Source organism: Kineococcus terrestris (assembly GCF_041020755.1).
Lineage (GTDB): Bacteria > Actinomycetota > Actinomycetes > Actinomycetales > Kineococcaceae > Kineococcus > Kineococcus terrestris.
This window is the reverse complement of sequence record NZ_JBEUEI010000031.1, coordinates 1-45657: the sequence shown is the minus strand read 5'-3', so window position 1 is coordinate 45657 and position 45657 is coordinate 1. Positions and strand designations below refer to the sequence as shown.

Annotated in this window: 43 protein-coding genes; 23 read left to right on the top strand and 20 right to left on the bottom strand. The window is 76.8% G+C overall.

The window, feature by feature from the left end:
* Positions 1-106: 106 nt before the first annotated feature.
* Positions 107-1843 carry a phospho-sugar mutase gene (locus AB8M62_RS16410; protein ID WP_369070229.1) on the bottom strand — a complete coding sequence of 579 codons (1737 nt, stop codon included), beginning with the start codon at positions 1841-1843 and terminating at the stop codon, positions 107-109.
* A gap of 58 nt (positions 1844-1901) precedes the next feature.
* Here AB8M62_RS16410 and AB8M62_RS16405 point away from each other — a divergent pair, with 58 nt between their 5' ends.
* From AB8M62_RS16405 to AB8M62_RS16390, 4 genes are all read left to right on the top strand, one after another.
* Entirely contained in the window at positions 1902-2927 is a 1026-nt protein-coding gene (locus tag AB8M62_RS16405; protein WP_369051946.1) for a CobW family GTP-binding protein, read from the top strand.
* A gap of 169 nt (positions 2928-3096) precedes the next feature.
* The gene (locus tag AB8M62_RS16400; RefSeq protein ID WP_369051947.1) at positions 3097-4146 is read left to right on the top strand and encodes an ATP-binding cassette domain-containing protein; all 1050 of its coding nucleotides are present in this window, start codon (positions 3097-3099) and stop codon (positions 4144-4146) included.
* On the top strand, positions 4143-4955 hold the full coding sequence (locus AB8M62_RS16395) for an ABC transporter permease (RefSeq protein ID WP_369051948.1): 813 nt from the start codon (positions 4143-4145) through the stop codon (positions 4953-4955). The genes AB8M62_RS16400 and AB8M62_RS16395 overlap by 4 nt, the downstream gene beginning before the upstream one ends.
* Positions 4956-5097: 142 nt before the next feature.
* Positions 5098-5994 carry an alpha/beta fold hydrolase gene (locus tag AB8M62_RS16390; protein WP_369051949.1) on the top strand — a complete coding sequence of 299 codons (897 nt, stop codon included), beginning with the start codon at positions 5098-5100 and terminating at the stop codon, positions 5992-5994.
* Between the two features lie 45 nt (positions 5995-6039).
* Here AB8M62_RS16390 and AB8M62_RS16385 read toward each other — a convergent pair whose 3' ends face one another.
* From AB8M62_RS16385 to AB8M62_RS16370, 4 genes are all read right to left on the bottom strand, one after another.
* Positions 6040-7452, bottom strand: a complete 1413-nt coding sequence (locus tag AB8M62_RS16385; RefSeq protein ID WP_369070228.1) for an amidase — start codon at positions 7450-7452, stop codon at positions 6040-6042.
* A complete protein-coding gene (locus AB8M62_RS16380) occupies positions 7449-7619 on the bottom strand; it encodes a hypothetical protein (RefSeq protein ID WP_369051951.1) in 171 nt (56 codons plus the stop codon). Before AB8M62_RS16380 ends, AB8M62_RS16385 begins: the two co-directional genes overlap by 4 nt.
* A gap of 103 nt (positions 7620-7722) precedes the next feature.
* The gene (locus AB8M62_RS16375; protein ID WP_369070227.1) at positions 7723-9135 is read right to left on the bottom strand and encodes an amidase; all 1413 of its coding nucleotides are present in this window, start codon (positions 9133-9135) and stop codon (positions 7723-7725) included.
* Between the two features lie 2 nt (positions 9136-9137).
* The gene (locus AB8M62_RS16370) at positions 9138-9326 is read right to left on the bottom strand and encodes a hypothetical protein (protein ID WP_369051953.1); all 189 of its coding nucleotides are present in this window, start codon (positions 9324-9326) and stop codon (positions 9138-9140) included.
* A gap of 200 nt (positions 9327-9526) precedes the next feature.
* Here AB8M62_RS16370 and AB8M62_RS16365 point away from each other — a divergent pair, with 200 nt between their 5' ends.
* From AB8M62_RS16365 to AB8M62_RS16315, 11 genes are read left to right on the top strand one after another with little or no spacing between them, the layout of a single operon-like run.
* The gene (locus tag AB8M62_RS16365) at positions 9527-11173 is read left to right on the top strand and encodes an ABC transporter substrate-binding protein (protein WP_369051954.1); all 1647 of its coding nucleotides are present in this window, start codon (positions 9527-9529) and stop codon (positions 11171-11173) included.
* Positions 11170-12126, top strand: coding sequence for an ABC transporter permease (locus AB8M62_RS16360; protein ID WP_369051955.1), 957 nt, complete (start codon positions 11170-11172; stop codon positions 12124-12126). Before AB8M62_RS16365 ends, AB8M62_RS16360 begins: the two co-directional genes overlap by 4 nt.
* Positions 12123-13082 carry an ABC transporter permease gene (locus tag AB8M62_RS16355; protein ID WP_369051956.1) on the top strand — a complete coding sequence of 320 codons (960 nt, stop codon included), beginning with the start codon at positions 12123-12125 and terminating at the stop codon, positions 13080-13082. Before AB8M62_RS16360 ends, AB8M62_RS16355 begins: the two co-directional genes overlap by 4 nt.
* 11 nt (positions 13083-13093) lie before the next feature.
* The gene (locus AB8M62_RS16350) at positions 13094-14005 is read left to right on the top strand and encodes an ABC transporter ATP-binding protein (RefSeq protein WP_369051957.1); all 912 of its coding nucleotides are present in this window, start codon (positions 13094-13096) and stop codon (positions 14003-14005) included.
* Positions 14002-14805: an ATP-binding cassette domain-containing protein gene (locus AB8M62_RS16345; RefSeq protein ID WP_438822149.1), complete on the top strand. Its 804-nt coding sequence runs from the start codon at positions 14002-14004 to the stop codon at positions 14803-14805. The genes AB8M62_RS16350 and AB8M62_RS16345 overlap by 4 nt, the downstream gene beginning before the upstream one ends.
* Entirely contained in the window at positions 14802-15287 is a 486-nt protein-coding gene (locus AB8M62_RS16340) for an urease accessory protein UreE (RefSeq protein ID WP_369070226.1), read from the top strand. The genes AB8M62_RS16345 and AB8M62_RS16340 overlap by 4 nt, the downstream gene beginning before the upstream one ends.
* Positions 15284-15964 carry an urease accessory protein UreF gene (locus AB8M62_RS16335; RefSeq protein ID WP_369070225.1) on the top strand — a complete coding sequence of 227 codons (681 nt, stop codon included), beginning with the start codon at positions 15284-15286 and terminating at the stop codon, positions 15962-15964. Before AB8M62_RS16340 ends, AB8M62_RS16335 begins: the two co-directional genes overlap by 4 nt.
* A gap of 22 nt (positions 15965-15986) precedes the next feature.
* Complete coding sequence (gene ureB / locus AB8M62_RS16330) at positions 15987-16679, top strand: urease subunit beta (protein WP_369051960.1); 693 nt, start codon at positions 15987-15989, stop codon at positions 16677-16679.
* On the top strand, positions 16676-18382 hold the full coding sequence (gene ureC, locus AB8M62_RS16325) for an urease subunit alpha (protein ID WP_369051961.1): 1707 nt from the start codon (positions 16676-16678) through the stop codon (positions 18380-18382). The genes ureB and ureC overlap by 4 nt, the downstream gene beginning before the upstream one ends.
* The gene (gene ureG, locus AB8M62_RS16320) at positions 18379-19026 is read left to right on the top strand and encodes an urease accessory protein UreG (protein WP_369070224.1); all 648 of its coding nucleotides are present in this window, start codon (positions 18379-18381) and stop codon (positions 19024-19026) included. Before ureC ends, ureG begins: the two co-directional genes overlap by 4 nt.
* Complete coding sequence (locus tag AB8M62_RS16315; RefSeq protein WP_369051963.1) at positions 19023-19880, top strand: urease accessory protein UreD; 858 nt, start codon at positions 19023-19025, stop codon at positions 19878-19880. Before ureG ends, AB8M62_RS16315 begins: the two co-directional genes overlap by 4 nt.
* On the opposite strand, the gene AB8M62_RS16310 is transcribed toward AB8M62_RS16315, so the two are convergent.
* Positions 19804-20775 carry a response regulator transcription factor gene (locus AB8M62_RS16310; protein WP_369070223.1) on the bottom strand — a complete coding sequence of 324 codons (972 nt, stop codon included), beginning with the start codon at positions 20773-20775 and terminating at the stop codon, positions 19804-19806. The two genes, AB8M62_RS16315 and AB8M62_RS16310, sit on opposite strands and share 77 nt — an antisense overlap.
* A 167-nt stretch (positions 20776-20942) precedes the next feature.
* On the opposite strand from AB8M62_RS16310, the gene AB8M62_RS16305 reads away from it, so the two are divergent.
* Positions 20943-21848, top strand: a complete 906-nt coding sequence (locus AB8M62_RS16305; RefSeq protein ID WP_369070222.1) for an endo alpha-1,4 polygalactosaminidase — start codon at positions 20943-20945, stop codon at positions 21846-21848.
* Positions 21849-21876: 28 nt separating this feature from the next.
* Here the strand turns inward: AB8M62_RS16305 and AB8M62_RS16300 are convergent, their stop codons facing one another.
* Positions 21877-22701: a purine-nucleoside phosphorylase gene (locus tag AB8M62_RS16300; protein WP_369051966.1), complete on the bottom strand. Its 825-nt coding sequence runs from the start codon at positions 22699-22701 to the stop codon at positions 21877-21879.
* A 92-nt stretch (positions 22702-22793) separates the two neighbouring features.
* Positions 22794-23258, bottom strand: a complete 465-nt coding sequence (locus AB8M62_RS16295) for a gamma-glutamylcyclotransferase (protein WP_369051967.1) — start codon at positions 23256-23258, stop codon at positions 22794-22796.
* A gap of 86 nt (positions 23259-23344) precedes the next feature.
* On the opposite strand from AB8M62_RS16295, the gene AB8M62_RS16290 reads away from it, so the two are divergent.
* Positions 23345-24796, top strand: a complete 1452-nt coding sequence (locus AB8M62_RS16290; RefSeq protein ID WP_369070220.1) for an NAD(P)H-quinone dehydrogenase — start codon at positions 23345-23347, stop codon at positions 24794-24796.
* A gap of 26 nt (positions 24797-24822) precedes the next feature.
* Positions 24823-25281: a YbaK/EbsC family protein gene (locus tag AB8M62_RS16285; RefSeq protein WP_369051969.1), complete on the top strand. Its 459-nt coding sequence runs from the start codon at positions 24823-24825 to the stop codon at positions 25279-25281.
* Between the two features lie 13 nt (positions 25282-25294).
* Here AB8M62_RS16285 and AB8M62_RS16280 read toward each other — a convergent pair whose 3' ends face one another.
* From AB8M62_RS16280 to AB8M62_RS16270, 3 genes are all read right to left on the bottom strand, one after another.
* Positions 25295-26800: a tripartite tricarboxylate transporter permease gene (locus AB8M62_RS16280; RefSeq protein ID WP_369070219.1), complete on the bottom strand. Its 1506-nt coding sequence runs from the start codon at positions 26798-26800 to the stop codon at positions 25295-25297.
* A gap of 10 nt (positions 26801-26810) precedes the next feature.
* Positions 26811-27293, bottom strand: a complete 483-nt coding sequence (locus AB8M62_RS16275; RefSeq protein WP_369070218.1) for a tripartite tricarboxylate transporter TctB family protein — start codon at positions 27291-27293, stop codon at positions 26811-26813.
* Positions 27294-27400: 107 nt separating this feature from the next.
* Positions 27401-28381, bottom strand: coding sequence for a Bug family tripartite tricarboxylate transporter substrate binding protein (locus tag AB8M62_RS16270; protein WP_369070217.1), 981 nt, complete (start codon positions 28379-28381; stop codon positions 27401-27403).
* Positions 28382-28527: 146 nt separating this feature from the next.
* Between AB8M62_RS16270 and AB8M62_RS16265 the strand changes: the two genes are divergently transcribed.
* Positions 28528-28914: a universal stress protein gene (locus AB8M62_RS16265; protein WP_369051973.1), complete on the top strand. Its 387-nt coding sequence runs from the start codon at positions 28528-28530 to the stop codon at positions 28912-28914.
* A gap of 46 nt (positions 28915-28960) precedes the next feature.
* On the opposite strand, the gene AB8M62_RS16260 is transcribed toward AB8M62_RS16265, so the two are convergent.
* Genes AB8M62_RS16260 through AB8M62_RS16245 form a run of 4 tightly spaced genes read right to left on the bottom strand, consistent with a single transcriptional unit; the run spans position 28961 to position 33150 of the window.
* Entirely contained in the window at positions 28961-29851 is an 891-nt protein-coding gene (locus AB8M62_RS16260; RefSeq protein ID WP_369070216.1) for an endo alpha-1,4 polygalactosaminidase, read from the bottom strand.
* On the bottom strand, positions 29848-31185 hold the full coding sequence (locus tag AB8M62_RS16255; RefSeq protein WP_369070215.1) for a hypothetical protein: 1338 nt from the start codon (positions 31183-31185) through the stop codon (positions 29848-29850). The genes AB8M62_RS16260 and AB8M62_RS16255 overlap by 4 nt, the downstream gene beginning before the upstream one ends.
* Positions 31182-32699: a DUF3492 domain-containing protein gene (locus AB8M62_RS16250; RefSeq protein WP_369070214.1), complete on the bottom strand. Its 1518-nt coding sequence runs from the start codon at positions 32697-32699 to the stop codon at positions 31182-31184. Before AB8M62_RS16250 ends, AB8M62_RS16255 begins: the two co-directional genes overlap by 4 nt.
* A gap of 7 nt (positions 32700-32706) precedes the next feature.
* Complete coding sequence (locus AB8M62_RS16245) at positions 32707-33150, bottom strand: hypothetical protein (RefSeq protein ID WP_369051977.1); 444 nt, start codon at positions 33148-33150, stop codon at positions 32707-32709.
* A gap of 416 nt (positions 33151-33566) precedes the next feature.
* On the opposite strand from AB8M62_RS16245, the gene AB8M62_RS16240 reads away from it, so the two are divergent.
* The 3 genes from AB8M62_RS16240 to AB8M62_RS16230 all read left to right on the top strand — a co-directional run bounded on the left by AB8M62_RS16240 (position 33567) and on the right by AB8M62_RS16230 (position 37949).
* Complete coding sequence (locus tag AB8M62_RS16240) at positions 33567-36425, top strand: fibronectin type III domain-containing protein (RefSeq protein ID WP_369070213.1); 2859 nt, start codon at positions 33567-33569, stop codon at positions 36423-36425.
* Complete coding sequence (locus AB8M62_RS16235; RefSeq protein ID WP_369051979.1) at positions 36422-37030, top strand: hypothetical protein; 609 nt, start codon at positions 36422-36424, stop codon at positions 37028-37030. Before AB8M62_RS16240 ends, AB8M62_RS16235 begins: the two co-directional genes overlap by 4 nt.
* Positions 37031-37310: 280 nt before the next feature.
* Positions 37311-37949 carry a trimeric intracellular cation channel family protein gene (locus AB8M62_RS16230; RefSeq protein WP_369070211.1) on the top strand — a complete coding sequence of 213 codons (639 nt, stop codon included), beginning with the start codon at positions 37311-37313 and terminating at the stop codon, positions 37947-37949.
* Between the two features lie 36 nt (positions 37950-37985).
* Here the strand turns inward: AB8M62_RS16230 and AB8M62_RS16225 are convergent, their stop codons facing one another.
* The 4 genes from AB8M62_RS16225 to AB8M62_RS16210 form a co-directional block, all read right to left on the bottom strand.
* On the bottom strand, positions 37986-39848 hold the full coding sequence (locus AB8M62_RS16225) for an acetyl/propionyl/methylcrotonyl-CoA carboxylase subunit alpha (RefSeq protein WP_369070230.1): 1863 nt from the start codon (positions 39846-39848) through the stop codon (positions 37986-37988).
* Between the two features lie 140 nt (positions 39849-39988).
* Positions 39989-40666: a Maf family protein gene (locus tag AB8M62_RS16220; RefSeq protein ID WP_369051981.1), complete on the bottom strand. Its 678-nt coding sequence runs from the start codon at positions 40664-40666 to the stop codon at positions 39989-39991.
* A gap of 104 nt (positions 40667-40770) precedes the next feature.
* Positions 40771-42435, bottom strand: coding sequence for a DUF885 domain-containing protein (locus tag AB8M62_RS16215; protein WP_369070209.1), 1665 nt, complete (start codon positions 42433-42435; stop codon positions 40771-40773).
* Positions 42436-42468: 33 nt separating this feature from the next.
* Positions 42469-43527 (bottom strand): iron-siderophore ABC transporter substrate-binding protein, encoded by a 1059-nt coding sequence (locus AB8M62_RS16210; RefSeq protein ID WP_369070207.1) that lies wholly within the window; start codon positions 43525-43527, stop codon positions 42469-42471.
* Between the two features lie 152 nt (positions 43528-43679).
* Here AB8M62_RS16210 and AB8M62_RS16205 point away from each other — a divergent pair, with 152 nt between their 5' ends.
* Positions 43680-44579, top strand: coding sequence for a biotin--[acetyl-CoA-carboxylase] ligase (locus AB8M62_RS16205; protein ID WP_369051984.1), 900 nt, complete (start codon positions 43680-43682; stop codon positions 44577-44579).
* On the opposite strand, the gene AB8M62_RS16200 is transcribed toward AB8M62_RS16205, so the two are convergent.
* Positions 44493-45224, bottom strand: coding sequence for a GtrA family protein (locus AB8M62_RS16200; protein ID WP_369070206.1), 732 nt, complete (start codon positions 45222-45224; stop codon positions 44493-44495). The two genes, AB8M62_RS16205 and AB8M62_RS16200, sit on opposite strands and share 87 nt — an antisense overlap.
* Positions 45225-45657 lie beyond the last annotated feature (433 nt).

Here is a 45657-nt window from a genome sequence, read left to right as displayed (position 1 = left end):
CCCCCCCCCCCCCCCCCCCCCCCCCCCCCCCCCCCCCCACCCCCCCCCCCCCCCCCCCCCCCCCCCCCCCCCCCCCCCGGGGGAGGGGGACCGAGGGGCGGAGGGGTCAGGCGAGGCCGGTGGCGGCGCGCACGTCGGCGCGCACGGCCTCCAGGCGCCCGGCGGCCGCGGCGCGCGCCGCGGCCAGGTCCGCGGCCCCGCCGGGCACCGGCTCGACGACCTCGCAGTACGCCTTGAGCTTCGGCTCGGTCCCGCTGGGGCGCACCACGACGCGGGTGCCGTCGGCCGTGCGCCAGCGCACCCCGTCCGTCGGCGGCAGGCCGTCCACGCCCGCGGTGAGGTCCTCCACGCCCGTCACCGGCGAGCCGGCCAGCGACGCCGGCGGCTGCGCCCGCAGCCGCGCCATCGCCCGGCCGATGAGCGAGAGGTCGTCCACCCGCACCGTCACCGGCGCCGTGGCGTGCACGCCGTGCGCGAGCGCCAGCTCGTCCAGCACGTCGGCCAGCGCGCCGCCGGCTGCCCGGGCGCGCGCGGCCAGCCGGGCCACGACGAGCGCGGTGGAGATCCCGTCCTTGTCGCGCACCACGTCCGGGGCCACGCAGTAGCCGATGGCCTCCTCGTAGCCGAAGTCCAGCCCCGGCACGCGCGCGATCCACTTGAACCCCGTCAGGGCCGGGGAGAACGTCGCGCCGTGCGCGGCGGCGATGCGCGCCAGCATCCCGGAGCTGACCACCGAGCACGCCAGCACGCCGCCCGGGCGGGCCAGCCGCTCGCCCAGCACCCAGCCCAGCTCGTCGCCGCTGAGCGCGCGCCAGGCCCCTCCGCCGGTCCCCCCGCCGGGCACCGCCACGCAGCAGCGGTCCGCGTCGGGATCGACGGCCAGCACGAGGTCGGCGTCCACCTGCGCGGCCAGCGCCAGCGCGCGGTCCAGCGCCCCGGGCTCCTCGGGGTTGGGGAACGCGACCGTGGGGAAGTCCGGGTCGGGCTCGGACTGCTCGGCGACCTCGTGCACGTCGGTGGTCCCGCTGCGGCGCAGCGCCTCGCGCAGCACCGGCGACCCGACGCCGTGCAGGGCGGTGACGACGACGCGCGGCCCCCGGCCCCCGGCGGGCACGTCGGGCACGTCGGGCACCAGCCGCTCCCCGGCCGCGACGACGGCCGCCAGGTAGTCCTCGACGACGTCCTCGCCCAGCACCCGCCAGCCGCCCGCCGCGCGCGGCACGTCGCGCACGTGCCGGACGGCGGCGATGCGCGCGGCGATCTCCGCGTCGGCCGGCGGGACGATCTGCACGCCGCGGCCCTCCTCGGGCGCGACCCGCCCGCCCAGGTACACCTTGTAGCCGTTGTCCTGCGGCGGGTTGTGGCTGGCGGTGACCATGACACCGGCGTCCGCGCCCAGGTGCCGCACCGCGAACGCCAGGACGGGCGTGGGCAGCGGCCGGGGCAGCAGCAGCACCTCGCAGCCCGCGGCGGTCAGCACGGCCGCGGAGTCGTCGGCGAAGTCGCGCGAGCGGTGCCGGGCGTCCAGGCCCACGACCACCCGCGGCCGCTCGGCGCGCTGCACCAGCCAGGCGCCCAGCCCCGCGGCCGCGCGCTGCACGACCGCCCGGTTCATCCGGTGCTCGCCGGCGCCCAGCGCCCCGCGCAGCCCCGCGGTGCCGAACTCCAGCGGCGCGGAGAAGCGGTCCGCCAGGTCCGCGACGGCCGCCGCGTCGCCGCGCGCGGCCGCGTCCAGGACGCCCCGCAGCTCGGCGCGGTCGCGCTCGTCGGGGTCGTCGTCGATCCACGCCTCGGCGCGCCGCCGCAGGTCGTCGGGCAGGTCGCGGGCTGCTGCGGTGTCCACGCGCGCGACCCTACGGCCCCCGGGCGCGGGCGGGTCGCGGCTGCTGCACCCTGGGGGCGTGCCTGCTGCACCCGTCCCCGTCGTCGTGCTCGCGGGCTTCCTCGGCGCGGGGAAGACCACCGTGCTCAACCAGCTGCTGCGCTCGGCCGCCGACGTGCGGCTGGGGGTCCTCGTCAACGACTTCGGGGCCGTCGGGGTGGACGCGCTGCTGGTCGCCGGGCAGGCCGGCAGCACCGTCTCGCTGGAGAACGGCTGCCTGTGCTGCTCCACCGACGACGGCAGCGTGGAGGAGCTGCTGGGGCGGCTGCTGGAGCAGGGCCGGCGCGACGGCGACGGCCTGGACGCCGTCGTCGTGGAGGCCAGCGGCGTCGCCGAGCCGGGGCAGATGGTGCGCCGGGTCCTGACCTGCGGGGTGCCGGGGGTGGAGTACGGCGGCCTGGTCGTGGTGGTCGACGCGGTGGAGTTCGAGGCGGCGCTGCTGCGGCACCCGCGCCTGGCCGACCACGTCGCGGCCGCCGACGTCGTGCTGCTGAGCAAGACCGACCTCGTCGACGGGGCGGCCGCCCGCCGGGTCGCGGCCCGCTGCCGGGAGCTGAACCGGTGGGCGCCCGTGGTGCCCGCCGCCCGCGGCCGCGTCGACCCGCGGCTGCTGTTCGACGAGCGCCCGCCCGCGCAGCGCCAGCTCGCCCTCGGCGAGGCGCTGGACGAGGACGGCGGCCACGACGACCACCTGCACGCCCTGTACGAGAGCGTGTCCTTCCGCAGCGAGGAGCCGCTGGACCCGCGGGCGCTCGTCGCCTGGCTGGACGCGCGCCCGCCCGGGGTCTTCCGGGTCAAGGGGGTGCTGCGCTTCGCCGTCCGCGGGCACGAGCAGCGGTTCGTCCTGCACACCGTCGGCGCGGCCGTCCGCTTCGAGCGGACCGCGTGGCCGGACGGTGACCCGCGGCGCAGCGAGCTGGTGCTCATCGGCGCCGGCCTGGACGCCGGGGCGCTGCTGGCGGGCCTGCGGGCCTGCGTGCACGAGGGGCCGCCGCTGGAGGACGAGCTGGCGGTGATGGGCGTCCTGCGCAGCACCGAGGACTGAGCCCCAGTCTCCCGACCGGCACCCGCGCCGGCACCGATGAGTCCGGCCGCCCGCGGCGGTCCAGGAGGGCGTGGAGGACACGGCGCAGCAGCGCGAGCGGGAGCAGCGGTCGAGAACGGCGCGACAACGGGGGAGCGGAGTGTCGGCCCCCCTCCCTAGGGTCGGGGGCATGGCGGAGCGGACGGGGGACCACGCGGTCCTCGCGAGGGGACTGGTCAAGCGGTACGGAGAGGTCACGGCGGTCGCGGGCGTGGACCTGGAGGTGCCCACCGGCACCGTCCTGGCGCTGCTCGGGCCGAACGGGGCGGGCAAGACGACCACGGTGCGGATGCTGACGACGCTCCTGGTGCCCGACGAGGGCACCGTCGAGGTCGCGGGCGTCGACGTGGTCGCCGACCCGCGCGCGGCCCGGGAGCGGATCGGGCTGTCCGGGCAGTACGCGGCCGTCGACGAGAACCTCACCGGGTTCGAGAACCTCGACATGGTCGGGCGCCTCTACCACCTGGGGCGGCGGCGCTCGCGCGAGCGCGCGTGGGAGCTGCTGGAGCAGTTCCGGCTGACCGACGCGGCCAAGCGGGTCGCCAAGACGTACTCCGGCGGCATGCGCCGCCGGCTCGACCTGGCCGGGGCGCTCGTCGCGCAGCCGCCGGTGCTGTTCCTGGACGAGCCGACGACGGGCCTGGACCCGCGCAGCCGCAACGACATGTGGGACCTGCTGACGGGCATGGTCGCGGACGGCACGACGCTGCTGCTGACGACGCAGTACCTGGAGGAGGCCGAGCGCCTCGCCGACGACATCGTCGTCATCGACCACGGGCGGATCATCGCCCGCGGCACCGCCGACGAGCTCAAGACCGACGTGGGCGGGCAGCGGGTGGAGGTGGTCGTCGCCACCGACGCCGAGGTGGACGTCGCCGCCGGCGTGCTGCGCGAGGTCGCGGTGGGCGAGCTGCAGGTGGAGCGCCGGGCGCGGCGCCTGACCGCGCCGGTGACCGCGGGCACGCGCGTGCTCGTGGACGTCCTGCGCCGGCTGGAGGAGGTGGGCACGGTCCCGCTGGACGCCGGCCTGCGCCGCCCGACGCTGGACGACGTGTTCCTCACGCTGACCGGCAAGCCCGCCGAGGAGGTGGCCGGTGAGGACGACCAGCCGGCCTCGGAGGAGGCGTCGCAGAAGGCCTCGCGGAAGGCCTCGACGAGGGAGGAGGGGGTGCGCTCGTGAACGGCCTGGCCACGGTGGTCAACGACAGCTCGGTGATCGCCAAGCGGAACATCCTGAAGATCACGAGGATCCCCGACCTGCTGGTCGGCACCCTCATCTCGCCGATCATGTTCATCCTGCTGTTCGGCTACGTCTTCGGCGGCGCGATCGGCACCCCCGGTGGCGGCTCGGCGGCCGACTACCGCGAGTTCCTCGTGCCGGGCATCTTCGCCCAGACCGTCATCTTCGGCGCCACCGTCACCGGCGCCGGGATCGCCGACGACATGCAGAAGGGCATCATCGAGCGGTTCCGCTCGCTGCCCATGACGCAGTCGGCGGTCCTGGTGGGGCGCACCGCTTCCGACGTCATCCTCAACGTCATCGTCATCGTCATCATGTCGCTGACGGGCCTGGTCATCGGCTGGCGGATCCGCACCTCGTTCCTGGACGCGCTCGTCGGTTTCGCGCTGCTGCTGCTGTTCGCGTACGCGGTCTCGTGGGTGATGGGCCTGCTGGGCCTGCTCATCCGCACGCCCGAGGCGTTCAACAACCTGACGTTCCTCACCATCTTCCCGCTGACGTTCATCACCAACGCGTTCGTGCCGCTGGAGACGTTCCCCGGCCCGCTGAAGGTGGTCGCGCAGTGGAACCCGGTGTCCACGCTGGTGCAGGCCGCGCGCGAGCGGTTCGGCAACGTGCCACCGGGCACGGAACTGGGCAGCTGGTCGCTGCAGAACGCCGAGCTGTACACGCTGCTGTGGATCCTGCTGGTCCTCGCGGTGTTCGTGCCGCTCGCCACGCGGCAGTACAAGCGGGCCGCCGCCCGCTGACCGACCGCCCCGGACGTCCGCGACGGCCCCGCACCCGGTCTCCGGGTGCGGGGCCGTCGCACGCCGGCGGCCCGTGCCGGGCACACTGGCGCCCCCACGTCCCCGGGGCTCACCGACGAGCCCCCCGCGCACCGGAGGCACCGTGACCGCCGACGCCGTCGTCGACTCCTTCCCGTCCCCCGCGGACGGCCTCGCCATCGCCGTCCACCGCTGGGCCGACGTGCCCGGCCAGCCGCTGGGCGTCGTGCAGGTCGCGCACGGCCTGGCCGAGCACGCCCGCCGCTACGCCCGCGCGGCGGCAGCGCTCAACGCCGCCGGGTTCGTCGTGGTGGCCGCCGACCACCGCGGCCACGGCGCCTCCACCGGTCCCGGCGTCCCGCTCGGCTCCTTCGGCGCCGCCGGGTTCGAGGGGTTCACCGCCGACGTCGCGCGCCTCGCCGAGCTGCTGCGCGAGCAGCACCCCGGCCTGCCCGTGTTCCTGCTCGCGCACTCCCTGGGGTCGATGGGCGCGCAGAACGTGCTGCTGGAGCGGTCGGACCTGTGGGACGGCGTCGTCCTCAGCGGCTCCACCGCCCTGGACGGCCTCGTCGACGTCGTGCGCTCCCTGCCGCCGGACCAGCCGGGCCTGGCGGCGTTCAACGCCCCGTTCGAGCACCGCACCGGTTTCGAGTGGCTCAGCCGCGACCCGGCCGAGGTGGACGCCTACGTCGCCGACCCGCTGTGCGGGTTCGCCACCGACGAGGCGATCCTCGCCGGAGCGCTGGCCACCGCGGCCGCCACCGCCGACCCCGAGCGCCTGGCGCGGATCCGCCCCGACCTGCCGGTCCTCCTCGTCAGCGGCACCGAGGACCCCGTCGGCGGCGCCGGCGGGCAGCTGCTGGAGCGCCTGGCCGGGCGCTACCGCGCCGCCGGGCTGCGGGACGTGACGCTGGAGCTGCTGCCCGGCGCCCGGCACGAGGTGCTCAACGAGACGAACCGCGACGAGGTGACCGCGCTGGTCACCGGCTGGCTGCGCGCTCGGGCCGCGGCGACCGGCTGAGCGGACGCCGGACGAGGCGGACCGCTCGTCCGGCGCCGCACCCGCTCAGGCCGGTACCGGCACCGCCGCCGGGAGCGCCGGCCGCCGCAGGTGGTGCCCGGTGACGGCCTGGAACGCCGCCGCGGTGCGGAACAGGACGTCCTCCCCGCCGGGGCGGGCGATGAGCTGCGCCCCGACCGGCAGCCCGTCCGCGTCGGTCCCGCAGGGCACCGACAGGGCGGGCGCCCCCGTCAGGGACGGCAGGCCCGTGAACCGCATGAAGGCCCCGAGCAGCGGTTCGGGACGGCCCGGCTCGACCTCCACGTGCGTGGCCCCGACGGGGGTGGCGGTGAACGGCAGGGTGGGGGTCACGACGACGTCGACGTCCTCGAGAGCGCGCAGCAGCTGCTCGCGCAGGACCGCTCGGTAGCGCTGGGCCTGCAGGTAGCTGGTGGCCGGCAGGCGCGCGCCGGCCTCCAGCAGCACGCGCACGTCCCGCCCGTAGTCGCCGGGCCGCTCCCGCAGCCAGCGGTGGTGGTAGGCGCTGGGCTCGGCCGCCTCCACCGTCAGCTGCGCCGACAGGTTGCCCTCGACGTCCGGCAGCCCCACCGCGCGCACCAGGGCGCCCAGGCCGCGCAGCGCGTCCAGCAACCCGGTCACCCCCGCGGCCACGGGCGCCTGCACGTGCTCCAGCGAGTAGCCGTCCACCACGCCCAGCCGCAGCCCGTCGACACCGTCGTGCAGGCGGGCCGACGGCGCCGAGCCGGTCAGGACCGCCGTCAGCACCGCGCAGTCGCGGGCCGAGCGGGCCATCGGGCCGACGGTGTCCATGCTCCACGCCAGCGGCACGATCCCGTCGACGGCGATGCTGCCGGTGGTGGGGCGCAGCCCGGTGACGCCGTTGACGGCGCTGGGCAGCCGGATCGAACCACCCGTGTCGGTGCCCAGCGCCGCCCAGCAGGCGCCCACCGCGACGGCGACGCCCGAGCCGCCGCTGGAACCGGCCGGCGTCCTGGTCAGGTCCCACGGGTTGCGGACGGTGCCGGTGTGCGGGTTGTCCGACGTGCCGCCCCAGGCGAACTCGTGCATGGCGGTGTGGCCCACGACCACCGCGCCGGCGGAGCGCAGGGCGCGCACCACCGGCGCGTCCTCGGCGGGCACCTCCCCGGCCAGCACGGCGCTGCCGGCCGCGGTCGGCCTGCCGGCGACGGCGATGTTGTCCTTGACGGCCACGGGGACCCCGTGCAGGGGGCCGAGGCGGTGCCCGGCCGCGAGCAGCAGGTCCATGCCCTCGGCCGCGCGCACGGCGTCCTGCGCGAACACGTGCGTGAAGGCGCCCGCGCCCGCCCACTCCCGCGCCCGGTCCAGGGACGCCTCGACGACGGCGCGCGACGTGGTGCGGCCCGCAGCGATGTCCGCGGCCACGTCCACCAGGTCCGCGGGACCCACCGGCCCGTCCGCGCCGCCCGCGCCGCTCACGCCGGGCCCCCCGCCCGCGGCGGGGCGGGGAAGGCGGTCACCGGCGCCACCGCGCGGAACCGCTCGCCCGCCAGCCGCTCGTCCACCGCGGCGGCCATCGGCAGCCACTGCGCCAGCAGCTCGCGCACCTCGGCCTCCACGTCGTCGTCCGCACCGGTCCCGTCCACCACCAGCTCCTCCCGCGTCGTCCTGCGTCGTCCTGCGTCGTCCTGCACCGCCGCCCGCCCGCGCGCCCGCCGCGGCCCGGGGGCCGCGGCGGGCGCGCGAGGGTCAGGCCGGGGCCATCTCGCGGTGCAGCGGGGCCAGCTGCCCCGCGAAGCCCGAGACCGCCTCGTAGGCCGCGGCCACGCCGCACACCACGTCCTCCTCGAAGGGGCGGCCCATCACCTGCATGCCGATGGGCAGGCCGGCGGAGTCGAAGCCCGTCGGCACGGTGATGGACGGCAGGCCGGTCACGTTCGCCGGCTGGGAGAACCGGACGTACGTGGTCGTGGTGCCCTCGCGCACGCCGTCCGGCCAGACGACCTCCGGCTCCCCGGCCACGGTCGCCGTGCAGGTGAGGGTGGGGGCGGCCAGGACGTCGATCGTGGAGAACAGCTCCTTCCACGCCGCCTGCACGAGGGTCCGCAACCGCTGCGCCTTGAGGTAGTCGGTGGCCAGCACGAACTCCCCGACCTCCAGCAGCGCCCGGGTCTCCTCCGTGTACAGCTCGGGCACGGAGCGCAGCGTCTCCTGGTGGTAGGCGGTGGCCTCCGGCAGCATGAGACCCCACTCGACGGCGCCGATCCGCGAGGCCATCGGCACCTCGACCTCGACCAGCTCGGCGCCCAGCTCCCCGAGGCGGGCCACGGCCGCGGCGACGGACGCCTGCACCTCCGGCTGCAGCCGCTCGGTGAAGTAGTCGGTGGGCACGCCCACCCGCAGCCCGGTGACGTCCCGGCCGATGAGGGCGGTGAAGTCGGGGACGGGCACGTCGGCCGACCCCGGGTCGGCCCGGTCGTACCCGGCGATCGCGTTGAGGGTGATCGCCGCGTCGCGCACGGTCCGCGTCAGCGGGCCGACGTGGTCCAGGCTCCAGGACAGCGACGCCACGCCGCGGCGCGAGACCCGCCCGTAGGTGGGCTTCAGGCCGACGACCCCGCACACGGCCGCGGGGATGCGGATGGACCCGCCGGTGTCGCTGCCCATGCCGACCATGCACTCGCCCGCGGCGACGGCCGCCCCGGAACCCCCGGAGGAACCGCCGGGCACGCGCGTCGTGTCCCAGGGGTTGCGGGTCGTGGGGGTGGTCGCGCCGTAGGCGAACTCGTGCGTGTGGGTCTTGCCCACCGTGACGGCGCCGGCCGCGGCGAAGCGCTCGGCCACCGCGGAGTCGGTGTTCGGGACGTGGTCGGCCCGCACCCGCGAGCTCGACGTCGTCAGGACGCCGGCGGTGTCGTACAGGTCCTTCAGCGCCACGGGGATGCCGTGCAGGGGCCCGCGCGGGCCGCTCGCGGCGATCTCGGCCTCGGCGGCGGCGGCCGCCGCGCGCGCCCGGTCCTCGGTCACCGTGACGAAGGCGGTGATGTCGGCCTCGACGCTGTCGATGCGCGCCAGCACGGAGTCGGTCAGCTCGACGGGGGACAGCTCGCGGGCGGCGATCGCCGCGGCCGCGTCGGACAGGGTCAGCTCGTAGGGTTCCACGCTCACTCCCAGGAGGCGTTGAAGGCGGCGGCGGGCGGGGTGTCGCCGAACGGCACGCCGTCGAGGCCGGCGAGCGTCCCGAGCACCCCGTTGTAGGCGGCCAGGGCCGCGGCGGCCCGTTCCGGCGGCATCCCCAGCCCGGTCAGGGCCTCCAGGCCGCTGAAGGTCGCGGCGTCCAGTGCTCTGCTCATGCTCTCTCCCACGGGTCGGTCCGGGTGGTGCCGGGGACGTTAGGCAGCCCGGCGCGGCAGCGGAATCGGTCACCTGACGTATCCGCGGGACCGGTGCCGGCGCGCGCCGGGAAATACGTCAGGCGACGTATTCAGCCCGCGCCGCACCGCTGCCTACGGTGGCGCCCACCCCGACGGAACCACTCCGAGGAGCGCCCCCCGTGTCGATCCCGACAGCACTCCCCACCACTCCCGTAGGACGCCGGCGCGTCCTCGCCGGCGGTCTCGGCGCTGCGACCGTCTCGGCCCTCGCCGCCTGCGGCGGCGGTGCCTCCGGCCAGCAGGGACCGGGTGCCCAGACCCTCGTCATCGGCATCGAGTCCGAACCCGACGTCCTCGACCCGCAGGTCGCGGGCGGGTGGGTGACGTACCGCATCAACAAGCAGGTGTTCGACCCGCTGGTGGACGAGGACCTCACGACGCCCTCGTCCGAGGCCGCGGTGCCCGAGCTCGTCCCCGGGCTCGCGGAGAGCTGGGAGGTCTCGCCCGACGGCACCGTCTACACGTTCTCGATCCGGCAGGGCGTCACGTTCCACGACGGCACCCCGCTGGACGCCGACGCGGTCGTCTACAACATCCGCCGGATGTGGGACGAGACCGCGCCGCAGTACTCGGCGAAGGCCGCCGGCCAGACGAACTTCGTGTGGAGCTTCGTCACCGGTGTCGAGGCGACCGACCCGTCCACGGTGGTCGTCACGATGAGCCAGCCGTTCTCGCCGTTCCTGCGCCTGCTGGCCCAGGGCGGCAACGGATCGTGCTGCATCATGAGCCCGGCCTCGATCGAGGAGCACGGCGAGGACGTCGCCGACCACCCCGTCGGCACCGGCCCGTTCCGGTTCGTGCAGCGGGTCCGCGGCGAGCGCGTCGAGCTGGCCCGCTACGACGACCACTGGCGCGGCCCGGCGCAGCTCGACGGCGTCGTGTTCCGGCCCCTGCCGGACGCCTCGGCCCGCGTGGCGGCCCTGCGCAGCGGGGACGTCGACATGATCGCCGTGCCGAGCCCTGACAGCGTGGAGGCGTTGCGCGCCGAGGGCTTCCAGGTCTCGGAGGGGACCCCGCCGCACGTCTGGTACCTGTCGTTCAACATGCAGGACCAGTACACGGGCGTCCGCGAGGTCCGCCAGGCGATCAACCTGGCCATCGACCGCGAGGGCATGGCCCGGGACCTGCTGGCCGGCACGGTGAACCCCGCCTACGACGTGCAGGCGCCCGCCAACGACGCCTACGTCGAGCGCCAGGACGCCTACGCCCGCGACGTGGCCCGCGCCCGGGAGCTGCTGGCGACCGCCGGGTTCCCGGACGGGTTCCGCACGACGCTGACCACCTCGGTCGACGGCTCGGGTCAGATCGTCCCCGCCCAGATGGCGGAGTTCATCCAGCAGAACCTGGCCGAGGTCGGGATCCAGGTGGAGATCGCGACCCAGGAGTGGATCTCCTACCTGGGCACGTGGGCGCAGGGCGCCCAGCCGGGCACCGGGATGATGCAGATGTCCTGGGGCATGACGACGCCGTACTGGCTGTACATCGTCACCTCCAGCACCCTGCAGGCCCCGAACGGCCCGAACGTCGGCTACTACTCCAACCCCGAGCTCGACGACGTGATGGACCGGGCGATCCGCGCGACGGACGAGGCAGAGGCCAACGAGCTGTGGCGCCAGGCCAACGACATCGTCTCCGAGGACGCGGCCCTCGCGCCCGTCGTCAACGACAAGGCGCCCTACGTCCTGGCCGGCTACGTCGAGGGTTTCGTCTCGGCGAGCGAGGAGTGGTACGACCTGCGCTCGGTGCGGCTGGCGGAGACGTCGTGAGGGCGGTCCTGCGCAGGCTGGCCTCGACCCTGCTCGTCCTGCTGGGGGTCAGCCTCGTCGTCTTCCTGCTGCTGCAGCTGGTGCCCGGCGACCCGGCCCGCGCCGTGCTGGGCGCCGGGGCCACGGCCGAGTCCGTGGCGGCCGTCCGCGCCGAGCTGGGCCTGGACCGGCCGCTGCCGGTGCAGTTCCTGGACTACCTCGGCGGGCTCGTGCAGGGCGACTTCGGCCGCTCGCTGACCGTCCAGCAGGACGTCTCGACGCTGCTGCTGCCGCGGCTGGAGAACACCCTGGTGCTCACCGGCGCCGCGCTCCTGCTGTGCGTGCTGGTCGGCGTCCCGCTCGGGGTGCTGGCCGCCCGCCACCAGTACGGCGTGTTCGACCGGGTCGCGATGTTCGTGACGCTCGCCGGGGCCAGCGTGCCGGTCTACTGGTTCGGCCTCGTCCTCATCGGGGTGTTCGCCCTGAGCCTGGGGGTCCTGCCGACGTCGGGCATGTACAACACCCGCAACCCGGGGGGGCTGCCGGACCTGCTGGCGCACCTGGTGCTGCCGGCGGTCACGGCGGCCCTCGTCCCGCTGGCCGTCATCGCCCGGATGTCGCGCAGCGTCTTCGTCGACGTCCTGCAGCAGGACTGGGTGCGCACGCTGCGCGCCTCGGGCCTGTCGGAGCGCTCGATCCTGTGGCGGCACGGGCTGCGCAACGCCCTGCCGCCCATCGTCAACGTCGTCGGCCTGCAGGTCGGCTACCTGCTGGGTGGGGTGATCTTCGTGGAAGTGGTCTTCGGGTGGCCGGGTCTCGGCCAGCAGCTGTACACGTCCATCACGCAGCGGGACCTGCCGGTCGTGCAGGCCGGCACGCTGTTCGTGGCGCTGGCCTTCGTGCTGGTCAACCTCCTCGCGGACGTCGTGGTGGGGCTGCTCGACCCGCGCTCGCGCCGGGCGGTGACCGCGTGAACCGCACCACGACGGGGACCGCCGGGGCGGACGCCGCGGCGCCGGCCGCGGCCGGGGAGGACGGGGTGCGCGTGCCCCGCCAGCGGGACCGCCGCAGCCCGCGCCGCCCCTCGCGCGCGCGGCTCGCGGTCCGGGCGTTCTGCCGCGACCGGGTCGCCGTCGCGGCCCTCGCGGTCCTGCTCCTGGTGGCGCTGGCGTCCGTGCTCGCTCCGCTGCTCAGCCCGTACAGCCCCACCGAGGGGGACTCCTCCCTGCGGCTGCAGGGCATCGGGACGCCCGGTCACCCCCTCGGCCTGGACGGTCAGGGGCGCGACGTGCTGTCCCGGCTGCTGCACGGCGGGCGCTACTCGCTGCTGGTGGCCGTCGTCCCCGTGCTGGTCGTCTTCCCCCTCGCCCTGGCGACCGGCCTCGTGGCCGGCTACACCCGGGGCCGCACGGGGGAGGTCATCATGCGCCTGCTCGACGTCCTGTTCGCCTTCCCCCTGGTGCTGCTGGCGATCGCGCTGGCCGCCGTCCTCGGCGCGGGCCTGGGCAACGTCATGCTCGCCATCGGCATCACGCTCGTGCCGTACATGGCCCGCGTCGCGTACACGACGACGGTGCAGGAGGTCGGCAAGGACTACGTGGAGGCCGCCCGCGCCTCCGGGGCCCCCACCCGCGACGTGCTGCTGCGCGAGCTCGTCCCGAACGTCGTCTCGGCGCTGCTGGTCTACGCCACCACCCTGTGCGGCCTGATGATCGTGGTGGCCGCCGGCCTCAGCTTCCTCGGCGTCGGCATCGTCCCGCCGGCGCCGGACTGGGGGATCATGACCTCCGACGGCGCCGCCGTGCTCCTGGAGGGGAAGTTCCACGTGGCGACCGTCCCCGGCCTGGCCGTCCTCGTCGTCGCCCTGTCCTTCAACCTCCTCGGTGACGGACTGCGCGACGCCCTCGACCCCCGCAAGCAGACGAGCTGAGGGAGAACCCCGTGCGCACCGCGAACGCCACGACGAACGGCACGACAGGGGCGGGTCCCCTCCTGGACGTCCAGGACCTGAGCGTCGACTTCCACACCGACACCGGCGTGGTCCACGCCGTGCGGAACGTCGACCTGACGATCGGCCCCGGCGAGGTGCTGGGCCTGGTCGGGGAGTCGGGTTCCGGCAAGAGCGTCACCTCGCTCGCCGTCCTCGGCCTGCTCGGCACCCGCCGCGCCCGCATCACCTCCGGGCGGATCCTCTTCCAGGGCGAGGACCTGCTGACCCTGCCCCCGAAGCGGCTGCAGGCGCTGCGCGGCAGCCACGTCGGCATGGTCTCGCAGAACGCCCTCAGCGCCCTGGACCCCTCGTGCACCATCGGCGCCCACCTGGTGGAGGTGATCCGCCGGCACCAGCGGCTGGACCGGGCCGCGGCCCGCGCGAAGGCGCTGGAGTCCCTGGAGCTGGTGGCCCTGCCCGACGCGGCCCGGCGCCTGCGCTCCTACCCGCACGAGCTGTCCGGCGGGCAGCGCCAGCGCGTCGTCATCGCCCTCGCGCTGGCCTGCCGCCCGGAGCTGCTGCTCGCCGACGAGCCGACCACGGCGCTGGACGCGACCGTGCAGAAGCAGGTCCTCGACCTGCTGCTGTCCATCAACGCCGAGCTGGGCACCGCGGTCCTGCTGGTCACCCACGACTTCGGCGTCGTCTCGCACGTGTGCGACAGCGTCGCCGTCATGCGGCGCGGGCAGGTCCTCGAGCGCGGCGCGGCCGCGGCGGTGCTGCGCGACCCGCAGCACCCCTACACCCGCGCCCTGGTCGAGGCGGTGCCCCGGTTGCGGTTGTCCGAGCAGGAGCGGTCGGTGCCGCGGCAGCGGCGGCGGCTGCCGGAGTTCACCGAGGTGGCGGGAGGAGTGGGGGCGTGAGCGCGACCGTGCAGCCCCGCGGCCGGTACGAGGACCTCGTCGTCGTGCGCGACCTGCGCAAGACGTTCGGGGCGACCACCGCGGTCGACGGGGTGTCCTTCGACGTCCGGCGCGGCCAGACGTGGGGCCTGATCGGGGAGTCCGGGTCCGGCAAGACCACCACCGCGCGGATGCTGCTGGGCCTGGAACCGGCCAGCGGCGGGTCGGTGGACTTCGACGGCACCGAGATCGTCCGCGCCCGGCCCAAGACCCTGCTGGCGCTGCGCGCCCGCATGCGGATGGTCTTCCAGGACAACGGCTCGGCGTTCAACCCGCGGCGCACCGTCGGCGACCAGATCGCCTACGGCCTGCACCGCTTCGGCATCGCCGAGGGCCGCGAGGCGCGCCGTCGCGTCGTCGACCTCGTCGAGCGGGTCGGCCTGGAGGAGTCGCACCTGGGCCGCTACGTCCACGAGTTCTCCGGCGGCCAGCGCCAGCGCTTGGGCATCGCCCGCGCGCTCGTCACCGACCCCGACTTCCTCGTCCTGGACGAGCCGACCGCGGCCCTGGACGTCTCCGTGCAGGCGCAGGTGCTCAACCTCCTGAAGGACCTGCAGGCCGAGCGCGGGCTGACGATGCTCCTGGTCACCCACAACCTGGCGCTGGTGGAGCACATGTGCGACCACGCCGGGGTGCTGGAGCGCGGCCGCCTCGTGGAGGCCGGGCCCGTGGACCGGCTGCTGACCGCGCCGCGGACGGAGACGACCCGGGTCCTGCTCGACGCCGTCCTGGAGCCGGGCGCGGCCGGAGCGCGCGCGTGAGCGCCGCGTCGGGGTCGCCGGAGCTCCCCGCGGCCCCGACGACCCTCACCGCCGTCCTCGGCCACGAGGACGACCCCGGCACCGCCGAGGCCCTGCACGCCCTGCGGCACGCGGGCGCCGTGGAGGTGCTGCACGTCGACGAGGCCGACGCGCCGCGCCGCCGGCTGCGGGTCGTCTCCGACCGCGGCCGCGAGTACGCCGTGGCCCTGCCGCGCGGCACCGGCCTCGTCGACGGGGCCGTCCTGCACCTGGACCCCGCGAGCGCCGTCGTCGTGCGCACCCGCGCGGCGCAGCGGCTGCGCCTGCGGGCCGCCGACCCCGCGGCCGCCCTGCGGCTCGGCTTCCTCGCCGGTCACCTGCACTGGACCTGCGAGACCGGCGACGGCGTCCTGGACGTCGTCGTGCAGGGACGCGCCGAGGACCACCTCGCCCGGGTGGCCGACCTGCTCGCCGCGGGAGCCGTCACGCTCGAGGACCCGTGAGCGCCGGACCCGCGGGCGGGGCGCGGCTGCTGGCGGCGATGGCCCTGGGCGACTCCGCCTTCCCCTCGGGCGCCCTCGCCTTCTCCTCCGGTCTGGAGGCCGCCACCCGCACCGGCGCCGTCACGGGGGAGGACGACCTCGCCGACTTCGTCGAGGAGCAGCTGCGCCACCGCTGGCACACCGGGGACCGGGTGCTGCTGGCCCGCTGCGCGCGCGAGCCGGGGTGGGAGGGGGCGCTGCTCGTGGACGCCGAGGCCGAGCGGCTCGCCGTCGTCGACGTCCTGCGCCGCGGCTCGCGCACGGCGGGGCTGGCCCTGCTGGGCACCTTCGCCGCGCTGGGCAGCGCCCCCGCGGCCCGGCTGCGCGCCGCTGCCCTCGCCGGCCGGTCCCCCGGGCACCTGGTCACCGCCCAGGCGGTGTGCCTGCGCGACGCCGGCCTGGGACCGGCCGAGGTCGAGGCGGTCTGCTGCTGGTCGCTGGTCGCCCAGCTGACCTCGGCCGCCGTGCGCCTGGGCGTCGTCGGCCACCTGGGGGCGCAGCGGGTCACCCGGCGCGCGGTGGCCGTGGCCGGCCCGCTGCTGGCGACCGCGCCGCCGCGCGAGCCCTGGACCGGCACCGCGCTCGCCGACGTCCTCGTCGGTCTCCCGGCCGGCGACGGCCGCCTGTTCACCACCTGAACCCGCCGTACCAGGAGGACGCGTGCACCTGACGCCCACCGAGCTCGAACGCCTCACCGTGTTCACCGCCGCGGAGTTCGCCCGCCGCAACCTGCGGGCCGGGATCCCCCTGAGCCACCCGGAGGCGATCGCCTACCTGACCGACGAGGTGATGCTCGCCGCCCGGCGCGGCGAGGACCACGCGGCGGTGCGCGACCTGGCCGGGCGGCTGCTGCGCGCCGACCAGGTCGAGCCGGGGGTCGCCGAGCTGTGCCAGGTCGTCATGGTGGACGCGCCCTTCGCCGAGGGCACCAAGCTGGTCGCCCTCTTCGACCCGGTGCCCGCCACCGAGGGGGCGCTCGTGCCCGGCGAGGTGGTCGTGGGGCGGGAACCCGTCGTCCTGCCCGGACGCGACGACCGCGTCGCGGTGCGGGTGGAGAACACCGGCGACCGCGACGTGCAGGTGCGCAGCGCGACCCACTTCTTCGAGGTGAACCCCGCCCTGGACTTCGACCGGCGTGCCGCGTGGGGGCGCCGGCTCGACGTGCCCGCCGGGTCGGGTGTCCGGTTCGAACCCGGCATGCCCGTCGAGGTCCACCTCGTCCCCCTGGCCGGCGACCGCGTCGCGCACGGTTTCGCCGGCCTCGTCGACGGCCCCCTGGACGCGCCCGGCGCCTACGAGGCGGCCGCCCGCCGCGCCGCCGAGCTCGGGTTCCTCGGGGTGAGCGCCCCGTGACCGCCGTCGGCCGCGAGCGCTACGCGCGCGTGCACGGGCCCACCACGGGCGACGTGGTCCGCCTGGGCGACACCGAGCTGTTCGTCGAGGTGGAGGCCGACCTCACCGCGCGCGGCCACGAGCTGCTCGCCGGCGCCGGCAAGACCGTCCGCGACGGGGAGGGCTACCGGCCCACGTCGACCAGCTCCTCGGGGGCGCTGGACTTCGTCGTCACCGGCGCGCTGGTCGTCGACGCCGTCGTCGGGATCGTGCGCGCGGACATCGGCATCCGCGACGGCCGGATCGTCGGCGTCGGGGCCGCGGGCAACCCCGACGTCACCCCCGGGATCCACCCGGACATGGTCGTGGGCCACACGACCACCCCGATCCCCGGTGCCGGCCTCATCGCCACGGCCGGCGGCATCGAGACGCACGCGCACCTCATCTCCCCGCAGCAGGTGGAGCACGCGCTGTCCACCGGCACCACGACCCTCATCGGCGGCAGTCCCGGCCCGGCCTTCGAGGTCGCCTCCGGCAGCACGAGGAACCTCGGCCGGTTCCTGCAGGGCGCCGACGACTCGCCCGTCAACGTGGTCGCCTTCGGACGGGGTTCGTCGTGGCCCGAGGCCGTCGTGGAGTCCGTGCGGGCCGGGGCGGGGGCGGTGAAGATCCACGAGGACTTCGGCGCGAGCCCCGCCGTGGTCGACGCCACCCTGCGCGCCGCGGACGCCCACGACTTCGCCGTCCACCTGCACACCGACTCGATCAACGAGTTCGGGTTCGCCGAGCGCACGCTGGACGTCATCGGGGACCGGACGATCCACATGTACCACGTGGAGGGCGCCGGCGGCGGGCACGCTCCCGACATCATCCGCTGCGTCGGGCTGCCCAACGTCATCCCCGCCTCCACGAACCCCACGAACCCCTTCACGCCCGCGGCGCTGGAGGAGGGCGTGCCGATGACGATGGTCGCGCACCTCATGGACCCGGCCTCCCCGGAGGACGTCGCGTTCGCCGAGGCGCGCATCCGGCCCGGCACGATGGTGGCCGAGGACTTCCTGCACGACTCCGGGGCGATCTCCGTGTTCGGCAGCGACACCCAGGGCATGGGCCGGGTCGCCGACAACATCGCCAACTGCTGGCAGCTGGCCTCCGTCATGAAGGACCGCGTCGGGCGGCTGCCCGAGGAGACGACGCGCTGGGCCGACAACGAGCGCGTCAAGCGCTACGTCGCCAAGTACACGGTGAACCCGGCGATCTCCATCGGCGCCGCACACCTCATCGGGTCGCTGCAGCCGGGCAGGACGGCCGACGTCGTCCTGTGGCCGTTCGCCTCCTTCGGCGTCAAACCCTCCCTGGTCCTCAAGGGCGGCTACGTCGCGTGGGCGGCGCTGGGGGACGCCAACGGCAGCATCTCCTCCGCCCAGCCGGTCCTGCAGCGGCGCAACTGGGGGGCCATGGGCCGCGCCGCGGCGCGCACCTCGGTGAACCTCGTCTCACGGCTGGCCGCGGACGACGGCGCGGGGGAGCGGTTGGGCCTCAGCAAACCGTGCGTGCCCATCACGTCGGTGCGCGGGCTGCGCAAGGCCGACATGGTCCGCAACTCCCACCTGCCGGTGGTCGAGGTGGACCCGCGCACCTACGAGGTGCGCGCCGACGGCGTGCTGCTGCACGCACCGCCCGCCACCCGCGTCCCCCTCAACCGGAGGTACCTGCTGCGATGAGCGCCCCCACCCCGGCCACCCCTGCCCCGCCCGCCGTCCCCGGCGCCGCCCGCGTCGGCATCGGCGGCCCCGTCGGCAGCGGCAAGACCGCGCTCGTCGAGCGGCTGCTCGCCGAGTTCGCCGCGCGCGGCACCGTCGTCTCCGTCATCACCAACGACCTGGTGACGGCCGAGGACGCCGAGCGGGTCCGCCGCTCCGGTCTGGTGGACCCCGAGCGGGTCGTGGCCGTCGAGGCCGGCGGCTGCCCGCACACGGTCATCCGCGAGGACCCCTCCCTCAACCTCGCCGCCGCCGACCGCCTCGAGCAGCGCTTCCCCGACACCCGCCTGCTGCTGCTGGAGAGCGGCGGGGACAACCTGGCCTCGACGTTCTCCCGCGACCTCGTCGACTACTGGATCTTCGTCATCGACGTCGCGGGCGGCGACGACATCCCCCGCAAGCGCGGCCCCGGGGTGCTGCGGGCGGACCTGCTCGTCGTCAACAAGACCGACCTGGCCCCGCACGTGGGCGCCGACCTGCCGCGCATGCTCGCCGAGGCCGAGCAGGTCCGCGAGGGCCGACCTGTCCTGCGCACCGACCTGCGCGCCGGGCACGGGGTCGCCGCGGTCGCCGACGCCCTCGAGCGCGACGTCCTCTTCACGTGAGCGGCGACCCCCCGCCCGACCTCGGCGTCGACCTGCTGCTCGAACCCGTCGGTGGCCGGATCCGTCTGCAGCGCAGCGTCTCCCGTTGGCCGTCGCTGGTGCAGAAGCTGTTCCGCGACGACGCCGACCCGCTGTGCGGGACGGTCGTCGTCCAGCAGTCGGGCGGCGGACTGCACCCCGGGGACGTGCGCTCGACCCGCGTCGCCGCCGCCGGCGGCGTCCGCGCCCGGGTGGTCGGCCAGGGCGCCACGCTCGTGCACGCCGTGCCGGGGCGCCCCGGGCCGCTGGAGACCGCGGAGCTGACCGCCGCCGGCGGGGCCGTGCTCGTGCACCACCCCGAGCCGCGCGTCGTCCTGCCCGGAGCCGTCCACCGCGCCCGGACCGCGCTGGCCGTCGACGCGACCTCGACGGTCGTGGCCGTCGAGGCGCAGGTCCTGCACCCCGGGTGCCTGCGGCCCGCCGGCGCGGCGGACGGCGGGGCGGGAGGCGTCGACACGCGCAGCGTCGTCGAGGTGCGGGTCGGCGGCGAGCTGCGCGCCGTCGACCGGACCGGTGTCCAGGGCCTGCCGGCGTCCGTCCGCCGGTGGCCGGCGCAGGCCGTCGTGCACGTCGTCGGCGCACCGGCCCCCGCACCGGTCGTGCCCGCGGTGGACGGGAGCCTGGCCGCGGTCTCGGCGCTGCCCGGCGGGGCCGGGTGGAGCGCGCGGGTCGTCGCCGTGGACGGCCTGGCGCTGCGGCGGTGCCTCGACGCGGTCCTCGCCGCCACCGCCGCCGGGCTCAGGCCGACAGGAGCAGCCCGTCGCGCACGGCCCGCGTCGCCGCCTCCGTCCGGCTGCGCGCGCCCAGCTTCGTGAGGATGTGCTCCACGTGGGTGGAGACCGTGCGCCGGCTGGCGTGCAGGGCCTCGGCGATCTCCTGGTTGGACAGCCCCTCGGTCAGGCCCGCGAGCACCTCCAGCTCCCGGCGCGACAGGCTGCCCGGCACCGGGCCGCGCACGGCCGTGGCCACCGTCGTGGCCACCGTCGTCGGCCGCGCCCCCCGCGCGGGCAGCCGCACGTGCCACGGCGCGCGCTCACCGCGCTCCCAGACGAGGAAACCCGTGCTGCCCCGCGCGACCTCCCGCCGCAGGGCCGCCAGCAGCTCCTGCGGCGTCGGCTCGCCGCCCAGCGGGGTGCAGACCCCGGAGGCGGACACCGCGATCCGCAGCCCCCCGGGCTCCGGGGCGTCGCCGTCCCCGGTCGGCGGGACCGGGCCGGAGACCATCTCGGCCATCCGCGCCGACAGCAGGCCGAGCATCTCCACCGCGGCCGCGTGCGGGTGGGTCGCCGAGTCGGTGTTCAACGTCAGCATCCCGGCGTAGCTGCCGTCGCCGCGGAAGAACGGCGCCGTCATGCCCTCGCGGTAGCCGGAGGGCCGCAGGCTCTCGCGGATGATCCAGGACTCGTCCGGGCGGAACGGCATGTCGCGCCAGGGGACCGGCGCGCGCCGGGACACCGTCACGTGCCACGTCGGGTCCTGCAGGTAGGCCTCGCCGTTCAGGTGCGCCAGCTGCGCGTCGCGGTACCCGGAGTCCGCGACCACCGCGTGGCTCGACGTCGTCTCGTCCCAGGCCGCGATGGAGGCGCCCACGAACGGCACGAGGGCCCGCAGCTCCTCCAGCGCCTCGGCGGCGCGGACCGAGCGGGGGGCGTCCTGGGTGACCGCACCGGCGATCCGTCCAGCGGCGGTCGCCGCGCTCTGCCAGTCCATGACCGCACGCTAGGTCGGCGCGGCCCGGCGGTGGCCCGCGGAAACCAGGTGGAAACGAGAGTTTGACGGCCGGGAAACCGCCCCGCCGCTCCCGGTCGGCGCGGCCGAGCGGGTGACGCGGCGCCGCGCGGCTGCAGCCGCGCGGCGCGCGTGCCGAGGTGGGGCGCGTGAGCCAGCGCGACACCCCCTCCCACGGGCGCGGCGGGCGCCGCCGGGCGCTGCGCGCCGCCGCGTCGGCCCTCGTCGCCGGCGCCCTCCTCGCGGCGACCGCGGTCCCGTCGCTCGCCGCGCCCACCGGGTCCACCAGGTCCACCGCGCTCACCGGGCCCACCGGGTCCGCTGAGCGCTCGGTCCTGCTCCCGCCGCTGGAGGGCACCGCCGACTACCAGATCGGTGGCGCCTACCCGCCCGCGGCGGGCGTCAGCGTCGTCGTGCGCGACCGCGCCGAGCGGCCCGCGCCGGGCGTGTACTCCGTCTGCTACGTCAACGCCTTCCAGACCCAGCCGGGCGAGCGCGCCCGCTGGCGCCCCGAGCTGCTGCTGCGCGACCGGACCGGGACGCCGGTCCGCGACGCGGACTGGCCCGACGAGGTCCTGCTGGACACCTCCGGTCCCGCGCAGCGCGCCGGGATCGCCGCCGTCGTGGGGCCGTGGCTCGACGACTGCGCCGCCCGCGGTTTCCGGGCCGTGGAGCTGGACAACCTGGACTCGTGGACCCGCTCGGGCGGGCGCCTGACGCAGCGGGACGCGCTGGCGCTGGCGGGGCTGCTGGCCCGGCGCGCGCACGCCGCCGGGCTCGCCGTGGCGCAGAAGAACGCGCCGGAGACCACCCGCGAGCAGGCGCGCGCGGCGGGGTTCGACTTCGCCGTCGCCGAGGACTGCGAGCGCCACCGCGAGTGCGGCGCCTACACGGCCGTGCACGGGCGGCGGGTGCTGGAGGTCGAGCACACCGACGGCGGCCGCGCGGCGTTCGAGCGCGCCTGCCGCGTGCGCGGCGGCACCGTCCACGTCGTCCTGCGCGACCGCGACGTCCTGCCGCGCGGGCGCGGCGGGCACGTCAGCGCGTCCTGCTGAGCCCCGCGGGCCCGCCCCGGACGCCCGCTCAGAGGCGGGGCAGCACCCCGGCCAGCAGGCGCGCGCAGCGCGGGCCGGCCTCGCGGCCGGCCTCCAGGACCTCCTCGTGCGAGAGCGGCTCGTCGCTCACCCCGGCCGCCAGGTTCGTCACGAGGGAGAACCCGAGGACCTCCAGGCCGGCGTGGCGGGCGGCCACGGCCTCCAGCGCCGTGGACATGCCGACGAGGTCGGCGCCCAGGACCCCGGCCATGCGCACCTCGGCGGGCGTCTCGTACTGCGGGCCGCGGAACTGCGCGTAGACGCCCTCGGGCAGGTCCGGGTCGACCTCGCGCGCCACCCCGCGCAGCCGCGCGGAGTACAGGTCGGTCATGTCCACGAACGTGGCGCCCTCCAGCGGGGAGGCGCCCGTGAGGTTCAGGTGGTCGGAGATGAGGACGGGGGAGCCGGGGCCCACGGTCGGGTCGAGGCCGCCGCAGCCGTTGGTCAGCACGACGGTGCGGCACCCGGCCGCGGCGGCCGTGCGCACGCCGTGGGCCACGGCCCGCACCCCGCGGCCCTCGTAGAAGTGGGTGCGCGGCAGGACGAGGGCGTGCAGCGGGCCGGCGCCGTCGCGCTCGACGCGCAGGGACTTCGCGGTGCCGCGGTGGCCGACGACGGCGGGGGCGCTGAACCCGGGCAGGTCCGTGCCGGGGACCTCGGCGACGAGCTCGCCGAGGGTGTCGGCGGACGCCGCCCACCCCGAGCCCAGGACGAGGGCGACGTCGTGGCGCTCGACGCCGGTCACCTCCGCCAGCCGGGCGGCGGCCGCCGCGGCGAGGTCGAACGGGTCGTCGGCGGGCGCGCTGGTCGTCACGGCGCCCAGCGTAGGGGCGCGGCGCGCGGGCCGCGGGGCGGACCGTCCCCCGGGCGGGGGCCGGGCGTCGTCGGGGTCGGGCGTCGTCGGGGTCAGGCGTCGTTCGAGCGGCAGGGCCGCGCGCGCAGCGCCATGACGTAGTCGTGCGGGGCGCCGCCGGCCTCGGCGGCGTCGGCCAGCCGCCCCAGGTAGGTCGCCGTCGGCAGCCCGCCCTCGTAGTCGTCCAGCACGTACGTCCACGCCACGACGTCCCCGTCGAGGGTCGTCACCCGCACCCGCACCTTGCGGAACAGCCCGATGTCCATGCCCTCCAGGGCGTCCATGCGCGCCTCGTCGGCCTCGGTCACGTCGTACAGCGCGACGAACACCTGCTCCTCGCGGTGCTCGCCGTCGCCCTCGACGACGGTGGCCAGCGGCCCCTGCCAGCTGCGGTCCTCCCCGCCGAAGGTCAGGCGCCAGCCGGTCAGCCAGCCGGTGGAGCGCAGCGGCGAGTGCGGAGCCTTCTGCGCCATCGTCTCGGGGTCGAGGTTGGTGGCGTAGGCGGCGTAGGCGGGCACGACGACAGAGGGTAGAGGAGGCACGTCACACCCCCGGTCGGCCCCGCGGGGTGACCGGGACCCCCGCGCTGCGCGACCATGGGGGGGTGAGCACCAGCGCCACGTCCTCCGTAGCGTCCCCCGTCGCCCAGCAGCAGCGCGTCGCCGTCCTCGGCGGCGGCCCGGGCGGGTACGAGGCCGCCCTCGTCGCCGCCCAGCTCGGCGCCGACGTCACCGTCGTCGAGCGCGACGGCCTGGGCGGCTCGACCGTCCTCACCGACGTCGTCCCGTCCAAGACCCTCATCGCCACCGCCGAGCTCATGGCCACCGTCGGCGGCGCCACCGAGCTGGGGGTCCGCTTCCCCGGCGGCCCCACCTCCGACACCGAGCCGGCCGGCGCCGTCAGCGTCGACCTGGGCCGCGTGCACCAGCGGGTCAAGTCCCTGGCGTTCGCGCAGTCGATGGACATCCGCGCCCGCCTGGAGAAGGAGGGCGTGAAGGTCCTCAACGGCTCCGGGCGCCTGGACGGCCCGCAGGCCCTCGTCGTCACCGACGGCGAGGACGCGGGCGCCCGCGTGGAGGCCGACGTCGTCCTGCTCAGCACCGGCTCGCGCCCGCGCACGCTGCCCGACGCGCAGCCCGACGGCGAGCGGATCCTCACCTGGAAGCAGGTCTACGACGTCGAGGAGCTGCCCGAGCACCTGGTCGTCGTCGGCTCGGGCGTCACGGGCGCGGAGTTCGCCAGCGCCTACGACGCCCTCGGCGCGCACGTCACCCTCGTCTCCAGCCGCGACCGGGTGCTGCCCGGCGAGGACGCCGACGCCGCCGAGGTGCTCGAGGAGGTCTTCCGCCGCCGCGGCATGAACGTCGTCTCTCGCTCGCGGGCCGAGTCCGTCGTCCGGCACGGCGACAGCGTCGTCGTCACCCTGTCCGACGGGCGCACCGTCGAGGGCTCGCACTGCCTCGTCGCGGTCGGCTCGGTGCCCAACACGCAGGACATCGGCCTGCAGGAGGCCGGCGTGTGGACGTCGGAGTCCGGGCACGTGGACGTCGACAAGGTCTCGCGCACCTCCGCGCGCGGCGTGTACGCGGCCGGCGACTGCACGGGGGTCTTCCCGCTGGCGTCGGTGGCGGCCATGCAGGGGCGCATCGCCATGTGGCACGCCCTGGGCGACACGGTCGCGCCGCTGAAGCTGCGCTCGGTGGCCTCCACCGTGTTCACCTCCCCGGAGATCGCCACCGTCGGGTGGACGCAGGCGCAGATCGACTCCGGCGAGGCGCAGGGCGAGATCGTCAAGCTGCCGCTGTCCACGAACGCGCGCGCGAAGATGCTCGGCATCCACGACGGTTTCGTGAAGCTGTTCTGCCGCACCGGCTCGGGCACCGTCATCGGCGGCGTGGTCGTCGCACCGCGGGCCAGCGAGCTGATCTTCCCGGTGACGCTGGCGGTGGAGAAGCGGCTCAACGTCGACGACGTCGCGCACGCCTTCTCCGTCTACCCCTCGCTGTCCGGGTCGCTGGCCGAGGCCGCCCGCCAGCTGCACGTCATGGCGGACTGAGCGGTGCGGGCGGGACGGGCGGGGGCGTGAGCAGCGAGCGGGTGCAGGCCTTCCTCGACGAGCGCGCCCCCGGCCTGCGCGTCGAGCACCCGGGCACGGACACCTCCACCGTCGCCGCGGCCGCCGCCGCGCTGGGGGTGGAACCCGGGCAGATCGCCAAGACCCTGGCGCTGCGCGCGGGGGAGCGCTCGCTGCTGGTGGTCGCCGCCGGCACCGCCCGCCTGGACGGGGCGAAGTTCAAGGCGCGCTTCGGGGCGAAGCCGCGGATGCTGAGCGCGGCCGAGGCGCAGGAGCTCACCGGCCAGCCGGTGGGCGGGATCTCCCCGTTCGGGCACCCCGCACCGCTGGAGGTGCACTGCGACGAGTCCCTGCGCGCCTTCGACGTCGTGCACCCCGCCGGCGGCAGCCCGGACAGCGCGGTGCGGCTGAGCCCGGACCGGCTGGCGGAGCTGACCGGCGGCGACTGGGTCGACGTCACCCGCTGAACCGCGGGGTCCCTCAGACGTCGGCGCTGCGCCGCCGCCGCACCTGGCCCGCCACGGCCAGCGCCACGGCCAGCGCGAGGAGCGCGTAGACGACGACCGTCACGGGGCTCGCGACCAGCGCCGCGGGGTCGCCCTGGCTGATGGCCAGGGTGTTGCGCAGGTTCGTCTCCGCGAGCGGGCCGAGGATCACCGCGATGAGCACCGGCGCCAGGGGCACGTCGTGCCGGCGCATGAGGAAGCCGAGCAGGCCCAGCAGGAGCAGCAGCCACAGGTCGACGACCGAGCCGGCGGAGGCGTAGATGCCGAGCCCGGCGAAGACGGCGATGCCCGCGTACAGGTACTGGCGGGGGATCAGCAGCAGCTTCGCCCACAGGGGCGCGAACGGCAGGTTCAGCACGAGCAGCACGAACAGGCCGATGAACAGGCTGGCGATCAGCGCCCACACCAGGTCCCCGGCGCGCTGGAACAGCAGCGGGCCGGTCTGGATGCCGAACTGCTGGAAGGCGCCCAGCAGGATCGCCGCGGTGGCCGACGTCGGCAGGCCGAGCGCGAGCAGCGCCCCCATCGCGGTGCCGGCGGTCGCGTTGCCCGCGGCCTCCGGGCCGGCGACCCCGCGGATCGCGCCGCGCCCGAACTGCGGCCGGCGGCGGCGGGCGTCCAGGCGCCGCTCCGTCCCGTACGCCAGGAAGGTCGGCACCTCCGAGCCGCCGACGGGGACGACGCCGAACGGCACGCCGAACGCGGTGCCGCGCAGCCACGCGGGCAGCGCCTCGCGGAACTCCGCGCGCGACAGGAACGGGCGCCCCCGCACGGCGACGAGCCGGTCCCCGCTGCGCCAGCGCGAGCGCGAGGCGACGTGCAGGACCTCCCCGAGGGCGAGCAGCCCGACCGTGATGACGACGATGCCGACGCCGTCGAACAGCTGCGGCACGCCCAGCGTGTACCGGACCGTGCCGGTCTGGCTGTCGATGCCGACGACCCCGATCGTGAAGCCGATCACCAGCGCCGCCAGCCCCTTGAGCGCGGAGTCGGCGACGACGAAGGCCGTCGCGACGAAGGCGAACGCCGTGAGGGCGAAGAACTCCGCCGGCCCGAACGCCGAGGCCAGGGTCGCGAACACGGGCGCCCCGAGGGCGACGACGGTGGTGGCGATGAGGCCACCGGTGAAGGCGCCGATCGCCGAGGCCGCCAGCGCCTGCGGCGCCCGCCCGTCCAGGGCCATCCGGTGCCCCTCGAAGGTGGCCGCGATGGCCGAGGAGTTGCCGGGGGTGTTCAGCAGGATGCCGGTGATCGAGTCGCCGAACAGCCCGCCGTAGTAGACGCCGGCGAACATGATGAGCGCCCCGGTCGGGTCCAGGGCGAACGTCACCGGCAGCAGCAGCGCCACCGCCATCGAGGAACCGAGGCCGGGCAGCACGCCGACGGCGGTGCCGAGCAGGGCGCCGAGGAAGACCCACAGGAGGTTGGCGGGGGACAGGGCGGTCGAGAAACCGCCCGCGAGGTCGGCGAGGGCGTCCACGCGCGCTCCCCTACAGCCCCAGCAGCCCGGCGGGCAGGTTCAGGCCGAGGCCCGCCCCGAACGCCAGCTGCACGACCGAGGCGACGGCCAGCGCGACGCCGGCGTCGAACAGGCGGCGCCGGCTGCCCAGCGCCTGCGCGGTGCCCCAGAACAGCCACGTCCCGGCGACCAGCCAGCCCAGCGGCACCAGCACCGCGGTGAAGACGGCGAACGTGGCCGCGACCAGGGCCACCGCCCGCCAGTCGGTGGGCGCGGTGCCCGGCTCGTCCCCGTCACCGACAGCGCCGTCCCCGACAGCGCGGACCTCCCGGTGGGCGCGGCGGCGCTCGCGCACGGCGTCGAGGGCGAGGCCTGCCACCACGACCCAGGCGAGGACGAGCACGAGGAGGGGGAAGAACCGCGGGCCAGGGCCGCCGTCGCCGCCCTCGCGCACGTCCATGACGAGGAGCCCGTGGGTCAGGTACACGGCGAAGGCCGTCACGACGGCGGCCATCGCGAACGACCCGCGCGCCGGTCCCGGCGGCGCCGGCCGCGGGGCCGCCGGTGCCCCGGGTGGCCCGGACGGCTCGTGCGCGGCGGACGGGGCGGGCGACGGGGTGCTCACAGGCCGGCCTCCTCGAGGATCGCCCGGACCCGGGCGACCTCCTCGTCGATGAACGTGGTCAGCTCCTCGCCGACGAGCTGGCTGTCGACCCACCGGTTGCGCTCGAGGGTCTCGCGCCACTCCGGCGTCGCGAGGGTCTCGGTGACGATGTCGGTCAGCTCCTGCCGGTCCTCCTCGTCCAGGCCCGGCGGGGCCAGCAGGCCGCGCCAGTTGCCCTGGTGCACGTCGTAGCCGAGCTCGTACAGGGTCGGGACGCCGAGCTCGGGCTGCGGTTCGGGCGCGGAGACGGCCAGGGCGCGCAGCGTGCCGGCCTCGACCTGGTCGGCGAACTCGTTCCAGCCGCTGATGCCCACGTCGCTGGCACCGGACAGCAGCGCCTGGATCGCCTCGCCGCCGCCGGAGTAGGCGATGTAGTTGACCTCCGTGGCCGGCACGTCCACGGCCAGGGCGAGCTGGGCGGCCAGCAGCTGGTCGGTGCCGCCCAGCGAACCGCCGCCGACGGCGACCGCGCCGGGGTCCTCGCGCCAGGCGGCCACGAGGTCGTCCACCGAGCGCAGCGGGGAGTCCGCGGGCACCACGAGGACCTCGTAGTCGTCGGTCGTGCGGGCGATCGGCGTGACGTCGTCGATGCCGACGGGGCTGTCGTTGATCTCGACGCCGCCGACCATGACGGTGCCGGTGACCATCAGCACGTCGCCCCGCCCCCCCATCTCCTGCAGCTGGGCCAGGCCGATGGTGCCGGCGGCGCCGGGGACGTTGACCACCTGCGGGTTGGTGACCACGCCCGCCTCGCGCATGGCCGCCTGCAGCTGGCGGGCCAGGGTGTCCCAGCCGCCGCCCGGTGAGGCGGGCGCGATGATCGTCAGCCCGCTGCGCGCCCCCGACAGCGTGCCCGTGCTGCGGGCGTCCCAGGCCGCCAGCAGCACCAGGGGGACCAGCAGCGCCACCCCCACGACGCCCTTGACGCGCTGGTGCACGAGACCCTCCTCGTCGAGCGGCTCACGTCCCGCCGTCGGGCGGTGGCGCGGACGTCGCCGCGACGTGTCGACGCGCGGCGTCCGGGCGCGCACGATACCCGCGGAGGCGCCGGGCGGCGCCCGTGCGCGCCGGTGGAGAGGGAGTGGTGGCGGTGACGGTCCTCGTGGGCTGGTCGGGCACGGACGAGGGCGCCGCGGCGCTGGAGCGGGGGGCGGCCGAGGCGAGGCTGCGGGACCTGCCGCTGGCGGTGCTGGACCTCAGCGAGCGCGACGACCACGGCGAGGCCGCGCGGCGCGCCGTGGCCGCGCTCGACCCGGCGCCCCCGTCGGCGCAGGTGCTGCGCCGGCCCGAGCACCAGGACCCGGTCGACGCGCTGCTGGACGCCGTGCCCGGCGCGGGGGCCGAGCTGGTCGTCGTGGGGACCCGGCGGCGCTCGCCGGTGGGCAAGTTCCTGCTGGGCAGCACGGCGCAGCGGATCGTCCTGGGCGCCGACGTGCCCGTGCTCGTCGTCAAGGCGGGCCGCCGGGCCTGAGCGTCGGCGGGGCGCCGGCGGGGCGCCGGCGGGGCGCCGGAGGGGGTCAGCCCCGCGGCAGCACCCGCCAGGCGCTCAGGTCGCCGTCCTTGAGCACCGAGGAGAACCCCGGCGCGGCGGGCTCGGCGAGGAACTCCTCCTCGCTGACGTCCTCGACGTACTCCACGTGCAGCACGGCCTTCCCGGCGTCCACGAACGGCTGCAGCGCAGCGCACTCGTCGTACACGCGGCACGACTCGTTGACGGCGAAGTCGAAGTCGCCGACGAGGTCGGCGACCTGGTCCAGGTCGTTCTTCAGGCCCACCGACATCCCGCGCGCGCGCACCTCGGCGGCCACCCAGCGGTTGAACCGCAGCTGGTCGTCCGCGGTCAGCGGGAAACCGCTGTCGTTGGCGTACGCGTCGACGTTGTCGGGTTCCACGGCGTCGAACCCCGCGTCGCGGCAGGCGTCGAACCGCGCCCGCAGCAGCGGGCCGAGGACGTCCAGGCGCCGCACGTCGAGCCAGCGCTCGTCCGGCCAGTCCGGCAGCGCCTCGCCGACGACCCCGGCGGGGAACGCCGCGGCGTCGTCGCGGAAGTCCTCGACGGTGCCGACGCTGACGTAGCAGACGACGCGCCGGCCCTGCTCGTGCAGGCGGTCCACGACCGCGCGGGGGGTCTGCCAGTCGACGTCGTACACCTGCGCGTCCACCGTCAGGTCGAGGTCGCCGGTCAGCTGCCACTGCCAGGTGGTGCCGGGCGCGGGCACCCAGCGCTGCCCCGCGGCGGGGCCGGTGGCGGGGTCGGTGGCGGGGTCGGTGGCGGGGTCGGTCGAGGAGGCGGTCGGCTCCGGCGCGGACGCCGGGGGGCTGGGCGGGGACACGGGACCTCCCGGGGAGCAGGCGGACAGGGGCAGCAGGGCGGCCACGGCCAGCGCGGCGAGCGCCGGGCGCCTCACAGCGCGGTCGCCAGCGTGCGGTCGGGGTGGCGCACCAGCCGCGCCAGGGGCACCAGCGCCGCCGCCGAGGCGGCCGCCGCGGCCACCAGCAGGCCCGGCACGACGTCCACCAGCCCGGTCAGCGCCGCCGCGCTCGACCCCGCCAGGGCCGCGGCCACGACGAGCACCGCGCCCACGGCCCGCGTGAACGTCTCCAGCAGCCCCGCCAGGAACCCGACGAGGCCGAACGCGGCCAGCCCCGCCAGCAGCGGCACCAGCTCGCGCACCGGCGCGCCCGGGCCGGGCAGCGCCTGCAGCACCGCCAGCAGCAGCGCCGAGCAGACCGCGGCCACCAGCAGCAGCCGGGCGGTGGCGCCGGCGACGATCCGGGCGAACACGCGGGCCAGCCGCGGCCGGGCCGCCGCGCGCTCCTGCACCGTCGTCACCGCCAGCGCCGCCACCAGCACCGTCCACACGCTGTCCAGGCGCCGGCTGGCGGCCAGCCCGCCCAGCAGCGAGGGCAGCAGCGCCACCACGGGGAACGGCTGCTGCCCCGACCACTCCACGGCCGGGTCCAGGACCACCAGCAGCGCCGTGCCGGCGCCCAGCGCCCCGGCCAGCAGGCTGCGGCCCCACGGCACCGGCCCCTCCTTCGGCACCGGCAGCGTGCCCACGGCCGCCACCACGGCCGCCGCCGTCACCAGCACCACCGCCAGCACGTCCAGCACCGCCGGCACGCCCGCGGCGGCGGCCGCGGTCGCCAGCACCAGCGCCCCCGCGTAGGGCAGGCCCCAGCCGCGCACCACGACGACCATGCCGCCCACCCAGGTGACGAGCAGCGCGCCCGGCAGGGCCAGCTCCGGCGCCACCAGCAGCCCCGGCGGCACGAGCAGCGCCAGCAGCGCGCCGGTCACCACGAGGGGGCGGTCGCGGCGCAGCCGGCCCAGCCCGCCGGGCGTGCTCAGGTGCCGGCGGCGCAGCGCCCACTGCGCCCCCAGGGCCAGCGGCAGCGCCAGCGCCCACGAGCGGGCCGCCACGTCCCGGCCCAGCGCCTCCGACAGCGGGGCGAACCACGCCGTCGTCGCGAGCAGCGTCGCCAGCAGCCCCAGCACCTCGCGGGTGCGGCGCGGGTCGTCGCCGTCGCGCTCGCGGCGGACCGGGCGCACCCGCCGCGGCGGGGCCCCCTCGCCGGCGGCGGGGGCGCCGCGCACCGCGCCGGAGGCCAGCGGCAGCGACGTGCGGGCCGTCAGCCCGCCCCACGCCTCCAGCACCACGGCCGCCTCCAGGGCGTCCTGGGGGTGGCGGCCGAGCCCGGCCAGCACGCGCGCGCCGGCCTGGTCCGCGGTGATCCTCACGACGCGCCCCCCGTCGCGCCGGCGCCGACCAGCTCGCGGGGACCGGCTGCCGCGGCGGGGACCGGCACGGCGGCGCGCGCGCCCACCAGCTCGCCCAGCAGCAACCGGTAGCCGTCCAGGCAGCGCTGCTGGGGGAAGTTGCGCCGCACGCGGGCGTGCCCGCGCCGGCCGAGGCGCTCGGCCAGCTCCGGGTCGCGCAGCAGGGTCGAGACGGCGTCGGCCAGCCCGGCCACGTCACCGGGCGCGGCGGTCACCCCCGCGCCCAGCACGGCCTCCAGCACCCCGCCGACGTGGGTCGTGACGACCGGCCGCGCCTGCGAGAGCGCCTCCAGCACCGCCATCGGGAACCCCTCCGAGATGCTCGTCATGAGGACCACGTCCGCGTCGCGGACCACGCCCGTCGGGTCGCTCGTGGAACCGCGGAACTCGAACGCGCCCTCCAGGCCCAGCGCGGCGTGCAGCTCGCGGCAGCCGCGCGCGTACGCCTCCTGCCCGGGCGGGACGGGACCGTAGTGCAGGAACCTGGCCCCCGGCACGCGGCGGCGCACCTCCGCGGCCACCCGCAGCATCGTCGCCACGTCCTTGAGCGGGTCGATGCGCCCCACGCTGACGACCGTGCAGGTGCGCGGCGCGGGCGCCGGTTCCCCCGGCGCCGGCACGCCGTTGGGCACGGGCACGATGCGCCCGGGCGCGGCGCCCAGCCGCTCCTCCCACGCCGCGTTCGCCGCGGTGACGGGGGACACTACGTCGGCCACCGCGTACGTCAGGCGCGCCAGCCCGCGCGCCAGGCGCGTCGCGGTGAACCGCTGCGCCGGCCCGTCGGAGGAGCGGGCCGCCGCCAGGTACGCCTCGCGCACGTAGACGCCGTGCTCGGACAGCAGCACCGGCCGGCCCGTCAGGGCCTTGTCGACGACGGCGGGCAGCACCGCCCACCCGGCGGCCGTCACCAGCGACACGTCGGCGTCCGGGGTCGCCTCCGCGGCGGTGCGGGCCAGCCACGACGTCGTCGCGTACAGCTCCAGGGCGTGCCGCACGTCCAGCGGCGGCACCTCGCCGGCGTCCGGGTGGCGCTCGGCGGCCAGCTCCTCCAGCGCCGCCAGGAACGCCGTCCACGTCGCCGCGGCGCGGAACGTCGGCACCACCCGCTCGGGGTGCTGCCGGCACCAGACGAGGGCCGGGACGACGTCGAGGGGGGCGACGTCCCAGCCGAGCAGGCCGCGCAGCAGTTCCGCGCCCAGCTGCGGGCGCCGCGCGCGGGGGGCCCGGGGAGCCCCGGGGGCGCGGCGCGGCGCGCGCGGGCCCCACAGCTGCAGGTGGGCGCCGACCCGCGCGTTCGGCGGCAGGCGGAACACCGCCTCCTCCAGCTCGGGGGAGGTGACGGCGACCAGCTCGAAGTCGAACTCCGGCAGGCCGGTGACGACCTGGTGGCACCACGTGCTGACCCCGCCGACGACGAACGGGTAGGTGCCCTCGGTCAGCAGCGCCACCCGCGGCCGGGACGTCCTCGCGCTCACGCCCGCCTCACCGGGAGGCGGGGTCGAGGCGGCGCTCCGGGACGGTGCCCGCGGCGCGGCCGTCGCCGACCCGGCCCGGGGACCGGCGGTCCACCACGCGCCGGTCCAGCTCGGCGAGCGGGACGCCCTCGGTCAGCTGCCGCTGCATCTGCCCGGCCGCCACCACCAGGGAGTCCAGGACGTCCAGGACGGCGCGCCGGGCGGTCTCGGCCTGGGCCAGGGCGTGCACGGCCTCGTCGGCGGCCTCCTCGCGCGCCGCGGCGCGCTCGGCGGCTTCCCCGCCCGCCGCGGCGTGCCGGGCGATCTGGCGCTGCACGTGGTGCAGGCCCGCCGGCCGCTGCTGCTCCATCCGCAACCGCAGGTTCTCCTGCGTGAGCCGGGCGACCTCCTCCCGCAGGCCCTCCAGCTCCTCCGCCGAACCGCCGGAACGCTGCCACCACCGACCGGACACCCAGCACCTCCGTGTCGACCGCGCACTGCTGCACGGGAACCCCGGCGGTTCCCCGCCGCGCCGCGGACCCCCCGTCCGCGCCACCTCGACGTTACGCGCGGTGACGAGGAGTTCCCAGCGTCCCGGCGCCGCGTCACACGGGTGCGCCGCCCGGTTGCGCTCGGCGGGTGAACCGGTGCGCTGGGTGAAGGACGCTGCGGTGCAGCGCGTCCAGGCCGGTGCGGCGCACGGCGCCGGCGGCTCCCGCCGTTCCCGGGGTCACCGCCGCGGGCCCGGTCGTGGCGACCGAGTGCAACCGTTGCGCCGAACGGGGGTGCTGCACCCGGGCGCCCAGGTGACGGGCCGTGAGGAAACCTACTGTCGGCGACGTCCCCGGCTCGTCCCGACCGCCGGTGCCCGTCCCGAGGAGGAAACCCGTGCGACCCGACACCCGCCCCGCGCGCCGCCGCCGCCGCGCCCGGGCGACCGGCGCCGCCGCGCTCGTCGCGGCCGGCCTGCTCGGCCCCCAGCTGACCGCCCTGCCCGCGCACGCCGCCGGTACCCGCGTCGCGCTGCGGGTCCTCGTCGTCACCACGGGCGACCCGTCGACGCAGGCCATCGCCGACACCCTGACCCGCGAGGGCGTGCCGTTCACGCTCGTCGACGCCGGCGCCGCGAACCGCCCCGCCATCGACGACGCGTTCCTGCGCGACGCCGCCACCGGCACCGCGAGGTTCCAGGCCGTCGTCCTGCCCAACGCCGCGCCCGCCGGTGTCAGCGCCGCTGAGCTCGACGCCCTGGCCGCCTACGAGAAGGCCCACGGCGTCCGCCAGGTCAACGCCTACGTCTACCCGGGCACCGGGACCGGCGGGACCGCCGTCTACGCCGGCGCCCTCGACGGCGCCGCCGCCCGCGTCACCGACGCCGCGCGCGCCGACGGGTTCTCCGCGCTGTCCGGGCCGCTGAGCGTCGAGGACGTCGACCCGGCCGTCACCGAGACCTACGGCTACCTCGCCGACCTGTCCGGCGCGGCCGCCGGCCAGGAGGTCACGCCGATCGTCACCGCCACCAAGGGTTCCGCCTCCGGCGCGCTGGCGTGGGAACTGGCCGAGGGCGGGCGCGAGCAGCTCATGGTCGCCGCCGCCTACAACCCCTCCATGCAGTGGTACTCCACGGTCTCGCACGGGATCGTCTCCTGGATGACGCGCGGCATCCACCTCGGCCACCAGCGCGCCTACCTCGACGTCCAGGTCGACGACGTGTTCCTCGCCGACAGCCGCTGGAGCGTCCCCGGGAACTGCACCCCCGGCGACGACTGCGTCGACCCGGCCGTCGCGACCACCGACATCCGGATGACCGCCGCCGACGTCGACCGCCTCGTGCGCTGGCAGCGCGAGACCGGCCTGCAGCTGACGATGGTCTACAACGGGTTCGGCAGCGAGCAGGCGGGCGCCGGCGACCCGCTCACGGCGGCGTTCCTCGCCGCCAAGGACCAGTTCCCGTGGGTGAACCACACCTGGTCGCACCCCTACCTCGGCTGCCTGCAGATCGCGCCCACCGTCAGCGGCCAGACCTGGACGTGCGCCACCTCGCCCACCCAGCAGCCCCGGCAGGACGCCGAGATCGCCGGGCAGGAGAGCGGCGGGACGTACTGGGCGTCGGAGGACTTCATCGTCGACCAGCTGCAGCGCAACCTCGACTGGGGCCGCGCCAAGGGCCTGACGGTCGACGGTTCCGAGCTCGTCACCGGCGAGCACTCCGGCCTGCGCACCGCCCCGCAGCAGCCGCAGGACAACCCGTTCCTGGCCGCCGCGCTCGCCCGCGTCGGTGTCACGAGCATCGCCTCCGACGCCTCCCGCGAGGCGCAGCAGCGTCCCGTCGGCGCCGCGACCACCGTGCCGCGGTACCCGATGAACGTCTACTACAACGCGGGCACGTACCAGGACCAGATCGACGAGTACAACTGGTACTACACCTCCCGCGCCGACGGCGGTTCCGGGATCTGCGAGGACAACCCCCTCACCACCACCTGCATCGCGCCGCTCGACGCCTCCTCGCCCGCCGCGGCGAGGGCCAGCTTCGAGAACTACCTCGCGCCGCTGGAGGTCCGCAACGCCCTGCGACGCGTCCTCACCAACGACCCGCGCTCCTTCTACGCGCACCAGTCCAACCTCGCCGAGGACGGCCTGCTGTACCCGGTCGTGCAGGGCATCGCCGAGCAGTACCGCGCCAGCCACACCGCCGACGCGCCGCTCGTGCGGCTGTCGCTGACCGGCCAGCGCGACACCCTCGCCCGCCAGAGCGCCTGGGCCGCCGCCCAGCAGGGCGTCAGCGCCTACCTCGACGACGACGGCGTCCACGTCAGCGGCCCGGCCGGCACGCAGGTCCCGCTGACCGTGCCCGGTACCGCCACCTCCTCCGTCGCCCTCGAGAGCTACGGCGGGCAGCGCTCGGGCTGGTTCAGCGCCCCGGCCACCGACACCGTCGTCGCCGTGCCCGCCACCGCCCGCGGCGGCTACGTCGGCACCCCGGTGGCCCCCGTGCCGACGGAGACCCCGACGCCGACGGCGACCCCGACCGCGACGCCGACCGTGACCCCGACGCCGACGGCCACCCCGACCGCCACCCCGACGGAGACGCCGACGGTCACCCCGACCGCGACGCCGACCGCGACGCCGACGGCCCCGGTCCTGCCGGGCGCCCCGGCCGTCACCGGCGCCCGCGGCGGCGACCGCTCCGCCACCGTCACCTGGAACGCGCCGGCGCAGCCCGGCACCGCGGCGATCACCGGGTACCGCGTGCGCCGCTACGACGCCGGCACCACGACGCTGCAGGCGACCACGACGGTCGCGGCCACGGCCCGCGGCCTCACCGCGACCGGCCTGACCAACGGCCGCTCGTACAGCTTCGACGTCACGGCCCTCACGGCCGCCGGCGCCGGCGCCGTCTCCGCGCGCTCCGCCGTCGTCACCGCGGCCACCGCGCCGAGCGCCCCCGCCATCGGGCTCGCCTCCTCCGGGAGCTTCGGCGGTGCCGTCACCGCGACGGCCCGCTGGTCGGCGCCCACGAGCACGGGCGGCTCGCCCGTCACCGGCTACCGGGTCACCGCGCACCGCGTCGACCTGTTCGGCCGCGTCGTGGAGACCGTCGTGCACCCGGCGCTCGTGCCGGCGACCGCGCGGTCGCTGGACGTCCCGCTGCCGCGCACGGGCACCTACCGGTTCTCCGTCCAGGCGGTCAACGCGGCCGGCACCTCCGCGGCCTCCGCCCGCTCGAACCTGGTGATCGGCCAGTGAGCGGGCTGCGCCGCAGCGCCGCCGCCGTCGTCGTGGCGCTGGCCGCGGCGACGACGGCGGCCTGCAGCGCCGGCCCGCCCGCCGGGCCGGCCGCGGCTCCCGGCACCGCCACCGCCCCGGCCACCGCCCCGGCGGGTGCTCCCGAGGCCACGACGGCGGCTCCCGCTCCCGCGGCGACCACCGCCCCGGCGACCACCGCTGCGGCGGGCCCGGCGACCACCGCGGCCCCGGGGTCGCCCGCCGCCGAGGCGCCGGCCCCCGCGGCGGACGTAGCGGCCGACGTGGTGCCCGCCGCGGTCACCGCGCCGCTGGACACCACGGCCGACCTGGACACGGCGGTGCGCTGGCGCTCGGACGCGGTGCTGGCCGGGGACGCCGCCACGGCCCTCGCGCTCGTGTCCGCGCGCTGCGCGCCCGTCGTGGACGCCGACGACGTGCGGGCCCGCGCCGCCGAGGTCGGCGGTGTCGCGCAGGTCGTCGCCCTCGACGCCCGCGTCGACGGCACCAGCGCCCGCGTCGACTACGGCTACGCCGTCCCCGGCCACGACGTGGCGGGGGAACGCTGGACGCTGGAGTCCGGCCAGTGGCGCTGGGACGCCTGCTGACCCCACCCGCTCACCCACCACCCCGCCGTGACCTCGCTGGGAAACCCAGCGAGATCACGGCGGGGTGCTGGCGCGGAGGGGGTCGACCCCGCTGCCCGTGGGAGTGGTGATCATGAATGCGTCCGGCCTGGACGCGTCCATGATCACCGTTGGCGCCTCGGCGGCCACGACCCTCCCGTGATCTTGCTGGGATTACCATCAAGATCACGGAGGAGGCGGGAGGCGGGAGGCGGGTGGAAGGTGGCGCGGGGGCGGCGCGGGGGTGCGGCAGGGTGGGGGAGTGAGCTCCCTGCACCTGCTGCTCCTGCTCGACCTGCTCGGCGTCTTCGCCTTCGCCCTCGACGGGGCGCTCACGGCCATGCGGGCCGCGCACCTGGACCTGTTCGGCGTCGTCGCCCTCGGCGTGGTCACCGCCATCGGCGGCGGCCTGCTGCGCGACGTGCTGCTGGGCAACCTGCCGCCCAACAGCTTCCGCACCTGGTACTACCTGGCCACCGCCACCGCGGGGGCCCTCCTGGCGTTCGCCGGCCACCGCGTCCTGGCCCGGCTGACGCGGCCGCTGCTGCTGTTCGACACCGCGGGGCTCTCGCTGTTCTGCGTCACCGGAGCGCTCATCGCCCTCGAGGCCGGTGTCGGCGCCGGTCAGGCCGTCCTGCTGGGCTGCCTCACGGGCGTCGGCGGCGGCACGATCCGCGACGTCCTCGTCCGCCGCGTCCCCTCGATCCTCACCGGCGGCCTCTACGCGGTGCCGGCGATGCTCGGCGCGGTCGTCGTCGTCGCCGGGGTGGAGGCGGGCGCCGACCCGCTCGTGCCGGCGCTCGCGGGGGCCGGCGCGTGCGCGGCGCTGCGCATCGCCGGGGTCGTGCGCGGCTGGCACGCGCCGCGCGCCACCCTCACCTCGCCGCGCGACCTGGACTGACGCGCCGGGCGCCCGGGGTCCCCGGGCCGTCCGGTGTCACTCGTCGACGATCTCGCAGAGCACGCTGCCGGTCGTCGTCGTGTCCCCGGCCTTCGCGGTCAGCCCGCGCACGGTGCCGGCGCGGTGCGCCGTCAGGGGCTGCTCCATCTTCATCGCCTCCAGCACCGCGACCAGGTCGCCCTGGGCCACCTGGTCCCCGTCCGCCACGGCGATCTTCACGATGGTGCCCTGCATGGGCGTCACGAGCGCCTGCGGGTTGGCGGCCGAACCGCCGCCCTGCTGCTCGCGCTTGCCGCGCCCGCCGCGGCCCCGGCCGCTGCGCGTGGTGCTGCGGTAGGCGCGCGCGATGGCGCTGCCGGCCGCGGCGCCCGCGCGGGAGATGTCGTGCCCGGCGCGCGAGAGCTGGGCGTTCAGCTGCTCGACGGGGATCGACACCTCCAGCCGCTTGCCGGCGACCTCCACGACGATCGTCTCCCGGTGCCCGCCCAGGTCCCCGCCCGGCTCGTGCGCGCCGGCGCCCGGCAGCTGCGAGGCGTCGAACTCCGTCTCGATCCAGCGGGTGTGCACGGAGAAGCCCTCCGCCGACGCCGACGCGAACGCCGGTGCGCGCACCACCGCGCGGTGGAAGTCCAGCACCGTCGGCAGGCCCTCGACCTGGAACTCCTCCAGGGCGCGCGCCGCGCGGGCCAGCGCCTGCTCGCGGGTCGCCCCCGTCACCACCAGCTTGGCCAGCAGCGAGTCGAAGTCCTGCGAGACCTCCACGCCGCCGCTGACGGCCGCGGTGCGCGGGTCGATGCCGGTGTCCACCCGCACGCCCGGGCCCGAGGGCAGCGAGAAGCGCGTCAGCTTGCCCGGGCGCGGCAGGAAGCCGGCCGCCGGGTCCTCGCCGTTGACGCGGAACTCGATGGAGTGCCCGCGGGTCTCGACGCGGTCGTAGCCCAGCGGCTCGCCGCGCGCGATGCGGAACTGCTCCAGGACCAGGTCGATGCCGGAGACCTCCTCGGTGACCGGGTGCTCCACCTGCAGGCGGGTGTTGACCTCCAGGAACGCCAGCGTCCCGTCGGCGGCGACGAGGAACTCCACCGTCCCCGCGCCCACGTACCCGGCCTCGCGGACGATCGCCAGCGATGCGCGGCGCAGCTCGGCGTCCTGCTCGGCGCTCAGGAACGGCGCCGGCGCCTCCTCGACGAGCTTCTGGTGCCGGCGCTGCAGGCTGCAGTCGCGGGTGGAGACGACGACCGCGCCGCCGTGGGCGTCGGCCAGGACCTGCGTCTCGACGTGCCGGGGGCGGTCCAGGTAGCGCTCGACGAAGCACTCCCCGCGCCCGAACGCGGCCTCGGCCTCGCGCACCGCCGAGGCGTACAGGTCGGCGACCTCTTCGCGCCGGCGCGCCACCTTCAGCCCGCGCCCGCCGCCGCCGAACGCCGCCTTGATCGCGATGGGCAGGCCGTGCTCGTCGGCGAAGGCCAGCACCTCGTCGGCGCCCGAGACCGGGTCGGCGGTGCCGGCGACCAGCGGGGCGCCGGCGCGCGCGGCCAGGTGGCGGGCGGAGACCTTGTCGCCGAGGGCCTCGATGGCCGACGGCGGCGGGCCGATCCACGTCAGGCCCGCGTCGAGGACGGCGCGGGCGAAGTCGGCGTTCTCCGACAGGAAGCCATAGCCGGGGTGCACGGCGTCGGCGCCCGACCGCAGCGCCACGTCGATGATCTTGCCGATGTCCAGGTACGACTCGCGCGCCGAGGTGCCGCCCAGCGCGTACGCCTCGTCGGCCATCCGCACGTGCAGGGCGTCGCGGTCGCCCTCGGAGTAGACGGCCACGGAGGCGGTGCCCGCGTCGCGGGCGGCGCGCACGATCCGGACGGCGATCTCCCCGCGGTTGGCCACGAGGACCTTGGTCACCGCCCCCGGCGCCACGAGCGGCGTGCCCTGGGCGTCCGTCCGCGGCGTGCTCGGCTCGGGGGAGGTCATGCGGCGTCTCCGTGCGGGTTCGTCTGCGGGGTGGGGCTGCAGCGGGGCTGGCGGTGGGGCGACGGCTGAGACTACTGCCCGCCGCCCGGTGCGCCCGCCGTCGCGCCGGCGCGCAGCTCGGGGCGCCACAGGTCCGTCCACACCACGCCGGCCTCGCGCAGCAGCTCGCGCAGCATCGGCAGCGAGATGCCGACGACGGCGTGCGGGTCGCCCTCGACGCCGCGCACGAACGCCCCGCCGAGCCCGTCGAGGGTGAACGCGCCGGCCACGGCCAGCGGCTCGCCCGTGGCGACGTACGCGGCGACCTCCTCGTCCGTGACGTCGGCGAAGTGCACGGTCACCGAGGCGACGCCGCCGAGCGTGGCGCCGGAGCCGTCCTCGCGGGCGTCGACGACCCAGTGGCCGGTGTGCAGGACACCGCTGCGCCCGCGCACCGCGCGCCAGCGCTCGACGGCCTGGTCCGCGTCGGCCGGCTTGCCGTGCACCTGCGGGCCGTCCGGGCCGGCGACCTCCAGCACGGAGTCGCAGCCGACGACGAGGGCGTCCTCCGGCAGGTCGTCGCGGGCGGCGACCTCCTCGGCCTTGGCGCGGGCCAGGACCAGGCACACGTCCTCGGCGTCGGTGACGCCGTAGCGGGCCACCACGGCCGGCTCGTCGACGCCGCTGACGACGACGTGCGGGTCCAGGCCCGCCGAGCGCAGCGTCGCCAGGCGGGCGGGGGAGGCGGAGGCGAGGACGATCGTCGGCACGGCCCCATCCTCCCAGCCCCCGCGGACGTCCCTCCTCCAGCACCCACCCTCCGTGATCTCGCTGGGAATCCCTGCAAGATCACGGCGGGGTGCGGGGGAGGGCGTCAGGGGAGCAGGGCGGTGCGCAGGACGTCCAGGCCGACGGAACCGAGGTCCAGGGCGCGGCGGTGGAAGGCGCGCAGGTCGAAGGCCGCGCCCTCGCGCTCGCGCACCCCCTCGCGCAGCTGCGACCACAGCCGCTCGCCGACCTTGTAGGAGGGCGCCTGCCCCGGCCAGCCCAGGTAGCGGCTCAGCTCGAAGCGCAGCACGTCGTCGTGCACGCCGCAGTTCGCGCGCAGGTACTCCCACGCCGCGCCGTACGTCCACGCGCCGCCGCCGGCCGCGGCCGGGGCGGTGAACCCGCAGTGCACGCCGAGGTCGACGACCACCCGCGCCGCCCGCAGCAGCTGCGCGTCGAGCATCCCCAGCACCTCGCCGGGCCCGCGCAGCAGGCCCAGCTCACCGGCCAGCCGCTCCGCGTACAGCGCCCAGCCCTCCCCGTGCCCGGACACCCAGCAGCCCGAGCGCCGCCAGCGGTTCAGCACGTCGCGGCGCGCGGCGGTCACGCCCATCTGCAGGTGGTGGCCCGGCACGCCCTCGTGGTGGACGGTGGTGGCCTCGCGCCACGTGCTGAACGTCGTCTGCCCCGGCGGCACGGCCCACCACATCCGCCCGGGGCGGGTCAGGTCCTCGCTGGGGCCCGTGTAGTAGATGCCGCCCGACGTCGTGGGCGCGATGCGGCACTCCAGGACGCGCACCTCCCCCGGCACGTCGAAGGCCGTGCCCGCCAGCGCCGCCACGGTGGCGTCGGAGCGCTCCTGCATCCAGTCGCGGAAGGCCGCCGCGCCGTGCACGAGGCAGGCCGGGTCGGCGTCGAGGACGGCCTCGGCGGCCGCCACGTCGGGCGATCCGCAGACCTCGCGCGCCACCGCGGCCATCTCGGCGCGCACGCGCTCGACCTCCGCCAGCCCCCAGGCGTACGTGTCGGCCAGGTCGACGCGCGCGCCGAGGAACCACTGCGACCACAGCCGGTAGCGGTCGGCGCCCACGGCGTCCGCCTCGGGGGCCAGCGGCAGCAGCTCCTCGCGCAGGACCCGCGCCAGGTCGCCGTAGGCGCCGGCCGCGGCGGCGGCCCCGGCGGCCAGGTCGGCGCGCACGGTGTCGGGCACGTCCGTGGCCGAGGCGGCGAAGGCGTGGAAGAAGCCGTCGGCAGCGGCGTGCTGGTCGGCCTCGGCGGCGCACTCGACGACCTGCCGGCGCGCGGCCACCCGCCCGCGCGAGGCCGCCTCGCGCAGCGACGCGCAGTACCCCGCGACGGCGTCGGGGACGGCGGCCAGCCGCGCGGCCGCGTCCGCCCAGTCCCCGGCCGTGCCGGTGGGCAGCAGGTCGAAGACCATCCGCAGGTCCTGCACGGGGCTGGCGATGACGTTGAGGTCGCCCAGCGTCTCGCCGGCCTCGTGCAGCGCCACCTCCAGCGACAGCCGCTCGGTGAGGGCGGCCGCGGTGACCCGGTCGACGTCGTCGGCGACGGGGGTGGCGGCGACCTCGCGCAGCGTCGCGCGGGACAGGTCGGCCAGGGCCTCCAGGCCCGCGGGCGAGCGGTCGCCCAGCCCGGGCGCCGCGTCCGGCGCGCCCAGCGACAGCGCGAGCGCCGGCTGCAGCCGCAGCTGGCGCTCCAGGTGCCGCTCGGCGACGGCGTCCAGGGCGGTGGGTCGGCGCGCGCTGCTCACGCGCCGACCCTAGGCGGCCCCCGGGGCGCCGGGTCAGGAGGCGGGCGCGGCCGTGCCCGTCGAGCCCGCCGCGTCGGCGGCCGCGGCCGCGTCGGCCAGCAGCGGCACCAGCCGGTCCAGCTGCCAGGGCAGGTTCAGCACCGTGGCCGAGGTGGCCGAGACCAGCGACTCGTCCTCCAGCCAGGCCACCGCCCCGGAGGCCACCGCGGGCATCGTCGAGTAGACCGGGTCGGCGGTGAACTCGGCCTCGGGCAGGCCGTAGCCGATGACGATGTCGGAGTCGATGTCGCGCACGTTCTCCTTGGACACCTCGGTGTAGAAGGCGTCGACCTGCTCGCCGAGGGTCGTGACGCCCGGGGCGTCCTCCAGGCCGAGGTCGTGCAGCAGGTCGACCCGGCTGTCGCCGGGCAGGTAGACGTACAGGAACTCGGTCGTCGGGGACACGTACGCGACCGTCTTGCCGGCCAGTTCCGGGTTCTCCTCGCCGCGGGCGGCCAGGTCGGCCTCGGTGTCCTCGACGAGGGTGCGCGCGTCCTCCTCGCGGCCGACGGCGCGGCCCACGAGCAGCGCCTGGTCCTGCCAGCTGGTCTGCCACGGCGCGCTCGGGTAGGCGACGGTGGGGGCGATCTGGCTGAGGGCGTCGTACTCGGCCTGCGTCATGCCGGAGTAGACGCCGAGGACGAGGTCCGGCTGCTGCGCGGCGATCTCCTCGATCGGCAGCTCGCCGGAGTCCGGGCTGGCGATGAACGTGGTCGTCTGCGGGTCGAAGTGCCCCTCCCACCACGGGTACGTGCCGTCCTCCAGGCCGCCGTAGGTGACCTCGGGGACGGCCACGGGCTGCAGGCCCAGCGCCCACAGGACGTCCTGCGAGCCCCAGCCCACGCACACGATCCGCTGCGGGGCCGAGGGGATCTCGGCGGTGCCGAGGGCGTGCTCGACGGTGACGGGGAAGCCGGTGGCCTCGGCGGGCGCGGAGCCGCCGGCGCCCGGGGTGCCCGTGGTGGTCTCGTCGCTGCCGCAGGCCGTGGCGGTCGCGAGGGCGGCCAGCGGGGCGGCGAGCAGCAGGGTGCGGCGGGAGGCGTGCAGGGCCACGGACGGGCTCCTTCTCGGGGCGGGGGTGCGAGGGACGCGCGGCGCGGGTCGGGCGGTGGCGCCGACGCCGGACAGCGTAGGGCAGGAGGGTAGGACAGGCTCACCTCATCCGTCGACGGCGGGGGTCCGCCGCACCCGCCTAGGCTGGCCGGGTGCCCGGTGCCTGGACCGACCTGGACCGCCCGCCGCTGGACGGGCGGGCCCTGCGCCGCGCCCTCGTCGGCCCCGGCGGCTGGAGCGCGCTGGAGGCCGTCGCCACCACCGGCTCCACCAACGCCGACCTGCTGGCGCGCCCGGACGCGCCCGCGGGCACCGTCCTCGTCGCCGACCACCAGAGCGGCGGGCGCGGCCGGCTGGGCCGCACCTGGCAGGCCCCGCCGCGCTCCTCGCTGGCCGTCTCGGTGCTGCTGCGCCCCGCCGCCGACGGCGTGCCCCGCGAGCGGTGGTCGTGGCTGCCGCTGCTGACCGGGCTGGCCGTCGCCGACGCCTTGGGCGCGCTCGACCTGCGCCCGCGGCTGAAGTGGCCCAACGACGTCCTGCTGGAGACGGACGGGGGCCCGGCCAAGGTGTGCGGCGTCCTCGCCGAGGTCCGCGGCGACGTCGTCGTCCTCGGCGCGGGGATCAACGTCGCCCAGCGCCGCGACGAGCTGCCGCCCCCGCCGGACCCGTCCGGTGCGGCGGGCCGGGAGGCCGCCCCGGTCCCCGCGACGTCCCTGGCGCTGGCGGGCGCGGGCAGCACCGACCGCGACACCGTGCTGCGCCGGTACCTGCGCGCGCTGCGGGCGCGCCTGGACGCCTTCGCCGCGGCCGGCGGCGACCCCGCGGCCCGCGGGCTGCTGGCGGACTACCGCGCCGCGTGCGCCACGCTCGGTGCCGACGTGCGCGTGCACCTGCCCGACGGGACGGTGCTCACCGGCCGGGCCGAGGACGTCGACGCCGACGGGCGCCTGGTGGTCGCGGACGCCTCAGCGGGCGGCGGCGGAGCCCGGACGGCGGTGGCCGCCGGGGACGTCGTCCACGTCCGCCCCGCCGCCGGCCGACCCGCCCGCTGATCCGCCGGGCGAGCCCGCGGGCGGGTCACCGTCGCGTGGGCCGCGTCCGGACGTGTCCTGCACGCCGTCCCCGCGCCGGGCGGGGTCGACCTCCCCCTCGACCTCGTCGGCCAGCTCCTGCACGAAGACGAAGCGGCGGTAGGCCCACCAGCGGAACAGGGTGCCCAGGACCAGGCCGACGCCCTTGGCGGACACGTTGGTCGCCACGGGCCCGCGCAGCCCCAGCACGTAGTAGGTGAAGCCGAGGCAGGCCACGGAGATGAGCAGGCCGACGGCGTTCATCACCGCGAACAGCAGCAGCTCGCGGCCCGCGGCGGCGCGCCGGCGGTGCCGGAACGTCCAGTAGCGGTTGCCCAGCCAGGCGAAGACGGTGGCCACGACGACCGCGATCCCGTTGGCGGTCAGCGGCTTGTGGTGCAGGACGCCGACGCCGTCGGGCCCGGCGAAGCGCAGCAGGTTGAAGGTCCCGGTGTCGACGACGAAGGCGAGGGCGCCGACGACGCCGAACTTGGCGGCCTCGCGGGCGAGGACCTCGTAGGTGCCGCGCAGCCGCTGCACCAGCCCGCGCCGCGGGCCGGGCCGCTGCCCCGCCCCGTCGGTCCCGGTGCCGTCGGTCCGGGTGCCCTCGGGTCCGGCGTCTCCCACCACGGTGCGCGTCGCTCCGTCCTGCTCGTCGTCCGCGGCGCCCGCGAGCGCCGCGCGGCCCGGTCGGGACGCGGTCAGCGAGTGTGACCCATCCGCCTGTGGACCGCGGGGGACGACGCGCCCGCTCAGCGGCGCTTGCGCGAGCGCGAGGGCTCGAGGCGGTCCTCCATCTTCATGGCGCCGACGATGCCGGCGGTGACGAGCACCACGCACGCGATGACGGTGAGCACTGACCCGAGTCCCTTCCCTGGGGCTGCGCCGCGGTCGCCGACGCGGTGCCAGCCTCGCGCAGGGACGCCCGGGTGGCACCTGGGAAGCGGACCGCCCACCAGATCGTCCTGTTTCCGTGATCCCATCGTCGCTCTACGTGCGAACCTGAGCCCTCCGGTGCCGTGATCACGGACGGGTGAACGTTCACCCGTCCATGATCACG

Coding starts and splice junctions, on each gene's coding strand:
- AB8M62_RS16400 (WP_369051947.1), top strand. CDS start 3,097: ATGGCGGAGCGGACGGGGGACCACGCGGTCCTCGCGAGGGGACTGGTC.
- ureG (WP_369070224.1), top strand. CDS start 18,379: ATGAGCGCCCCCACCCCGGCCACCCCTGCCCCGCCCGCCGTCCCCGGC.
- AB8M62_RS16275 (WP_369070218.1), bottom strand. CDS start 27,293: ATGGCCGCCGTCGTGACGGCCTTCGCCGTGTACCTGACCCACGGGCTC.
- AB8M62_RS16370 (WP_369051953.1), bottom strand. CDS start 9,326: ATGAGCAGAGCACTGGACGCCGCGACCTTCAGCGGCCTGGAGGCCCTG.
- AB8M62_RS16310 (WP_369070223.1), bottom strand. CDS start 20,775: ATGGACTGGCAGAGCGCGGCGACCGCCGCTGGACGGATCGCCGGTGCG.